Below are 57,671 nucleotides of genomic sequence, written 5' to 3' on the forward strand. Positions count from 1 at the left end.
TTAGTATATTATCATTTAAGTGAGTATTGTATATTAGCTATGATAATTTAGTTTAAATATAAAAAAAATCATAAACTTAGTACTTCTTTGCAATGTTGGAATAATTTACGCTTAACAGGTATGATCTTTCCTATTGAACCTCCCTTCCATAAAGACTTAGAGAACATCCAGGATATAATCCCGTTAGCAATTGTTTACAGTCAACCTATCATCGAAGATGGACGGATTACAGATTTTCGCTTCATCTGGGCAAACGGCATGGCCCAGCAGATGGTAGCTTTCGATTCACTCGAGATCCAGCAGAAAACCTTACTTACCCATCTTTCCAACTCAAGCGATACCAGTGGTTTTGAGCGATTTATTCAGATATGGGAAACAGGAAACAGCCAGCGTTTTGAATGGTGCCAATCCATTGATTTACAAGATCGCTGGTTTGATACCTCTGTATGTAAACAAAAAGATGGATTACTCATGACATTGTTTGACATTACGGCGTCTAAACATGTTGCGCAGGAAGCAGAAAGACAAACAAATTTGTTGAAAAGCATTGTCGAATCATCACCGGCCGCCCTTGCCTTATTTCAACCCATACGTGATACCAAGGGTACTGTCAACGATTTCTATTATGCGTTAGTCAATCCTACTATTGCAAAAACGTTGGGTTATTCGGTTGAGCAACTAACTAACCAAAAAATACTGGATATATTTCCATCAGCTCATCAGCAAGGGAGTATCAATCGCTTAATTGACGTATTGCAGACAAGGATACCGCAACAGTATGAAATGCATTATCAGGCCGATGGACTTGATTTGTGGATGCAGGCACAATTGACGCCTGTGAATGAGGGTGTTCTACTAACCTACCTGGATACAACGGCATTAAAGCAACAGGCGGATCTTGTTCATCAAAGGAATAAGCAACTTCGAGAAGCGAATGATGCTTTAGAACGGAGCAACAAGCGCTTGCGAGTCTTACAGGCTATTCAACGGAGCTTGCTGGATGGCCAATGGACGGATAACCAATCTGAGTTGAGCGTGTTGTCACTGGTTGGAGAGCTTGTGCCTTGTGAACGGTTGGCGGTTTTTAGTTTTGATGAACATACCGATCTGGCCTTTGCTGAAAGTCGTCTGGTCGATGGAAAACTGGAACTAGCACCAGGAACGCTATTGCCTGCCCATATTTTTAGGATAGAACCCTTATTGAGTGGACACCCTCTACGGCTTGATGACCTGGAACCCGCTTTATTTAACCTCCCCGAAGAATTTGATCCTTATCTGATCGGTTACCGGTCGCTACTTATCATTCCGCTTTTTAGTCAAAAACACTATTTAGGCGTTTTTATGCTCTTTGCCCGGTCGCCTTCTTTTTTCACGGATGACTATTTGCAAATTGTGCAGGAGGTAGCCGATCAGTTAGCGATTGTTCTGCAACAGCAGCGACTCCGGAAACAGATTCGGCTGCACACCGACGAATTAGAACAGCGTGTAACTCGGCGCACAACCGAAATCCGGCAGCTTTCAGCCTGGCAACAGGCAATTCTCGAGCATACCGATGTCGCTATTCTGGCCTTGAGTCCTCAGGGTCTTGTTGAAAGTGTTAATCCGGCTCTAGAACGAATGCTAGGGTATAAAGCATCCGAACTTATTGGCAAAAAAAGTCCCTATTTTTTTGATGATTCCGCCTATCTGTCCGAAGCAAGCCAAATGGTAATTCGACACCTTCGCGGGGCTCACTCAACCCGCTTTAACGCGTTTGCTGCGATTCTTCAGCGGTCTGGTCATTTTCAAATTGAATGTACCCTAATCAGCGCCCAGGGCAAACCCGTTTTCGTCCTGTTAACGGCTAGTTCCATCAGGACTGAGAACGGAACGCTTATGGGGTACATCGCCATGGCAACCGACATTTCAGAACTTAAACAAGCAGAAACGCAGCTGCGAGAAAAAAACCAAAAGCTGGCTGCTTTCTTCGATAGCTCACTAGCCTTACATGGTATTGCCAATCAGGATGGTTATTTTATCCAGCTGAACCTGCTTTGGGAGGATGTGCTAGGCTACTCCGTTGAGGAACTGATGGCTCGACCTTTTATTGACTTCGTCCATCCCGACGATCGGGCGGCTACAATACGGGAATATGATCAGCTTCTACATCAAAAAACAACGGTTGCTTTTGTTAACCGATACCGTAATCAAAACGGGAGTTACCGCGTCATTGAATGGCGTAGCAAACTTGTCGATCAATTGATTATCTGTTCCGCACGAGACGTTACTCAGGAACAACAAATGCATCGGTTACTTCGGCGAACTAATCAGCGACTGAAGTTAGCTACTCAGGCTGCTCACCAAGGCATCTGGCAGTATGATTTTAAGGGCGACAAACTAAGCTGGGATAAGCGGATGTACGAAATCCACGGGACCCCCCCTGGAGAGAAGAACAGGCACTTCCATGATTTTTTGGGGAAACTTTCTGATGAGGATCAAGCTGCGCTTAGAAAGCGCCAGGCAAACAAGGATCTGACGAATTTCAATACGGGTGTGATCCGCATCGTCTGGCCGGATGAAACAATTCATTATACCGAATCTCACGGGTTGATCGTTCGCGATAAAAAAGGGCAGCCCTCGCGGGCGGTGGGTGTTGCCTGGGATGTAACCGAGCGTGTAAGAGCTGAGTTGGCACTACGCGAGAGTGAACAGCGATTTCGGGAGATTGCTGATAATGTCGATGAAATCTTTTGGATTTATTCGACGGAGCCAATGGCTTTATTGTACATCAATACGGCTTATGAGCGCGTTTGGGGGCCTACCTGTGCCAGTTTATACAAGAACCCCGCTTCATTTCTAGATTGTGTAGTAGAGGAAGATTTACCGGTTGCCAGGGTCTTTTGGGCGAATTTGCTAGCCGGTCAGGAAAGCCAGAGTCAGTATCGATTTCAGGATACGCAAGGGGCTGTTCGCTGGATCTCAGTGCGCACGTTTATCATGCGGGATGGCGAAAACAAACCCCAACGGCTAATTGGCATTGCCAACGATGTTACAGGCCAGAAAGAAAAAGAAATAGTACTGCAACAAGCTCTGGAACGGGAACAGGAATTGAACAAACTGAAGTCGCAATTTGTAGCAACGGCGTCCCATGAATTCAGAACTCCCCTAACGACTATCCAATCGAGTGTTGATTTGATTAGCCTCTATTTCGAACAACCGACATCGCAGACGTTGATTCAAAAACACCTGGGCATCATTCAACAACAGATTCAAAATTTTAGTGGACTACTATCTGATGCGTTAACCCTGGGTAAAATTGAAAGTGGAAATGTAGCTTTCAGACCGGATTGGGTCGATGTACTCGAACTCTGCCAACAGGTTATAGACATGCATTTCAGTCAGCAGCCAGACGCACGACGTGTACAGCTAGTAATAGAAGGAACGCCGTATCATGCCTGTCTAGACGAAAAGCTGATTGGCTATGTTTTGGTTAATCTATTATCCAACGCCTTTAAGTTTTCCGAAGACGATCCGTTGCTCCGTATTATTTTTCAGGAGGATACGTTGATATGGCAAGTCATTGACCAGGGAATAGGGATACCAGCTGCTGATCTGGCTGGTTTATTTCAGGCTTTTTTTCGGGCTCGCAACACGAGCACCATTCAAGGAACCGGTTTAGGTTTAGTTATTGCCCGTCGGTATGTAGAATTACATAGAGGCTCCCTGGATGTAGAAAGCACGGAGGGAAAGGGAACAACTTTTACCATTACATTACCTACTAAGATAAATCATTGATAATCAATCGGTATATATATATATACTACATACTTTACACCCTATGCCAACGCAAATCTTAGTAATTGAAGATGAAAATCAAATTAGAGAAAATATAGCCGATTTGTTATCGATTAAAGGTTTTGAGGTACAGACCGCTTCAAATGGTCGGGAAGGTATTAGTCAGGCGCTGCTGTCTCCGCCTGATTTGATTTTGTGTGACATCAGGATGCCCGAGGTAGATGGCTATCAGGTACTTGAAGTTATTCGGGGTACACATTCACTGGCGACAGTGCCATTTATTTTTCTGACGGCCAAGACCGATGGCCTGGAAATACGCCAGGGTATGGTATTGGGCGCAGATGATTATCTGACGAAGCCTTTCACGATGAATAATCTATTACTGGCTATCGACAGTCGGCTGAAACGGGAAGCCGTACGGAAGGCGGACTTGCAGGCCAAATTGCGGGACCATCGACATACAATCGGTCAGCTTTCCTCCCATGAACATAATACTCCTTTAAGCGGTATCATTGGGTTTAGCTCTCTGCTACTGGATAATTATGAAGAGTTTGATAGTGAAGAAGTTATAGCCCTGCTGTCGATGATTAAGGCCAGTGGGCTGCGTTTGAAACGCTCATTAGATAAACAGCGACTTATTGAAGTGTTACAACTGGTCAATTCCAGCCATCCTTCCTATCCTTCGTTTAGTACTGGCACAACGCAAATAGACATTGAGTTGGTTGAAAAACAGATGCTCGCTATTAAAGAGTGGCAAAATTGCGAAGTAACTGGTCATCTGGAGATTGAACCGGCTACTCTATCTATTTCAAGTGAGAATCTGACGATTATTCTGACCGAATTGCTCGATAATGCCCTCAAGTTTTCTGACGGATCTACGCCTATTCGATTAACAGGCCATCGGGAGAACGGTGTTTACCAATTATTGATTACTAATCAGGGCCAGCCTTTTAAGCCAGAAGATGTAGACCGAATAGCACCGTATGTGCAGTTTGAGAGGCAGCACTATGAACAGCAAGGGTTTGGGCTGGGGCTGGCGATTGTAAAAAATCTGTTGGCGTTCAACCAAGGCGTATTAAAAATAGGTAGTAGTTCCCATAAAGAAACGACAGTAAGCGTTACGATACCCCTTAATTTACTGAGTGATAACGTAACGCAGTGAGAGAAAGGAAAGAACTGATTATAAGGGCCAACCTATAAGCGTGACAAGCTAAAGTCAAGACTATAATTCAGTTGAATTGTTTGGTGTATAGAAATCAACTGACTTTTTGTTTCATAATATTTTTTGGTTGTTAAGCAACACCTTAACCCCACCAGCCTTATCTGACTGTTCGACTGCAATACGCCTTAATACCCAGGCTTAGTCGTGCCACTCAATCATATATTATTTTTATGGACTGGAGAAAGTGCGCTCAACTCGTACTTTTACATGATGAATAGTAACGATGAAAAATTGATTGCCTTCTTCACAGGGCGCAAATTGCCAATAAAAGGCTACTTTCAAATTTCAACCTGGGATTCAACTTTTGACTTAAGAAATACGGTGGATCTGGCTATTATTGGTCTACGGGCCGGCGATAGCGCAAGTAGAGATATGCTTCAGAGAATTAAACAGAAGTTAGAAACGGTGAACACACAGGATTAAAGAGAATACAACTTATCCCTAATTCATGACATCAACTTAGAAATCTATAGGAGGGGTGAGGGATAAAAGCGGTAGACAACTATACGTTGGGTATTGACATGGTGGAAAAATGTAGAGTGTGCAGCCAGTAAGTAATATCGCGACTAAGCAGTTACAAGAAACGCCAGCTGATGTGCCTCATTTACAAGTTGTTACTACTGTTAAGCTGCTATTGCTAATGGTGTTGGCAATAACAAATGCCGATAGCTCATCATCGCCACAAACTTGTTGATCGTTCTTATTGACTTGTCCTGTCTTCCCATAGGTCAATGTCTCGCAGCTTTTGCAGTTTTTTTTCTTAAATGAGCCACCTTCGCAGGCTGCAAGCGTAAGGAGAAGGATGATTGCAATTAATGATTTTGTCATGTGTTATAAAGTTAACTTACGATACGCCATTAGCCGCAACGCTGATTCAGTAGTAAATCTTGCCAAATACACGACTCATATTCCAGGTTACACCAACCAAAGATGATAACTATCGGTTGCTGTAAGGTGCCATCTGGCCTGACCAAGCGTTTTTATACCTGTTAACTCCTGCCTTTTTAAAACTACAAAATGAAAATTGGGGTTTAGTAGACGTAATATATCTCCAACCACTACCGCTATGGACGCTAACGAAAAAACTGATAAAATTGTTGAGGCCCGGATGAAGCTTAAGCATCGGTTTGAGGAGAAAATGGCACAGACGCCCTCCTTAACGGATGAGAAACCTCGCGGTACTGGTTTAGCAAACCGTCATGGTATGCCAGCTGTTCCCGTCGGGCAGACCGTTACGACAAAGTGGCCGGTGCTGGATTTAGGCTACAAACCGAATATTCCGCTCGACAAGTGGCAACTGAATATTGATGGGGAGGTAAACAACCCCATTCGACTCAAATGGGACGATTTAATGGCTCTGCCACAAGTAGAAGACACCAGTGATTTTCATTGTGTAACGACTTGGTCTCGGCTAGATGTGCCCTGGGTGGGCGTTCGGTTTATGGATATAGCTGCTTTGGTTGACCCTAAAGGTTCGGCTACGCATGTGATGTGTTACGGGTACGATGGCTATTCAACGAACGTTTCGCTTGAGGAAGCGCTTAAACCCGATGTTCTGCTCGTTCATACAGCCGATGGCAAACCATTGACCCTTGAGCATGGTGGTCCACTCCGCATGATTACCCCCCAGCTATACGCCTGGAAAGGGTCAAAATGGATTAAGCGTATTGAATTCCTGACCAAAAATCAACTCGGTTTCTGGGAAGAGCGCGGCTATTCCAACACAGCCTACCCCTGGCGGAATGATCGGTATTCGTGATTGTAGAGACCAGTACGGTCTTTACACAGACTCAATAAAGCCGTAACATAACATGTGGCAGATAGTCATTTGGGCATCTTCTACGCGGCCATAGTGTTCATCCTGAATAACAATTGACTCATGGGCAAGCTCGGCCAGTTTACCACCCTTACCACCAACGAGGGCCATGGTTGTCAGGCCGTTATCATTAGCCCACTGCACTGCCTTAACCACGTTGGGCGAGTTGCCACTCACGCTTAGGGTTAATACTAAGTCGCCGGGGCGGGCGTAATTCTGAAGCTGCCGTAAATAAATGTCCTCGTAGGCATAATCGTTACCAAGAGCGGTAATCCATGATACGTTTTCATTGAGCGACATACAGCGAAAGCGTCGGCCATTGCTGTGGGTGCTCATTTTATCAGACGCGCTTTTGCCGAGGTCAGTGATAAAGTGCGAGACATTGGAGGCACTGCCCCCGTTCCCAAAGGCGAAAAACTGTCGATCATCTTCCCAGCATTTTTTGATTAGATTGATAAGATGCTCAACCCGATCAATTGGAATGGCATCGTAGGCAGCCTTTTGCCGGTCCAGGTAATTCTGAAAATATAGTTGATTCATGGCCTTAGGAAATGGGTATCCAGTTTTCGTTTAATGGGGTGGTGCATCAACCAATCACCATATTGGCGTGACGGACTGCCATTAACGACTACCGAATAGGAAAGCTACGTACGATCAATAACTAATGCTAATGCGCCAACGGGTACCGCATCTTCACCCAATTTAGCAAGCAACACGATGGGAGCGGGATGAAATGTATTCATGACAAAGCGCGGTAATACCTGTCGCACAGCTGCTCGCAGCGGTTCACCAATGAGCGACAACCCTCCACCTAGCACGATAGCATCTGGATGAAATAAATGAACAACGTGCGAAAGTCCCAGCGCCAGCACGGAACCGATTTGTTCGATCAGCATCCGGGCAACTGGATCGCTGGCCTCATACGCCGGATGTAAAAAACGAGCTTCTTTTCCAACCACTCCCGCAGCGTGCGCTTCCTGCACGGCAATTTTTAACGCTGAATCGTTGGGCAGTTGCGGAATCAGGTCACGAATTTGCTTGTCTACTGCCCAGCCCGATACGGTTTGTTCCACCGTTTGACCCGGCATAGTTTCGCCAGGTGGTACAAGCCATAAATGTCCTATTTCGGCTTCTCCGGGCATTGCCCCATGATAAAGCTGCCGGTCGGTGACCATGCCGCCACCAACGCCACTACCAAGTGTAACGTAAAACACACGGCTAAAACCTGTGGCCACCCCCTGCCGTGTTTCGCCAAGAGCCGCAACATTAGCGTCGTTTTCGACCCGTACAAAAGCGCCCGGTACTTGTTGCTGGAGCCAGGTTGTCAGGTCGACACCCGCCCAACCGCCAATTTGATGCGAGGTAGCAATACGCCCCGTTTGCCAATCGACAGGGCCGCCAAAGCCCACCCCAATGGCTTGAGGTGGTTCGGGAAGTTGGCGAATTGTAGTAGCAATTTGCGCTAAAATGCCATCTGCCCCCTGCTCCGCGTCAACAGCGTAGCGGAATCGTTGGGTAATCTGGCCCGTTATATCGCCCGTTACGATCTGCAACTTTGTTCCGCCAATTTCGATACCAAGATTCATGTAGTGTTTTACTTAGTGGCTGACCGTTTTTAATCTAGTGGCAGAAATTGATAAATAACACCGATCAACTTTAGCTGTTTTGTGCTTATTTACCCTGATTCATCGTTGCGCGACCGAGGTAAATTTCATCGCCTTTCAGCGTAATAGTTGTGTAAAAATTGTAGCCATTCTGCACATAACGCATCATCACCCGGTTCGTTTGGTCGGGGCGGGCATAGGCTTTAGTAGCCGATACCAAAATCTGATTTCCATTGACAATTGCCCGTACAAAAGGCAAATCATGGGTTTTCGTCTGATTAGCGTTGTACTTATACCATGTTTGCCCGCCATCATACGAACACTCGGTGGCTTCGTTGAGGTACGTTTCGCGGCCATTAAACAAATCGCCATGATGCTTGAAAAGCCGCCAGAGCCCATGAACATAATGCTCATAACAGGAGTAATCCCGGTCGTTGCCCAATCCTTTTAAATTTGGATCGGTGGGAGAGGGTTGTCCGGGAATAAGGTCAATGTGATCATCCCAGAACAGTACGCCATAAGCACCTGTAAACCAATAAAATATACCCATTCCTTCGGCCACAGCGGGCGGTGCAGCGTGTTCGGCTTTGCTGCTGTTTGGAAGTTCACTCTGGGTATTAAATAACCACTGCCAGGCAATCCGCTTCTTGGAAGATAATTTCATGTTGACCTCCTGTTCGCCCAGCAACGCAGCCAGCCAATGACGATCACCGTCGCCGGTATGCCGGGTCGAATAGTCAAAATCAGGGTATACGTAATACGTGCCGGGCATATGAAAATCAGCATAATCGCCGAATGATTTACCGACTATATCGGTTGGCATCCCGCGTTGCTGACTCGTGGCGGTCTGGCGGGCCGGCATAGTCCAGAGCCATTCCGGACTGGCTTTATAATCTTCGGCTCTTGAATAGCCAACGCTATTATGCAGGACTGGCGCAATAGAACCAATCTGCGTTTGCGGACTAATATTTTCCTTGATTGTTTTAATCATGTACGTATACAGATTGACCTGTTCCTGCCGGTTCCCTACACTAGTATTGTCGTTTTCAATGTCCAGAAAAATAAACCCGTACGTGCTTTTCATCCCGCTGGATGGGCAGTCGCCGAAGCCGAGACAACTTCCGCTCAGTTCCGACGATGCCTGAAACAAGGTATTGCGATTGGCAGGACGGGCTGATGGATCGGCTCGGTTAGGCGCGGAGCGGTACAGTGTCTCATTAGCTTTTTCGCTGTTCTGCGCCCAGCCCAGCCCAAACGAATCTCTGAAATAGCCCTGGTAAAGGATCAATGCCCGCTGGCTGGGCTGTAGCGCACTTTTCCAACCATTTGCCGGGAAGCCATCTTTCCATATTTCGACACCTGTCACCATTCGACTTTGATCGACGGCTGAGAAGCCGCGTCGGAAAAGTTTCGTGCGGTCCTGTTGTACATGCAGGTTTCGCCCGGCTCCGCAGAACGTGATAGTTTTGGTTGCGGGAAGGGCAAAATCACTTACAATATCTAAGTTATAATATCCTTTGCGGGTACTGGGCGTAAAGCGGGAGCGGGGCGTAGCTACTAACGACGTTTGTGTGGGCAGTGGGCCTTGCAAGGGCACAGCCACGACATTTGCAGCCGCAGCCGGACGAAGATACCAGTAGCCAGTGCCCGCCAAACTGACCACTAAACCCAAGGCAAGTAGTTTCATAACCGACTTCATAAATAGAGTGAGAAAAGAGATGAGTGTATGTTATGACTCATCAATATACCGCTTCGTAATAGGCTGATAAGAATCAATACGTCGGTCGCGGAGATAGGGCCAGGTTGTTCGGTATTTGTCGGTAAGGGCTAAATCTATGGTCTGTACGTGAACGAGTTCCTGATCGTGCGGAGCCAGATAAAGCAGTGATCCGAACGGATTGGTTACGAATGATCCACCCCAGAACTGCTGGTCGGCCTCGCGCCCAACCCGGTTCACGGCTACCACATGAATACCATTAGCGATGGCGTGGCTCCGCTGAATAGTCTGCCAGGCGTTGTACTGTTCTTCGTTTTGTTTCGGGTCTGGCTCGTTCGTATCCCAGCCGATGGCGGTAGGATAAAAAAGAATCTCAGCGCCCATCAGCGCCGTAATGCGGGCCGCTTCAGGATACCATTGATCCCAGCAGATGAGTACACCAATTCGGGCAAACTTCGTGTTGAACACTTTGTAGCCTAGGTCGCCGGGAGTAAAGTAGAACTTCTCGTAGTAACCTGGATCATCCGGAATGTGCATTTTCCGGTATTTACCCAAATACGTTCCGTCGGCATCCAGAACGGCTGTGGTATTATGATATAATCCCTGCGCTCGTTTTTCGAACAAAGAGGCCACAATGACGACGCCTAACTCGCCCGCCAACTGCCCCAAACGGGCGGTTGTGGGACCGGGAATGGCTTCGGCGAGGCTGAAATTATGATGATCTTCGACATCGCAGAAGTATAGCGACGTAAATAATTCCTGCAAACAAACGATTTGAGCACCTTTCTGAGCCGCTTCCCGAATGCCGCTGATGGCTTTTTGAACATTTGTCTCGACATCTGCCGAGCAACTCATCTGCACTAAACCGATATTGACGTTCTTAGACATGGAGCAAAAATAGGGGGTTCTGCGTGGATAGACCCAATTCTCAACAAAAAGCTTATCGGGTGGGTTCGGCAGAAAAGTTTTTGAGTTTATCAGTTGAAGTTTGTAGGTTGAGTACCTAAAACCTAAAACTCGATACCCATGACTTCCCGCAGAACTTTCCTGCATACAACGGCGCTTACTGGCGTAGCCGCAACACTATCTCCCAATACGCTATGGTCTGCTACTAAGCCTGCCAAAGATAAACTAGGCGTTGCGCTGGTTGGCTTAGGCTATTACAGCACCGATCTGCTGGCCCCGGCCCTGCAAAAAACCAAAAATTGTTACCTCGCTGGTATCGTAACCGGCACGCCCGAAAAGGCCGAAAAGTGGAAGAAACAGTACAATATACCGGATAAGAATATCTATTCGTACCAAACCTTCGACCAAATTGCCAGTAACCCCGATATTGATGTGATCTATGTGGTACTACCGCCCTCTATGCACGAGGAATATGTAGTACGTGCGGCAAAAATGGGTAAACACGTCTGGGTGGAAAAACCGATGGCTGTGACGGCGAAGGAATGCCAGAATATGATTGATGCCTGTGCAAAAAATAAAGTGTCTCTGGCAGTTGGGTATCGGCTTCAGCATGAACCAAATACGCAGGAATATGTCAAAGCGCTTCGGGATGGAAAAATCGGGAAGATCCAGATGGTAAGTTGTTCGGCGGGGTACAACGACAACCGAACAACGCACTGGAAACAGAAGAAAGAAATGGGTGGTGGCGTCATGTACGATATGGGCGTGTATGTGTTGCAGGGCGCACGATTAGCCACGGGTGAAGAACCCATTGCGGTCACGGCGCAGCAGTATACTGCCCGGCCCGAGGTGTATAAAAATGGGCTTGACGAAACGACAATGGCTCAGCTTATTTTTCCGAGCGGAGCGCGGGCAGCCGTTCAGACGAGCTACGGCATGAATATGAACTTTCTAAACGTAACGGGAAGCAAAGGTACCTTGGTGATGGAGCCTTATTCCGCCTACAACGGCCAAAAGGGACTTTGGAGTGGGGGCGGTAAAATTGAGCATCCCTACGAAGTGCCCTGGCAGCAGACGAAGCAAATGGATGACGATGCCGAAGCGATTATGAACAAAAAGCCGATGCTGGCACCGGGTGAAGAAGGGCTACGTGATATTAAAATTGTAGAAGCAATTTACGAGGCTGCCCGGACGGGACGGGAAGTAAAAATCAGCTAAAAAATTTTATGGTTAAACTTAAATAGATGCTTGTACAAGTGTGCTGTATCGTAGCGCTTTAGTTGACATAGTGTTTTACTTGTATTCTAGTGGTGTTTTTGTTGTGATATATAAAGTCGGGCGACTCATTTGGTGAGTCGCCCGACTTTTGCTTATTTCGCTTGTCAACCCCATATGCCTATGCAACCGACCGATTTTACCAGCCTTCCTGCCGATCAGCAACTCGACACACTTTACTTCACGGGTGACATTCTCGCTAATCGCTACGAGGGCGAGAACATTTTTCTGCTATACAATCTCCGCGATTTCTACGTCGAACTCCGCTACGATGCCTACAATAGCCAGTTGCATCAGGTTACAGCTTTCCGGGATACGGGCAAGCTAGAACCGTATCTGCCATATTTGTCGTAGGTCAGGTGAGGTTGGTTGAGGAGACGGAACTCAAATCAGATCTCTAGTCTACTTCAAAACCTTACATACCGTACCTATTCGCTTAAATCTGAATTTTCTGGCTCACCAGATCAAGCCATAGCTTTCGGCCTTCACACGTCCAGTGGGTATCACTTTTCAAATAAGGTGATAGGGAACTGGTTTTGTAGGCTTCATAGGTGTTGATGGTTGGCACCCGCAATTTTGGGTTCGCCTGAACCCGTTCGATCAGGTGGTTGTATGCGCCCCGGTCAGGTTCCAGAATACTGGCTTTGTTGGGAATGAGAGACAAATAAACAGCGTCGAAACCAAGCCGCTGATAGCGCTCCGCTACGGCATTAACACTATCCACCAGTATAGTGACTTCTTTATCGGTCAGGTTGGCGAAAGACGAATTCATCGTTTTGGTTGTATCGGTATCGCTACGCAGGAATAGCTGCTTATGATCTTTCGACAGACTAACACTTGTGTTTTCCCGGTCAAACCAAGTCAGGGTCAGACTTGCTTTCAATTCTTTGAACCAAAAAGCCCAATCGCGGCTGAATAAAGCCGATTCGAGCCGTTCTTCCATATCACTCCGATGAAATTCATTACTCAGTCGCTGGCGCAGTGGTTGCCGTACTGTGGGGGTTCGACTGGTATCGGTCTCAACAACGAATTCATTGATGGGTCGGGCGAAGTGTTCACGGACGTGTCGTTCTACCGATTCGATTAGTAGTATGTTCCGTTTAGTTGGATCGAGTTGCACCCGTTGCTGATAATCCCAGGCCACGCGTTGGAAATGACTCACTCGAAAGTCTGTTTCTGTAAGGCGCTCTGGTTCCGAAAAACTATCGCCGATGATGTAAAGATGAGTGGAAGCAGTATCACTCGACCGTTCGGAATGCCGCGCCACTGGTGGAGAACAAACCTGTTTTGCCTGCTTGAACTGAGGTAAAGCGGAAAGTCGGTACAAGTCGCCAAACCGATAGTCATCAACAATGATACCGGACTCATAGAGCCAGTGTAATACCGTACTCGACAGGCCACCGCCCCACAGAACGAGGGTAACGGCTAAAATTATATAGCGAACGACGCGCATAGATAGTGAGGTATAAGGCGTAGGATTTACCGAGGCAAAACCTTTATTTATTTACCTTAATCGAATACTGAATAATTGCACGGCCTGTTGTGCGCCACTGAGAATATATAATTCATTCGTACGTTCATCAAACTGCAAGGCTACCGGAAAATCACTCGGAATAGGGCGGTCGTTTACAATGTGGCCGTTCAGGTCGTAAAGCATCGTGAAACCGCCCGATTTAACACTAATCAACTCTATACCTGCACCGAGTCGGTGGTAGCGAACATTGTTCCGTCCTGACTGCAAGGCCCGTACATCAAACCGTCGTTGTCCCTGCTGGTCCAGCACGGATATTTCAGTATCCGTCGTACGAAGGAGTAACCAGTTTGTTTGATCTTCATCGGGAAACAGTCCGAATGAACCATTCCGAACGGGTCGGTACAATTGGGTACGCTTGGCAATCAGACCATTTGCGTTTAACGTAAGCAATTGACCTTCGTCGGTAATAGCCCGAATTTGCGCTTGTCCGGGTGGCAAGAGAGCTGGACTAACGAAACGAATTTCGGGTTCTTCTTCATTGGTACGCTCAATTTGAGTGGGAAAGTGAGGATATTGAGTACCATTCTCACGCCAGTGATTCAGCGTTCCGTCCGCTTGTATACCCAAAATATCCATACCTGTCGGCGTAACTATTACCTGAAAAGGAAGCTGTAACGGGCCTTTGTGCGGAGCCGTCATCAATCGTACAAAGGTTCGGCGCTGGCGGTCGAGGGCGTAAATATGGCCGTCTTTATGGGCAACCAGCGCCACCATATTCCGTTGTTGGCTCCCACGTGGCCGAGCCAGAAAGGATACGTCTATTCCCTTTGGCAGTGGAATGGCCTGGAGAGCCACTTCTTTTCTGATGCGTACAGGGTCGGCAATGTACAAAGTTCGGTCGGTCATGAACAGGTATTGCAACCGGCCATTATTTAGGAAATCTGCGCCTAAGGCATTACTGCGAATGGGTCCGTCGGTGTTGTTCTGTACCAGTTTGTCGCCTTCGGGAGTTACTAAAACAAACTGCCCGGCATTATTCTGGGCATAAAACTGAGCTGAATTGTCACTTAACGTACCCGTTACAATGGGTGCTGAAATTAGGGGTGCGTTAAACTCAGTTTTCTTCTGCAATAGTAACTTATTGAGCACGGCACTGCTGGCCCGACGGGTGGTACGTCCCAGAACCACCGTCGATTGGATATTTTCGTTACCATAGCTGGCCTGATACGCCATATTTTCCAGGTTTGCCAACGCAGGGCTACCCGTTGCCGGGTCAGGCTGAGCGAGTAGGTTTTGCCAGGCCAGTGGCCAACTTGTAAGTACGTTTGTTTGTTCCCGATTCAACCGGGCAAACGCGGTGAAATTGGCCGGGCGGAGGGTTGTGTTCAACAACTCTGCCTGACGTTCGTCGGCTGTCCAGACCGCTCCGCGCTGTACCTGTTGTAAATAATCCTGCATAGCATCTTCGCTGTTGGCAACAATCAGAGAAGAGCCATGCTGCGTTATCCAGCTTTGCGAAAAGCCCGAAAAAAGGCTGCTAAAGAGCGATGCGGGCAACTCAGGTACGTTGAGTAACAATATCTTGTGGCCCAAATAGCTTTTTGGCGAAGCGACTCGTTGAGCCCCCGACCGATAAGCTACCTGTTGATAGGCGTTTGCAAGTTGTTTTCCGTCCTGAGCTGTCAGAATTAAAATTTGCCGTAAGGAGCCCGTCGGTGATTCCAACCGACATAATAGAATATCACTGCCTAATGATTGATACAGAGGTTTAGTTTCAGACTTTATCTGATTAAAGCGTTCGCGCAGAAAATCGCTGGAAGCAGAACCCAATAAGTTGCTGAGTGACTGGCCAAAACGGGCTGCATCGCTGATGCCAATATGGTAAAGGGTGGCAGTTGATTGTGGAATCAGATACGCATGCTGAATGCGTCGGGGTGCCTGGTTGGCAAATAAAGCCGCTACATCCCGCCGACCGCCAATCTGGTCAACGGCATACCCGATTAGGTGAGAGCGGGAAGCCGACTGCCGAAATTGAAGATTTAATTCTTCGGGCAGAAATAGCCGGACTAATGACCCAACGTTGCTAAAGAGTGACTGGAGCACTTCGGGCCGCACCGATAATCCGGCTAAGTGATCGCCATCTACGTGGAAATCAGGCTCCGCCAACGTTAGTTTTAGAGACTGGTGCATTCGTTTTGCGACATTTTCGATTAGAATACCCGACACGCTGCCCACTAGAAAGTTGTCTGTCAGGATGAATGAACCAACCGGCTCATTTCCTCTGGCTACTAAATCAAGAATCTTTTCGCCTGCAAACGTATGATTGAGCACACGATACTGGCGTGGATCGGGATTAGTCAACCGATTTAGAAAAACCTGATCGTTGGCGGTAATTGGAACGTAGAAAATGAAATCAAGCGTCGTTTTGGAAATGGAGTGGAGTGAATATCGAATGTTTCGGCCTGAAACAAACTTCAGGACCGTAGCTGAATCAGCAGTTGAATACAGGAACCGGTCAAGTTTCTGGCGGGCTTCATCGAATATGGGTAACTGCCGAAGCGATATCTGCGTACGCAACACCCGTGCAGAAACGGTGTCCTGTAGTCGGTCGCTGGCTAGTACCAGCAAAGCACCCGACGGCACCAACGACCCAACGGTACGGCTTACCGGGAATAACTGGTGATACCCAAGCCAGCCACTTATAAGCAGAATTACCGCACCGACCCCAATCCAGAGACGCTTATTCATAGATATGTATACGTAGTAAGTGATAAGTGGCTGACGAGTAGATAATTATCCCGCGTCAGCCACTTGCTACTTAATCACTTATAGACTTTACCCTATTTCCCCCACATCGCGTTGGCTGTTTCTGGGAAGGGCATTGTTAATTCAGGAACATTAGCGGCTACCCGGTTTGCCCATTCGACTCCCTGCATCAGCGAGTGATCCTGATTACTAACCTCATATTTCCAGGCACCAAACCGGCCCCTTGAGTAAATGCCAAACGGCTCCAACTTAGGTAGAACTGCTTTCAAAATAGCATCGCGTTCAACAGATGGCGTGGGATAGCCATAGTCAAATGCCATATGAAAAGTCGAAACTACATCGTTGGCTGACTCAATGAGCTTGTCTTCAATCAGCGCACGAATCGTGTCGTCAATCAACGTTTCGCGGTTGACAGGCTTAGCCGAAGATTCACTCGTTTCGGTCATCAACGACCAGTTTTGAGTTATGTCGGGAACGTTGTTGGGACTATAATTGGAGAATACCGTCACCCGGTAATAAGGGCTGTTATATTCTGGAAAATACATCCAGCACATCGTTTCCAGGCTGGGTTTAGGCTTGCCTTTCAGACCAACACCAACCACGTTGGTTGAAGAGTGCTTCAGACCCTGCGCCATTTGCACCGTTTCTGAATCCAGCCCTTCTACCTTTTGTGTAAATAGGTCGAGGGGCACCGTACTCATTAAATAGTCGTACTCAACTTCCTCGCCATCGGCCAAGATAATTTTCTTATCCGGCCCTATTACCTTGTCAACCGTAGCATTCAATTTTACGTACTCACGGCCAACAAGGTCGCCAACAGCTTCCCAGATACCGCCTGTTCCACCTTGTTTCGGAAATTTAAATGTGCTGTTTGGTCCCCAGGAGAAATCATCCTGATTGAAGATGATATTTTTAGTGACCCGTTGCAAGTCAGTGACAGCCACACGTTCACCTACCCAAACCGCGTTCATATCTTCGGGCGGGAAGGCCCATACTTTAAAGTTATATGGAAACATGAACGTTTCTGCTAGTCCTGTTCCGAAGGTTCCCAGAATCCACTCGCGGAAATTAGCGGGTTTCTGGTTAGTTGGGAATTTATAATTTTGGATGATGCCTTCAAGGCATTTCCACATTGTTTCGGGCGTTAGATATTTAATGTTGTTCTGAAACGGATACGGCACAAAGCGGTTTTCAATCCAGACCCACGATTCGCGTTGGTGACTAAGCCAGCCATCTTCGCCCAGGGCTTTCAGCATCAGGTCGTCGAAGTACTTGTAATGCGAAAACTGTACGTGACCACCCACATCCCAGGTGAACCCTTTTTCATCCACAAAGCTCTTCGACAGGCCACCGATACGATTTTCTTTTTCTAAAATGATGAAGTCGGTAATCCCTAATTCTTTCAGGCGATAAGCCGCTCCAAGACCCGTTGGACCGGAGCCGATAATGACATATTTATACTTCATAAGTTGAGCTTTACGAATTAAGGAGTACTATTTTCGGCGTCAGCAATCAACGGCACAGTCTAATTCGTGAGTCGGAATCAAATTATGCCGTTACGGGCTCTTGTTTTTTTAAAGCTTTTACTTTACCACTCAACTCGAAGCGGAATTGCGCCAGTTCTTTAAAACTTTGAATACACACCTTGAGTAGTTTCCACTTCAAAATTGAGACGGTACCCGTTAGACGTTCTTTATGCGTAATAGGGATATCGAAGGTATTGAAGCCTGCTTTCTTAGCCATAACGGCCAGAAAAATATTGGGGGCAAAAGGGGTTGGGTTGGGTAGTTGCGCCAGCAGTTTACGAAGGAATGTGCCTCTGATTAAGCGGAATGGAATATTACTATCCATTATGTATGTTCCGTAAATGAAGGCGATGCTCAGACGAAGAATCCGAGTAATGAGCAACCGAGCCGGAGCGTCGTAGCGTTCTTCACGATAGCCCAGAATAAACGGCGATTCATACCGTTTATCCCATAGTTTTTTAAAGTCGTCGGCAACAAACTGGTCGTCACTATCGGTCTGGAATATGTATTCTGAATCTAGTGCAACGGCCTGCCGATAGCCATTTGCTACGGCGTCACCATGTCCACCGTTAGGCTGATGCACGACCATAAGTTTTGGATATCGACCTTTTATTTGATCTAAGATGGCACCTGTTTTATCACGGGAACCGTCGTTAACGACAATCAAACGGGTGTTTTCGGCAGGAAACTGGCGGGTCAACAAATCAGTCCACTGCTTGACAACAGTTTCGATAACTTCTTCTTCGTTGTAAGCCGGCATTACAATTGACAGCAGGAGACTCATACTCGGATAAATAGTGAATACTGATTAATGTATAAGTAATACGGTTGGTACAGGGAACAATCAATTGGTTGGTCGACCTTTCAGTTTACTGTTGGTGCCATCCGGGTAGTTTACTATACATCTACTAAAGACTTGCAAATATAGGAAATTGTTAGTGGGTAAATGCCCAAACTAGACAGGACCTTACGGAGCGGCAAACGAACATGACCCGTTGAGTGAGGTGGGGTTGACTATATGTCAATACGAAAACCGATCTTTAAGATTATTAACCGGCTTCTCAATCAAAAACCAGGAAATTGTTGCCAGCGCGACAGTCAGGGCCAGATAAAATGAGAACTGGAAGAAATAGGAACTGTTCAGAAATGGCATCATTTCGGAAAGTCGTCGCCAGGCCCGTACAGTAAAATGCGTTGGCTGCGTGTGAAAAACATTGAAAACAAAGTTGTGGAAAAGATACAGCCCGTAGCTTATGCGCCCCATGTACTGACTAACGGGGTTTTCGAGTATCCACTTCATAGGGCCTTTAAACCCGATAACCGCTCGGCCAATGAGAAAGAAACCGATAAATGAAGCGGCCAGTCTCTCCCACACATCAGACATGATATTATGGTGTCCGGCCCAACCTCTGGAGTCGGGAATAGCAGGCAGTACTTTCGTTAGAGTAGTAACAATAATAAATAAAGCAATGCTTATCCAGAGCCAGCGGGTTCGCGAAAATACGTTTCCGAATCGCTCCCGCTCATACAGCCACCAGAAAGCCATAATGGCTCCCAGGCCAAACGAGTCCAGGCAGGCGGGCATTGTTACATATCCAATGAACCACGGCATCCGGGCCTGATAAAGTACATACCGCAGCGCAACACTCCCAATAATCATCAGGCCCGCCGTTAGCGGAACCCACCGACGCGGTACAAAAAACAGAAGCAACGGAAAAAATAAATAGACCTGTTCCTCCACCGCCAGTGACCAAAGGTGATCAACTGTACCCATCCAGCTAACGTGGCGGGCCATGTATAGGTTGGTAGCATAGAGGGCCAGCCAGCCGATTGTTCGGCGCACGGGCGGCTCATTGACGAGATATAGAATGAACAGCGTCAGGTAGTAAATGGGGAAAATACGCAGGGTTCGGCGGATATAGAACGTTTTGAGGTACTTACCTATGCCTCCGTTTGGTTGGTTACTCAGTTTGTCTTTGCTCGACAGCAGGATGCGGGTGATGAGAAAACCACTTAGGACGAAGAAAATGGTAACGCCTAACGCGCCTAGCGGCAATTCGATGCGACCAACCATCCAGTGATCGAATAAGACCATGCCAACGGCAATGAACCGGATACCGTCTAACTGCTGAAGGTGGTTCAGCGCTGGGCGTACGGAAGCAGACGTTGGCATAGATGACGGGTTGAACGAATTGGGCGAATGACTTTGATTGTGAACCAACGGTCTATTTAATTTACTGATAACTAATTTTACTAACTGGATTTACCAGTTTTTAACGGTTGTCGCAGCGGGCGGGCCTGCCGATACGATGGTTTGATTCGTTGGGTACAGGTCGTAGGTTTTCTTAGTTGAAACGGTCAGAACGAACATTTGGTACATACCTGCGTCCAACTCGGCCAATAGTAAGCTGCCTTTGAACCCGGCTGTAAATAAGTTGATCGGCATAAAGCGTGCCATAGCAATTGACTGCTGATTTTGCCAGACAGGAAATAAATATGTTCGTTTGGACGACCGGGCTAACAGATAGTTGCCTGCGTCCCCCAATCCCTGGGCAGGCAATGTTGTATTCTGTAAAGAAAACCCACCCGATATTTTGGTCACTATCAAGGAAACCGCCGGTTGCTGAGCGGGGCCGTAAATAGTTGGTAAGGCAGCATCATAAAATGCCGGAGTTGCCGGGTTATAGCGTTGCGAGACAGAATCCGAAGAAAATATAGGGCGGTTGGTTGGGTGTGTCCAGTTAAATTGATTTGTCGTCAGCCAGTGACGCCACCAGATCGTTTCGTCCAGGAAGGAGAAATAAGAAAGTCCTGCGAATACCAGACTGCTTACTATACTACCAATCATCCACCAACGCCCTGCGCGGTCGTTCAGACTCACAACGACATACAGATACAGGAGCGATAGTCCGGTGAGCGAATACATTTTGTACCGACTTGTAATCAATAAATCTATGCCAAATCCGGTGCGTGCCCACGCTACTACGGCTGCTGTTCCCAGAATGAACCCTGCACAGCCCCAAAAAAATAGGGTGATAGACGAAATTGTTCCCTTAGTTTCGGCGATAGCCGTTTTTGGCTGGAATAAATTTCTGATTTGTTGACCAAGGAGCAATCGGTTTGCCAGAAAACTCCAAATGATAATACCCAACGTTAGTAGTATAAGTAAGCCACCTAGCAGGATGCTGTTACGAAGAGGAGAGCTACTTGGTACTGCTTCGGCGGCTGCACCAACAACGGCAAACCAGCCTTTTAACAAATCAACTGCACTCGGTCTAACGTAAGCGATACCTCCCGGTTTTTCGAAGCCAGTAAAGTATAAACCTATAACGACAACTGCACCAACTAACCAACCTATCATTGGGCGGTAGATACGGTTTTTACTGCTTGACCGATAGCGGGTTAGCTGCAATGCAATCAACACAAAACCAATTGGCCATACCATCAGACCATTGCCGCTGGTTAAAGTTGCCAGCACACCGGCCACAAAAGCCAACCCCCATTTATTTGTATAACTTAAGAAGTAAAAAGCAGCGATTACCCACAGCACGACCGAGAAATTTTGCAGGGAAGCCATACCCCAAAACATATTTTCCCACTGCGATAGATTGAAAAGGAGCAAGGCGATTGGCAATGCGTACATCACCGATTGGCTGGCCCTGCCTGGCTGAGACCGACGCAACACAGCCATAAAGACCACCAACAACCCAACCAGACTTAGGTTGCCAACCAGCATTAGGTGAACATAATTGAGTTTGCCGAACAACCAGTAATCAAGCGTTGTAATAAGGCGGTCATATACAATCCGGTGTTCATTGTGTTGCTTGAAAAGCTGATAGATTTTGCCCGTAAACGTTGGGTCCTGGTCTGAATAGAACAAAAAGGCCCGTAGAGCGTGGTCGTCCCATTTAGGAATATTAACTGCATATTGTTGCCAAACCAGTCCGAAGATAAGTATTGGTATCACCAGCAACACCCAGGCGAATCCGGGTAGTTGCCGTTGGGTTAGTGACGGCTGACCGGATTGTTGGCTGTTGTTAGTTGTTAGCTGTTCAGTGGTCACAATCAATACCGGTATTTGGTGCCTTCAAAGTCAAAAATGGTCGTTCGCTGCCCTGACTTACCTTTTACCAGAATAATTCGGTCGGTCTGGGTGGTATCCATCCGTTGATAATAGGTCGCGTCTTTGGGTAAGTACAGATTGGTGTATTGCGCGTCAATAATTGAGTGGCGGGTATACGTATTTTCAACCTCATCGCGCGGAGCCGTTCGAGCAGACGGATAGAGAACTGTATCACCCGGAACGTATAACTTTTTGATGCGTTCAGCAGCCGTATTGTACGGATTTTCGATTCGATAATGTCCGTAGTAGGTGTATTTAGGAGCCTGATCTTCGTAAATCCGGTACAGTAATTCACCAATGTAATAACTTTGTATCAATAATACAGCCACTAGTGTCAGTCGAAGGTACGTTGGTTGCCGGAACACCTGGCGAATTGTCAGACCGACCAGAATCAGTGCGTACGGAAATGAGAAGCCGGAATATCGTTGCGTAATGCCATATGTGTGGCCGTTCCGAAACGCAATCGCAATCAGAAACATCGTTGGAACGGTAGTCATCAAAACGAGCAGAAACAGAAACTGTCGTTCCGAACGATCTCTATAACCCGCAAATGCCTGATAAAGTAGATAATAGAGTAAGGGCACCGCAGCAGCCACTATCAACCGGGCCGACGGAACCGAATACACGGCGAAACCAACGATCAGCAGCACCGGCACTATCACACTTACCCACGTAGGGACCGCCCGCCCCCGTCCGAATCGGTGAACCACAGCTACCGCTACGCAGCCGAGGGCGAAGGCAATTACCAAATTTCTGAACGCCAGTGTGTCGGACGACAAGCCATTGGAGAACATAAATAAATCGGCTAAAACCGGAATCGACTTCTTAACAACATTGGCAATGGTAGCCGGTAAAATAATACCGAAACCATTGTTGTAAGGATTGGTCAGGGCTAGCCCGCCATATAGCTTGGCTTGGTAAGCCAGTGTTTGAAACGTATATTTTCCTCCGCCAAACACGAACCAGGGAATAATCAGGCCAACCGCACCCGCAATGTAACTTAACCCCAGGCCGATATATGTTTTTAGATCACGATTAAACAGCAGCAGATAAAGACCATGACACATGAAAATAGTGATGGCTAAGTAGTGCCCCAGCGTGGCAATAGCGAATGATAATCCATAGCCGATGTACAAGCCGATTGGTTGTTTACCTGCCGTTGGAGAACGCAATTTTCGTCGGTCAAGAATGCGCAGAAAAAGATAGGTGCCCAGCAATGTCATAAATATGGTCATGCAGTAGTTGCGGGCCATATGACTGTAGGCAATAAAAAACGGCTCAATGGCGGTTAGAAAGGCACAAAGCAGCGCAAGCGATTCCGAGCGTAAATACCGGCGAACCAGCAGAAAGACAACCCCGACAATTAATGTGCTGAAAATAATTGACGGCATTCGGATGGAAAGGTCGCTCAGTCCGAAAAGCTCAATCCAGGCCCAGAGTAAGGCATAGTGCGACGGGCTGTTGCCTATGTCGGTTTGAATAATAGCCCGAATGTAATCCTTTAGCGGTTTCTCTTTCCAGAATTCTTTAGGTGTGAAATACGTCTTACCGGATGTAAAGAACACATCGTGCTGGTTGAACCCTTCCAGCGACACACCCTGTGTATTGACTAGGGTAAATTTTTCGTCGAGATAGAGACCATGAACGCTGGATTTGTAGAGCCGAAGTCCAAGCGCCAGAATCAGAATCAGAAAAATGAGTAAGCGCGGAGAACTTAACTGGGCAAATAAACCAGAACGGTTATCGTTCATCATGCGGTCAGGGGTGGGTGAATGCGGCATTTGGGCGCAAAGGTAAGTCACTCCCTGCCGGTTTTACAATTTTAGGATGGTGAATTCTACCCGACGGTTCAGCTTACGCTTCTCTTCGGTTTCATTACTGGCAATGGGTTTACTTGGTCCCCACGCCTTTGTTTGGATCCGCTTAGGATCAATTCCTTTGGCCAGCAGATACTCTTTTACCACCCGAACCCGGTCTTCGGCAAGCTTCATATTCGGCTCCCAATCGCCCTGATTGTCAGTATGGCCCTCAACAAGCAGTTCCATCTCAGGAAAGTTTTTCAGCATTCCTACCATTCTATCCAGCTCCGTATCGGCACCCGGCAAGAGCGCAAACTGGCTTTGCTGGAACAGAACTTCGCGCATAATTATTTTCTGACCAGTCTCAATCTTTACCAGATACAAATTCTTCTTAATGTCGCGAAAACGCTTGTCTTTGCTTAAGTCGATCGTTTCGGTAGTCGGGAAATAGCCTTCTTTACTGGCTGTTAGGCTGTATGTTTTTAGGGTCGGTAAAATTAGTTTATACTCGCCTGTTTCGGGGTTGTACTCTACTTTCGATATGTTTTTGTGATCACCAAATACACTCGATGTCACATCTGCCGAGATAGGTTTTTTGGTTTTCGAATCGAGTACCTGTCCTGATATGATAGCTACGGGGTCAGGCTTTATGGCCGGGTAAAGTTTCAACCGAAAAATATCGTCTTCGCCCAATGAACCGGCCCGCGAACTCAGATAGGCATAATCGCCGGAAGCGGGAATCGTGAAATAGCCGTCCCATTCATCCGTGTTAATAGCGGGGCCGAGGTTTTCGGGCTCACTCCAGTTTCCCCAGGAATCATCAAGCCGACGCGATACAAAAATATCGCCATTGCCGTATCCTGGATGGCCAGCGGACGTAAAGTAAAGGGTTCGGCCATCGGCGGCCAGAAAGGGTGAACTTTCAAAGTCGGCTGTGTTAACAACTCCGCCTAAAGACACGGGCTCCAACCAGCTATTATCGGCCTTTTGTACCGAGACATAGAGGTCACGATCACCGCGTGTGTCTTTTCGCTGAACGGCAAGAATAATGGCCCGGCCATCGGGCGAGACACAAAACTCCAGCTGATTTTTTTCGTGCAGGTTATAGTTATTGGCAATTTTGCATTCGACCGGCTGCGACCAGCCGGTTTTGGTGCGTATGGATTTAGAAATGCCGAATGACATTCCGCCATCGGGTCGGTACACGTTGATAAGATAAGCCGTCCGCCCATCGGTAGCCATGCCGCTAATGGCATTGTCGCCGGTGTTGTTAATGGGTGCCCCAATATTGACGGCCTCGCTCCAGCCAGGTGGAGTACCTCCTGCGCCCGATTCAAGAGTTGAGAACCAGACATCCTGCCGGTCGGGCGAACCCATATTTGCTTTATTGAAATTGCGGGTAAAATAGAGCGTCCGACCGTCGGGTGAGATAACCGGAGCCACTTCCTGCCCTGTCGAATTGACCGTTTTTCCGAGGTTTTCTTTCTTAATTTCTTTAGGTGTTTCTTTCGAAACGATGATGCTCACCGAAACGGGCTGCGTCTCTTCCGAAATACCAATAGCATCAATTTGGTTGAGTCCCTTTAGAGCAGCTCCGTTAATCACAACTTTTATTTGCTGACATAAGAACGCCGAATCTTTGGGGAAAATACGCAGGAGCGGATCGGGTCTCGGCTGAGTGCTTGTTGCTTCATAGACAGCGTGTTCAACCCCTTTCTCGTCTATGATAATTACTTTCACAATTGCCCCCGGATTTACATTCTCGGCCACAATAACCTGCCGGGCACGCATGGGTTTCGCAAAGCCAACCTGAATCCATTCGTCGGCGGTACCATCGGCATATAAGGGAGCCCAGGCGCAGGGACTTTCGCCAGTTTCAGGTAATTTACTGGGGCGGCCCAGGGCTTGAGAGGCTTTGTATTGCTCGCCGTACGTTTCGCCTTTTTTTTCTGACGATACACCAACGACCCGGCTGGCCCATTGCACAGAGCCAACGGTTCGTCGTTGCGAGTCTGCTAGCCCGCGATTGGTCTGATCGGTTGGACTAATAGAAGCTGGGCGACCTCCGGTTGGTTGCGCGAACCCGCCGAAGGAGATAAGTAAAAGACTAATTAAGAAAAGGAAACGTTGCGAATGCATAAGATTAAACGCTCTATAACCTCTAATGTAGGCAGCAAATCCTATTGAAAAAAACACTGGCTGACAAATGGATAAATGGCAGAAAAGTAGCCTAGTGGCGTTGAATACCTAAAAGCCGATTTCTAATTCGTCATTACCCGGTACTCCCAGGGCCTTAACGTTACAATCATTTCCGGCTTCATCTCCACCGGTTGATGGGTGAACACTTCCGTATAGGTTCCAGCGAAGCCGTCGCCCGTTAGCCGAACCGTCTGCTGTTTATCGCTCAGGTTCAATACGACTGTAATGCGGTCATTGTCGCGCTGTCGGTAAAAGGCATAGATAGAGTCGTCGTGGTCAGTCGGAATTTTTATCGCCTTACCACCCGCCATCCCGTTCCATAGCGCGCGATTGCGGTGTTTAAGCGTCAGCAGGGTTTTGTAAAAATCGCTCTTGGCGTAATTTCCCCAGACAATCGTATCTTTCTCGAAAAAGGCCAGCCGTTTATCCAAGTTAGCTTCCATGCCATTATAAACCAGTGGCATCCCTTCAAGCGTGCTGCTCAGTACGACAAACGCATCCGCTGCCGGACCAAATGATTCTGTCAGCGTACCATTATGTGTGTTTTCGTCATGATTTTGCGTAAACATCATTTGATAATACCAAATCGGAAATCGTTTTTGGTTGGCTTCGCGCAGAGAGTCGATTTTGTCAGCCGTTCGGGCACCTTTAGCAACGGCTTTCATCATGGTGTGCATACTCCAGCCGTAGTTCATATTAAAGCAACTCTTAAACTGGTCGGGTTCATCTTCCCACTCCGAAAGCATAAAAACCGTTTTGATTTTGTCTAGCTGTGGGCGGACTTCGGCCCAGAAATCATTCGGCACAAAGCCAGCTACATCGCAGCGGTAGCCGTCAATGCCACATTCCTTTACCCAATACGTCATGGCATCAATCATACCCTTACGCATAGCAGGATTGCTGTAATTCAAATCAGCCACGTCGCTCCAATCGGTAGGTTTACCGGTTTTAGGATCGACAGGAGTCGTCATCTTGCCATTTATCTTTGTATACCAGTCGGGGTGTTGCGTCACCCAGATGTGGTCCCAGCCCGTGTGATTTGGTACCCAGTCCAGAATGATTCGTAACCCCAGGGCATGCGCCCGGTTTACAAGCGATTTTAAATCGGCCAGCGTACCATAATCAGGGTTTACATTTTTGTAGTCAGCAACGGCGTACGGACTACCCAGTGTTCCTTTTTTGTTTTTCTGACTGATTGGGTAAATCGGCATCAACCAAATAATATCCACGCCCATTTCTTTCAGGCGGGGCAGCTCAGTTTCCACCGCTTCGAAGGTTCCCTCGCTTGAGAACAGACGCGTATTGACTTCGTAAATAGTAGCATTTTTAGCCCAATCGGGGGCGGGGGGAGCCGCCAGCGTAGTCGTATCGGTGGCCGAAGTTTCTGTTTGGTCCGTTTGGGTATTGCGGCAGGCCGTTGTCAGTAACAAAGCACTTAATAAGCCAGCCAGATAGGTTTTCTTCATGGAATTGATTCCAGGTCAATTAGATTGAGGGTTACGGAACAAGTCAGGCCACCATTGGCTGGCGACTATTTTTTAGCTGATGAATTGCATTCAGTGGGTCGTCAGCCCCAAAAACAGAATTACCTGCTACCAGTACATCGGTTCCGGCAGTAAGCAATGCCTGCGCATTAGCCATGCCAACACCGCCATCGACCTCAATAAGAGCCGGGCACTGGTTAGCGACCAGCAATTGCTTCAGCCCCCTAATTTTTTGAATGGTATGTGGTATAAACGATTGACCCCCGAATCCTGGATTTACAGACATTATTAAAATAACGTCAAGTTGTTCCAGCACATCGACCAGACCGCTAATGGGTGTATGCGGATTGAGCGCTACGCCCGCCCGGCAACCCAGCTCGCGAATGCGCGTCAGGGTACGGTGCAAATGCGTACAGGCCTCATAATGAACGTGAATAGTGGCAGCTCCCCCTTTGGCAAAAGCGTCGATGTAACGGTCGGGTTCAGTGATCATCAAGTGCACATCCAACGGTTTTTGACAATGTCGCCGGACGGCATCGAGGAGAGGAAATCCAAACGAGATATTTGGGACAAAGACGCCATCCATCACATCGAAATGGAGATAATCAGCCTCACTCCGGTTAATCAGTTCCAGATCGCGTTGCAGATTAGCAAAGTCGGCCGCGAGCAGCGAAGGAGCAATGAGAGGCTGTGTCATAGACTATAAGGCAATGGGCGTCAGGAGGTAGTCAATGCGTGTGAGTATCGTCATTCGTAAAAACAATCGGTTATTGATTGATTACTATTAACTCACCACTTTTTTTATCCCGTAAAAGTACCTTTTTTTGGATGAACGAAGAAACAATACCTATGTTGCCTGTGTAGAACGAATGAAGTTTTGAGCAATTGGTAAAAAGACTAAGGTCAGCCCATCAATGGCGACTATTATCTAACTATTGAGACGTATATTATGAATCCCCAGGAACGCATTGCTGAACTAACTAACCAACTGAACCAGTATAATCATCAGTACTACCAGAATAGTATTTCGGAGATAGATGACTTCACATTTGATAAACTACTGGCCGAATTAGGTGATTTAGAAACGCGATATCCCGATTTTCGCCAGCCCGATTCGCCTACCGCCCGTGTGGGCGGCACGATTAGTAAGGAGTTTAGTACCGTTTACCACCGTTTTCCAATGCTTTCTCTGGGGAACACGTATTCTGAAGAAGACCTTGTGGAGTTCGATAAGCGTGTTCAGAAAGGGTTGAATGGTCAAGAGTACGACTATATATGTGAACTGAAATTCGATGGTGTGGCCCTTAGCATGACCTACGAAAATGGGGTATTGGTGCAGGGAGCAACGCGGGGTGATGGCGTACGGGGCGACGATATTACTAACAATATCCGTACGATTCGTACGGTTCCGTTGCGGGTCAATGCCACTGATGTACCGCCCTTATTTGAAGTACGGGGCGAAGGGTTTTTGCCACTGGTTGAGTTTGAACGCATCAACAAAGAGCGGGATGACATTGGGGAAGCATTGCTGGCTAATCCACGCAATGCAGCATCAGGTACGTTTAAACAGCAGGATTCGGGAGCCGTAGCCAAACGTCGGCTCGACTGTTTTCTGTACTCGTTTCTATCGGAACCCGAGATATTTCAGACGCATGAGGAAAGTTTAATTGCCATGAAGCAGTGGGGCTTCAACGTCTCGCAAACCTGGCGTAAATGCGCTGATATTCGGGAGGTCATGCAGTATATCAACGAATGGGAAACCAATCGTTTTGACTTGCCGCTGAACACCGATGGCATCGTTATTAAAGTGAATCGGTATGACCAGCAGCGCGATTTGGGCTTCACGGCCAAAAGTCCGCGCTGGGCTATTGCCTTTAAATATAAGGCGCTGGCTGCCAGTACGGTCTTAAACGGGATTCAATATCAGGTTGGCCGGACGGGAGCCGTTACACCCGTTGCATTACTAACGCCCGTGTTACTGGCCGGAACAATTGTAAAGCGGGCCTCGCTTCATAATGCCAACGAAATTGAGCGGCTGGGCGTTATGATGCACGATACGGTATTTGTGGAAAAAGGGGGCGAAATCATTCCAAAAATTACACATGTTGACTTGAGCCGTCGGACTGATCTGAGCCAGCCAATCATCTACCCAACAACGTGTCCAGCCTGCGGAACGCCCTTAGTTCGGAAAGAAAGCGAAGCCAATTTTTATTGTCCTAATGAGCGGGGTTGTCCACCCCAGCGGCAGGCCCGATTTGAGCATTTTATCCAGCGCCGGGCCATGAATATTGAGAGTCTTGGCGAGGGTAAAATTGAACTTCTCATTGACCGAGGGTTAGTCCAGACACCCGCCGACTTATATAGCCTGACGGCGGATAATTTATTAGGTATCGAGAAAATATTCATAAATGAGGAATCAGGTAAAAAGAGAATTGTCAGTTTTCAGAAAAAAACGGTTGAGAACATCCTGACGGCTATTGACCGCTCGAAAGCCCGGCCACTTTCGAGTGTGCTTTTTGGTCTGGGCATACGGTATGTTGGGAATACTACCGCCGAAAGACTCGCTGATTATTTTGGGTCGCTGGATGGTATTATGAACGCCAGTCAGGAAGCTCTACTGTTGGTGCCCGACATGGGACCACGCATTGCTGAGAGTGTAGTCGCGTGGTTTGCCGACGACTATAATCGTGAATTTGTCGAGCGGCTTCGCGCGGCCGGATTGCAATTTTTTGGTGAGAAAAAAGTAGTTGAGCAGGAAGGCGACACACTGACGGGGAAAACGTTTTTGTACACGGGCACATTCGCCAATTTCAGTCGCGAAGAGCTTGAATCCCGTATTGAAGCCAATGGAGGCAGACTACTCAGCGGTATTTCTAAAAAACTGAATTACCTGATTGTGGGCGAAAATGCGGGTCCATCTAAGGTTGAAAAAGCTAAAAAACTCAATGTGCCACTACTGGGGGAAGACGAATTTATGGCGATGTTAGTAGATCACCCGAAGACGGAAGAAGACTGACACCGCGAACAGTTTTGTGGTATCTAATTTAAAAATTTCCAGTTTTTGGATGGTGATTAAGGGGTATTTCTGTTCGCGCAATCCCAGTAAATCGCTTCGTAAAACATTTTAACTGACAAATAAGTATGTTTTGTAAATCAGTCTATCACGCTGTCTAGTATGAATGATAATTGGCAATGGGTAGCCTTGCTAACCGAAGATGAAGATGATTATGCCTATTGGCAATATGGGTTTGGTTGTTGGGCTGCTCACCTTCGGGTAGAATGGTTTGCAACGGGTGATGCGTTTTTCGCCCGGCCCGGTTTGATAGAGGGTAAGCCTTCAGTCTTGCTACTGGATGGTTTGATACCAATGAATGAAGAGCCTGCCTGGTTAAACAAGATTCTGGAGCACGAATGCTGTCAAGTTTTACCTATTATTATGTTAGCCGGAGAGTTTATGGATGGCCAGCAACAGGGGTATCTAAATTTAGGGGCTGCAGAATGTATGATAAAGCCTACCAATCAGCATGATTTACAACGGGCCATTCTCTCTGTAAGTCGTTATGTAACCGTCTAATATAAAAAGGCTCTGCCACCCGGACCCAAGCTGAGAACAACAGCCTATAAATAACTGCATGGAAACAATTTACAATTGGCTTCTCCACAACACAGGAAATGAAGGTAACTATTATACCATTCTAAACAGTCAGCGCAACACAAGGCCTGAGGGAGCAAATCACTTGAGCGTAATGGTCAGGACAACAGACTTTAAGGTCATGGATCTGTTCATTTATACCGGGCAAATGGATGGTGCTTCCGGCGTCAACACTCAGCAGGAAAGCCTTACTTTTGTTACTGAGCAGCAAGTCATTGATTACCTGTCTACTGGTAAAATAACTGAGGCACTATCTCCAACCGACTCAGACACTATACGGGTTTTGATCGCTGATCCTGCCGGCGAGTCGGGCGACATCACTTTCCCACCTGATCAAACTACCTAAGATATACTGGTGGATGTTTGATCAGTAAAGTAGTTTCTTTTAATCAGCATAAAGCCCTTACCTTTGAGGGATTAGTAGAAAACTATCCTGATTGTTGTAACGTAGTAGTTATGGAACGTCCCTTTTACCAGCGCCCTGTTGTGTTGGCCATTACTACGGCAGTAATTGTAGTTGGAGCATTCGCGCTGGCAAAATTACATATCATCTCTTTTGCCACCCAAGGTGTACTAACGGCGATAGCAGTAGGAATACAAATTGCACTTTACCGGCAGAAAAAATAAAATCTCAATTCTGCTCCGAGCCTAAGGAATTAATCATTTCTGTCGGTTACATATTTCAGATTCGCTATACATACCATGTTCCTTCTGAAACCAGTTTGTTGCGTCCGCCCACATTAATTTGATAATTTTCGTTTTCTACTTTTCCATCAAGATATAAGTATGATTTTCTTCCCATTTGAAATCCCTGTTCTACTGTTGCTTTAATTTCGCTGCTCTCATGCTGTAGCAGATAAGCTAAGAAACAACCATTTGCACTACCCGTTGCTGCATCTTCTGAAAGTCGGCTATTTTCAATCAATAGCATTCTTGCGTTGTATGTATTTCCTAATTCGTAGGTTTCTTTCGTAAAGAAAAATAAGGAAGTAGAGTGGCCCGTCGCACTATTTGTACGGTACTTGTTTTGGGCAAGTAAGAATTCTTTAAATGACTCATAGTTAAGCAAAAGAGAGTCAATAGCTGCTAAATTTTTGAGTGGAATTATAATATAAGGTAGTCCCGTGCTTATTTCCTGAATAGGCAGTACCGAATCTATATCATCGAGTTCGATTTTCAGACCTTCCGAGATCTCTTCTCTGGTAAATGAGTTCCTAAATTCAGGTTGTGCCTGGCGCATGTAAAAAATACTATTATCTAAATTAGTTGGCTCTATAATTGAAATCTCTATGTCGCTATGCGCTAGCTCCAGAGTCAATTTATTAGGGGCTTCTGGTAAGATAAATTTAGCTATTATGTAGCTCGTTCCCAGCGAAGGGTGACCCGCAAATGGTACTTCGTGCTCCGGGGTAAATATTCGGACAACGAATCGTAGGTGATTTTTAACTTCTTTAATAAAAGTTGTTTCAGCAAAGTTTATTTCTTTGGCAATTTGTTGCATTTGTTTTTCCGAAAGCTGATTATCCAAATCCAGAAAAACGGCTAACTGATTACCCTCATATTTATTTGTGGCAAAGACATCAACAATGTAAAACTTCATTTCTATGTACGTATAGATTTTATTTTTTATATATAAACCTGTGGTACGCCTTTCAACAAAAAAGTGCACATATTTTTAATATTGACGTAGGTGTGACTGCCAACAAAAACATTCTCCATCATACAGAAGAGAAGATGGAGAATGTTTCCTGAGACCTTTCAGTGCAGTAAAAGACTACAACTCGTCTGACAAAAACTTTCGAATTGTCTGATGAGGACGTAAGCCCGGAGCTTTGCCGTTCGCACTAGTACCATTAACAGGCGGAGTACCCATAGGGCGATTTTCGCTACTTCGGCTGCGGTTACCATTTTGGAGAGAGAGCATTTCCTTTCGAAGTTGCCGTTGTTCATCGTCACTTAAAACGGTGCGGGTTGCTTCTCCCTGCCCATACCCATCGTTGAAATTACTGATGCGACTGTCTGTCTGGGCCAGTTTTAACTCGGCGAGCAGTTCGTTGAGTTCGGCTAGTATTGTTTGGCGTTGTTCCTTCAATTCGTCCAGATTGGGCAATAAATCGAGGTTGTGCTGCAACACATTTTGCTGGGTACGCTGTTCGGTCAACTGGGTTTCTAGCGGTGCTATTTCCTTATCCAGTCGTTTCAGCCGACGACGTAACTTCCATAGTTTAATATCGGCCTGCAACCACCGGAACCAGAACGCCGATAGCACGGGCAAGGCAATACCTAAACACACCGCCCCCGCCAGCGCGAACAAAATTCCACTCAAAACGAACGACAATAGTGCCCAGGGGCTGTTGACTAAGGCCAGATTTAATTCGCTCGATTCGCTTAGTTGCTTCTCGATTTTGTTCATCGTGGCTGGACTAAGCACCTGTGTTGTAACGGATGGATCGGTATTTAGCTGAAGTTGCCGAACCGATTTGTTGATGGCCGCTTTGAGCTGGTCTGTGCGGTAGGCTTCATAACGAAACCACCCTAATACGGCCAGCGTCAGAATTGAAAACACCGCCAGCGTAATCTTAAATCGCTCATATTTTCGTCCATTCTTCTGTGGGTCTTCCTGATACGGTTTTTCGATGAGCCGGTCGTAAGATGGTTTCAACAGGATAGATACCATAGCCAAACCAACAGCAAATGCCCAGGCCTCATTGGTGTCGCGTATGTTGAGGGCATACGCGACAATTTCGTGCGAGATAATCAGGTCGCCAGCCAAAAAGGAAACCCCTGCGACCAGAAACAGTAGTCCAGCGAACAAGGAGTAGTCTGGAGAAGCTTTGGCTCGGCGTGCGCGTAAATTGTTGCGGTCATCTTCCAATGCCTGCCGGTCGGTCTCACGTTGACCAACCTGTTTAGCAAGTCGCTCAACCTGAAGTGTGTGCGTTTGCAGGTTGGCAAATGCTGCCCGATTCGATTCAGTTACTTCGGTGAGTTGTAAGTTAATATCGGCTATATCTGTCCGCTTTTCCCCAATCCGCTCCATAAGCCAGTCCGTGTTGACCTGGCTCGATAAATATCCTTCGTATGTCTCCCTATTAACGCCTTCCACACCGCTTGTATAGCCGTGATGAAAGTCTGGGTTGTTGGTTGGCTCCATAATCAATGATTAATGATGGCTTATAAATGATTACAGAGTTGCCAAGCGATTGGTATCATCATTAATCATTCATAATTAGTTTTCGCTGTTGCTCAGAAAGTCGGTCGCGGAGACTGCGGGCTAGTTCAAACTCGCTCAAAAACAAATTAACAAGTTCATCGCGCCTGCTGTTCAATCGGCTGATATCGGCTTGGGTATGATTAAGGGTTGTTACGATAGGCCATTTTTGCGCCCGAATGGCATCAATCTCACGGCTTAACCGATCTATTTCGACTTCCCAAACGGGCAGATTTTGCTCTTTAGTTTGTATTAATTGGCGGTTTGCCCGAATTATAGTGAGGTCGGTTTGTAGCGTAGTCAATGTACTCAAAAGTAGATTTCCGGCGAAGAGAAATAGGAAAAGGACAAAAGCAAACAAGGCAATTGCCTGACTTATCGACTGTGTTTGTATTGCCTGGGCCAGCACAAAAACTGATGTCGCCAGTGGTAGACCCACTTCGGCCAGAATCCGGCGACTCGACAACCGGGGGCTATCTTCATAAAAGAACGACGTTCGACCAAATAAATTGAACATACCCGCCAGAAAAACGCCTACCGCAATCCATCGATTCGGCAAAACGGGGTGCAGGGTTTCGTCAATCAGATAGAAATTGCCGACACACATACCCACCGAGAACACTAAGCTTGCTACCGTCCGAATCAGGTAGTTTTGAGTAGGTTGGCTATCGCGCATATCACTGATCTGATCTCGTAGGATGGTGATGCGGTTTTCACGTTGCTCAAGAAATAGATTTAATTCACCAATTTTTTCGGTGTGCTCGTCAACTAAGTCGTCTAATGGAGCCACTTGCCGGGCAAAAAACGCGCGAATTTGGGCAAGTTTTCCATCAGGCCGGGCATCGGAGAGGCCAAATAAAACCCCTTCATCGCGTAGCGATTCTTCGTCGGCGAGCCAGTCCGGCAACGGTTCTGGTGTATAAGCAGGTAGTGGATTGGTTAGTAATTCGGTAGACGATGGATTTATAAGAGCAGGTACTGTAGGAATAGGTACCGAAGACACACCGACTGGATTAGGAGCCACAGATTGACGAAATAAGAAGCGAAATCGTTGAAGAAGCGTCATTAGCAAAGACTAACGGAAATGAAAAGATCGGAATGGATTGTCAATGAATCAACGGTTGTACCCAGGCAAAAGTACACTGCTTATAAACGAAAGACGCGCTGTAGGGCACTCCAAAGCCGTTTCTTTAGATTTTGGTCGGCTTCGATTGTCGGTAGTGAATCGGCCATCAGGAATGTAATACCCTCGAACCGAACCGGCGAATAGCGGTCCATCATAATATCGAGGTTAATGCGCTCAAATGGTACGCCGAACGTGATGAAATGATTGATGTATTTGCCACGTAACAACTCAGCAAAATTCATATCCTGCACCCCGTGTAAATTCAGTAAATCAACCCCGTCAATGTTCAGATTGACAGCTTTAAGGACTTTTTCCAGAAAGAGCAAGTTACTTGGGTCTAATTCTTCGTCGGCCAGCAGCAAAACCTTGTGATTCAATTGGGGGATTCGGGACTGTTGCTGAATAGGAGGGAGAATAGACGGTGTTGTTGGGCGTGGTGCAGATTGGGGTAATGGCTCTGGTGTCGCGATCAACGTAATTGGTTCGGGAACGAGTAGTATAGGTACTTCCAGGAGGGTGTCGGTCAGTAACAAGTCAACCGTAACCACTGGTATTGGTGTTTCCGCCGACAACTCATCTAATTCAGTCAGGAAATCCGGTATAGCATCGGCAACGGGTAAAGTCAGTGTTTCTATAATTACCTCGGCTGGAAGTTGTTCAGGTACGCCCCACGATTCGCCGGCTACTCGAAAAAGCGCATCGGTCTGATATAAGGTTTGATAAAAATTCTTTGCTGACATAACAGGCCGAATAATTCCGATTCTTTTGTCAAAAATAGGCAAAAAAGCCGCCCCCACCTGTAAGGTGAGGGCGGCTATCTGATAATAGTACGAAAGCGAATTAAGCAATCACGGCCTGACGATGAATAATAGCTTCACGGTCGGGGCTTGTCGAGATAAAGTTAATGGGTAATCCCAACGTGTCTTCCAGGAAATAAACATACGTTGCCAGTTCGGGAGGTACGTCGGTAAACCGACGGATATCCGTTAAGTCCGTCTGCCATCCTTTGAACGACTTATAAATTGGCGTTACGGCTGTATCGCAAAGGTCATACGGCATTTGTTCGGTGATGGTACCATCCGGGAGTTGATAGTGCGTACATATCTGAATCTCGTCGAAAATGTTGAGCACATCAACTTTCATCATCACCAACTGCGTAACGCCGTTAATCATGATCGCGTATTTCAGGGCGGGTAAATCCAGCCACCCACACCGGCGCGGACGACCGGTGGTTGCGCCAAACTCGCGGCCTTCGGCACGAATGCGTTCGCCAATTTCGTCGGAGAGTTCGGTAGGGAAGGGGCCACTGCCAACGCGGGTGCAATAGGCTTTAAAAATACCAAATACCTCACCAATCTTGCCGGGAGCCACACCTAAACCTGTGCAGGCTCCGGCTGCCATAGTACTGGAAGAGGTCACAAAGGGGTAAGAACCGAAATCGATATCGAGAAGTGAGCCCTGAGCACCTTCGGCCAGAACCTTCTGCCCATTATTCAGCGCATCGTTTACGGCGTATTCACTATCTGTCAGTTGGAATTGCTTCATGAACTCAACTGCCCCGAAAAACTCGGCTTCAGATTGAGGTAATACGGACGCGTAATCGAAGTTATTCTGTTCCAGAATGACCTTGTGAATAGCCACTAATTTTTCATACTTCTCCCGGAAATTCGGCGACTCAACATCACCGACGCGTAACCCTAACCGGGCAACTTTATCCTGATAGGTAGGGCCAATACCCCGCAGTGTTGACCCGATTTTTGCCTCGCCTTTTGCCTGTTCGTAGGCCGCGTCCAAAAGCCGGTGCGTTGGTAGGATTATGGACGCCTTGCGGGAAATTTGCAGATTCTCCGTTAGGGCGAGGTTGTATTTTGCCAGCCCGTCAATTTCTTTTTTAAACACAATTGGGTCAAGCACTACGCCGTTGCCAATGATGTTAAGAATATCGTTCCGGAAAATGCCGGATGGGATCTGGTGCAGTACATGCTTTAATCCGTTGAATTCGAGTGTGTGCCCGGCATTTGGGCCACCCTGAAAACGGGCTACAACCTGATATTGCGGAGCCAGTACGTCCACAATTTTACCCTTTCCTTCATCGCCCCACTGGAGGCCTAATAAAACATCGATCATTATAAAAATGAGTTTGGATTGCGCTCGCGGAAGCGCTTCCGGTCATTGAAACGAAAAATAATTGTTGTCACTTCCCCAGTCTGGGTTGTATCGGTACTATGAAATCCTTCAAAAAAAATATCAGCTCAAATGGCAGAACGAGGATTATAAAAGCATACTATCTTACTCGTTCTCGAGTATCTTCCGACGGGCGAAATGCCATAATTTATTGTGGGCTTACACCCGTGACAATGAAGTCAATAAATTCGGTATTAGCCTTAATAAGAAAGAATCATCTATTTATTCTTCCACTGACTCTTGAGCAAGTTTTAGTCAACTCTGGCTAAATATCCTTACCCTGTAACTACTCGACCTACACTAATCTGTTCGTCGCCGAACGGGACAAATACTAGTGGTTTCGTTGCCAACGATCTACTAAACAAATCATCATTTTGGTCTGCCAATCGAGCAATGTGCAGCTTAAGCCCACGAAAAATGTTTAGGTGCGAAAGATAGAGCAGGCCGGTAATTAGCTTTCCACCGGAACCTGCACACCCTGTTGGTCTTTCTCCGTTATCTGCCGATTTTCGCAGAAGTCACGGGTACAGGAACCGTAAAAGATCAGCGAATGGTGCATGACATTGAACTTTAACATATCGCCAACCATGTTCTGGATATTCTGGACGCGTGGGTCGCAAAACTCCATAACCTTATGACAGTCTGTACAGATTAAGTGGTCGTGTTGGCGAAAGCCATACGACTTTTCATATTGTGCCAAGTTCCGACCAAACTGATGTTTGGTCACCAAGTCGCAGTCAACCAGCACGTCTAAAGTGTTATAGACCGTTGCCCGGCTAACCCGGTACTTCTTGTTTTTCATCGAGATGTACAACTCATCCACATCGAAGTGGTCTTGTCGATTATAAATCTCCTCAAGTATGGCAAACCGCTCGGGTGTTTTTCGCAGGCCCTTCCGTTCCAGGTAGGCCCGGAAAATCATCTGAGCAGAATCTAAATTTGTTTGTGGCGGAGCAGGCATATCCAGTTCCAATTAATTGAGAGTGCAAAAATAAGAGATTCAGGCTTACGGTTTTCTATTTAGGATTATACATAATAGATCTGGCTAGCTGAAAATTAAAACGGTTTATCGTAAGCTATCATGAGTCGAACCGAACAACCTCAAATACTCCCTGAACGCTTTCGAGTTTCTCCATCAGGGTTTCGAGGTGGCTGGTATCATGGACATAAAGCCGAATATTTCCCTCAAAGATACCGTCTTTCGAGTCAATCGCCACAGAGCGCATGTTAATGTGTAGCTCATTGCTGATAACCCGCGTCACATCGTTGATTAAACCAACGCGATCGGTGCCCGTAATGCGAAGCCCGGCCAGAAAAGCCAGTTCTTTTTGGGATGTCCATTTTGCTTTAATAATCCGATTGCCATGATTAGACATCAGTTCAACGGCGTTAGGACACGTAACCCGGTGGATTTTAATGCCATCATTGATCGTCACGAACCCAAAAACGTCGTCGCCCGAAATGGGATTGCAACACTTCGAGAGCGTGTAGTCGATCTTGTCCATGTCCTCACCAATGAGGAGCATATCGGCATCTGCCCGCTCACCATGAATTTTTTTCAGTTCCTTCACAAACGCTTTCGCGTCGGGCAGGGCATCGGTATTGAGTTTATTAGTACGATTTTCTTTAGCTTCTTTGTCAGATTTGAACTTCTTCAGTTCGCCAACGTCAATATGTCCTTTGCCAATGCGGTAGAAAAAATCATCAGTAGTTTTAGAGCCGAAGTAGGCGCGTAACTGATTGATGACTTCGTTGGTCATCTCGATCCGCAGCACCCGCAGTTTCTTATTTACCAACTCGCGGCCATCGGTTACGAACCGCTTGTTTTCCTCTTTAATTAAATCCTTAATCTTGGTTCTGGCCTTCGAGGTGACCACAAACCGGAGCCAATCTTCGCTGGGTTTCTGGCGGTTCGATGTAATTACTTCTACCTGATCGCCATTCTGCAAGACATAACTTAGTGGCACGAGGGTGTTATTGACTTTGGCCGCCATACACCGCGCCCCAATCTGGGTGTGGATGTCGAACGCAAAATCGAGGGCCGTGGCTCCGCGTTGTAATACCTGAAGGTCGCCTTTTGGGGTAAACACAAAAACCTCTTCGCTGTATAGATTGCTCCGGAAATCATCGACGAACTCAATAGCTCCTTTCTTATCGCCCGTTCCCGCCGATTCAATCATGTCGCGCACCTGACTAATCCAGGCTTCAATACCGGCACCGGTTTGTGTGTCGTTGCCTTTGTATTTCCAGTGGGCCGCGTAGCCTTTCTCCGCAATTTCGTTCATCCGTTCGGTACGGATCTGCACTTCTACCCATTGTCCCAATCGGCTCATAACCGTTGTATGGAGCGACTCATAGCCATTGGTTCTGGGGGTGCTGATCCAGTCTTTCAGCCGGTCGGGGTTGGGTTTATAGTGGTCCGTTACAATGGAGTACGCCCGCCAGCAAGCCGCTTTCTCCTCATCCTGTGGTACATCCAAGATGATTCGAACGGCAAACAGATCATAAATTTCCTCGAAGGGTTTTTTTGATTTGTTCAGTTTAGACCAGATAGAGTAAATGGACTTTGGCCGACCTTTAATTATGTATTTAATGTTGGTGTCAGCCAGACCTTTTTCAATCGGTTCAATGAAGCGACCGATAAACCGGTCACGTGCAAGGCGTGTTTCGCGCAACTTTTTGGCAATGTCCTTGTACGCTTCCGGCTCAACGTGCTTCAAGTACAAATCTTCCAACTCCGATTTGATGCTGTACAAACCCAACCGGTGAGCAAGTGGTGCGTAGATGTAAATCGTTTCAGAGGCAATTTTCAACTGCTTATCGCGGGGCATTGCTTCCAGCGTTCGCATGTTGTGGAGCCGGTCGGCGAGTTTAATCAGGATCACCCGCACATCGTCTGACAGCGTCAGGAGCATTTTACGGAAGTTCTCCGCCTGTTGCGAGGTTCCGTATTCAAAGTAGCCGGAAATTTTAGTCAGGCCATCAATGATTTTGGCAACCTTTGGCCCAAAAGCCCGGTCAATGTCGGCAATAGTCGTTTCGGTATCTTCAACAACATCGTGGAGTAGAGCTGCTACGATACTGGTTGTTCCCAGGCCAATTTCTTCAATGGCAATCTGCGCAACTGCCAGCGGATGGTAAATGTAGGGCTCTCCCGACCGCCGACGCATGTTTTTGTGGGCTTCGGCTGATGTATTAAATGCTTTCTTTATCAGTTTGGCGTCGGCGCCCTTCAACATTGGTTTTGCTGCCCGTAGTAATCGTCGGTAGCGTTTTAGTATTTCCTGCCGTTCCAGTTCTAAATCAATAACAGGTTCGGCCGCATCGGCAGACTGTTCGGCTTGACGCTCGATGGCATTCATCATAGTGGGCTTCGTTGCTGTAATCGCCTATTGGTTGTAGTCGTACTACCAAGATAACAAATTATTAATCGAAAACTGGTGGAATAATTGCTAAAAATAAAACCTTATGATAATTCGCTTGGTAGTTCTAAATATTTTTGTACTTTTGCACCCTGAAATATCTAAAACAACCGTTGGTCGTTATGAGATTTCAGCGAACAAATTCTATCTGTTCGAGTCGTTAATTTGCGGGCGTGGCGAAATTGGTAGACGTGCCAGACTTAGGATCTGGTGCCGCAAGGCATGGGGGTTCGAGCCCCTCCGCCCGTACGAAGTTTTGAATGAGTGATTGAGTGAATGAGTGAATTGTATTTTGTCACATTGACTAACATTCGCTTAATCACCTAATCGCTCATTCACCATTTTAAACCGATACAAACGTGGATATCACTTTAGAAAAAGCCAGCGACACCAATGCCTCGCTAAAGATTACGCTGACCCCGGCCGACTATAAACCCGAAGTAGATAAAAAACTGAAAGATTATGGCCGTAAAGTTCAACTGAAAGGGTTTCGACCCGGTCACGTACCCGCTTCTCTCGTGCAGAAAATGTATGGTAAGGGTATTCTGGTCGATGAAATTAACTCGATGCTGAGCAAAACGGTCAGCCAATATATCCGCGAAAATAAACTCCAGGTTGTCGGTGACCCCGTTCCTGACCGCGAACAAGCCGACGCCATTGATTGGGATAGCCAGTCTGATTTTGCGTTTAGCTACACGCTGGGTCTGGCTTCGGAGTTTGACATTGATTTCAGCGATCTGCCAAGCGTAACGCAATACGAAATTCAGGCTGGTGAGGCTGAGATAGATTCAACTATTGCCGATCTGCAACAGCGGTTCCATACGCATGGACACGGTGAAGAAGTTAGCGATGGCGATACTATTTATGGTGAGTTGAAAGCGGTTGATGGTGAATTTTCGGCCAAAACTGCATTCCCAATGAACCAAATGGCCGATGATGCCAAAGGGCAGTTTATCGGTAAGAAAAAAGGCGACGTGGTGACGTTTGTACTGGAGCAGGCTTTCCCGGATGAGAAATCCCGCGCTAATGCAACTGGCGTGAAGAAAGAAGAGGCTGCCGAATTGACTGGCGAGTTTACATTTGAGGTTGACGACATTACCCGCCACGAACCGGCTGAACTGAATCAGGAGTTTTTCGATAAAGTACTTGGTATTGGCGCTGTCACAGATGAAGAGCAATTCCGGGTGAAAGTGGCCGAAATAATTAAGGGTAATTATGGTCGTGAGTCGGCACAGTTGTTACGGTTAGATATCGAGAAAACACTGATCGACAACACGCCTATTCTGCTTCCCGACGAGTTTTTGAAGAATTGGTTGCTGGAAGTGAACGAAGGCAAGTTTACGCCTGAGCAAATTGATGAGCAATATGACGATTTCACGAAGTCGGTGAAACTGCAACTTATCAAGAACAAGATTGCTGAAAAAGCTGATATTAAGGTTGAGTTCGATGATGTGCTGGCCGTGACACGCGTGATGGTTAGTGAGCAGTTTGGCTTTATGGGTGGTGAAGATGAAGAGATGAACAAAACTATTGACCGCATCGCCCGCAACTACCTGACAGATGAGAAGAACAACGGTCAGAATTACACGAACACCTTCAACCGGGTATATGACGATAAAGTAATTGAATACGCTAAAACTCAATTAACTACCGTGACCCAAGACATTATGGTAGACGAGTTTAAAGCACTGGTTGAGAATCGGTAACTAATCGGTTTATAAAAGATATAAAAAAGGCTTAATCACTGATTGGGCCTTTTTTATTGTGCTAATTTTCTGATGTTTATGTTCAAACAAGAGTCATTAGGGTCAATAAAACTTCCCTGATTTACTGATGCATACTCCGCCTGGTGCTAGTTGTTTAAGAAATTGACGGGGTGTGACACCCAAAAAGTACGTAAAGTCTTTAATAAGGTGGCTATGATCATGATAGCCAAAGGTAAGTACAAGATCTAGCCAGTCAGGGGATTCTGGATACTGCTGGCAAAGGAGACTAAGCATTTTTTTGAAACGTAGAAAACGCACCATCTGCTTGGCTGAATAACCTAGATATGTTTGAAAACGTAACTGAATACTTCGAGTTGAAATTTGATTCGTTTGCGCCAGCGCTTTTATCGGATCTATAGCTGAATCGTTGAAATAAGGAATACTATCCAGTAAAGAGCTTGCAGCCTCGTCGGAGGGGGCTACAAAAGCCAGGGCATAATTACTTATCAACTTTAGTCGATCAGTCAACGTGGTCATGGCGGCCAATTGATCCCATAGTTGACTAAAGCAACTTTTATTGAGTAATATATCGGGGTTGTGTAAGTCTTCAGCTTTGAGCCGGTGCATAGGGACCCCCAGAAGCCGGTAGAAACCATTCAGGGTAAAGTTCACAACGATTAAATCCGCTCCGGCAGGTAAGTCATAGGTCAACGTTTTTTGAAGAGGGCCTACTACCGCAGTTTGATGGATAACATAAGGATCGGTTCCTATTGAAATAGGGATAGGGGGACCGAAGTTGAACGCCAGGATCATCTCATAGTTAGGCATTAGCTGTTGACGCAGCGGTTGAGCCTGCGTTGACAGCTGAACGCAGTAAAAATGGCTGAACACAGTAGCCAGACGTTCATCCGCTTCGATCAATTGGCTATTAGTTGGCGCTCCCACTTTCGTTTTCTTACAATTTTAGCTGTTCACACAGACGGACATTTGTCAAGCTAAAACAAAAAAGACAAATGAAACATCTCATAATTTACGCTCATCCAGATCAAACCAGTTTCAACCATGACATTAAAAATGCTATGGTTGAAAAGCTGCATCAGGCTGGCGATTTAGTAGAAGTGCGCGATTTATACGCTTTGGAGTTCGATCCAATTTTAACTACAGCTGATCTTGCCGCTTCGAAAACCGGTCAAATTCCAGCTGATATTGCTACTGAGCAATCATTTATAGCATGGGCAGACGTGGTGACGTTTATTTATCCTATTTGGTGGACCGGCTTACCCGCCATAATGAAAGGCTATATCGACCGGGTTTTTATGTATGGTTTTGCGTATCAGTATGTACAGGGCGTTCAACAAGGTTTACTAAAAGGAAAAAAAGCGATTATTATTAACACGCAGGGTAAATCGCACGACGAATACCGGTCTACAGGTATGGATAAAGCGCTCCAGCTAACCTCTGACAAGGGGATTTTTGACTACTGTGGCTTTGAGATCTTACACCATGTATTTCTGGCATCAGTTCTTCAGGCATCACCAACACAGCGAGCTACTTGGCTGGCTGAAATAGCCCAAATGAATTTAGAGTAAGGAGGTTAAAGTGGTCTATTGAATTAGTTGAAAATTGCTTTGTACCATTATTGATCAGGCCCGACTAAAGATTAGTTGGGCCTGATTATGTATGATTCTTGGTTAATTTGTAATTGTTTTTATTAGTAATGTTTGTATGTTAGTAGTTCAGGGACGTGTTCGATTATGTAAAAAAAGTGGGCCGCTGACGAAATAGCGCATCTATAAACTTGGATTTGTATAAAAGCACGCAGATGACAATAGGTTACAACTCTTATTCGCTTTGAGGACTCTGAACTCTACATAATGTATAAGCCAAAACAAGAATATAGAATTGTAAAAAGCTGTTGTAGACTAATCTGACGATGAGAAACCTATTTACATTCTTAGTAGTCCTTTGGATGGCCCTTAATAGCTTACAAGCACAACAGATTATAATGCCAAAAGAAAATCGGTTTGAGTTTGGCATTTTTGCAGGGCTGAATTATTCCTTTCCCCTTGTGATTAATTTAATCAGTACCTGGGTCATTTCGACTCTCAAAATAATTTACTTACTGGCATTGACCTACATTACTACTTAAATGACCGTTCCTCTTTGCATCTGCAACTGTCTTGGACACAGGTTAACGATGTCAAGCCTAAAAATTCATGGGTTCACTCCACTTTTAGTATTACGACCATTAAACTACCAGTAGTTTATCGATATTATGTGCTGACTAATCGGAAACTATAATTTCTTCAAACCGGAGTTAGTTACAACTACCTTGTAAATAGTAATTTCAGCGAACAATTGGATATAGTCTGCATTACCAGCCCATATCCAATTATAATTGGTCCAAACAAACTCGCGTCAAACAAGTCTGCGGTGAGTAGCATGGCCGGTATTGGCATTAATATCGAATTGCAAAAAGTTAGCATCCCTATTACTCTACAATACGAACGGTACTTAAGTAACTACCTATTTCCTAGGCAGTATGATGCTCAACCCTCGCGGGTGAAATTTGAGGTTTTCACACTTACCACTGGGATTAATTTTTAAGTCACTTTAGTAGCTATTGAGACGTACACCGCACTTATACAACAATAATATGAAAGTACCTTTGGTAATCATAGCTATCATACTAGGCGTGTCTGCCTGTCGACAATTTGATTTTGAAGCCTTACGATTTGAAAAGTTAGGCTTAGGAATCGTATATCTATTAGGATTCCTCGTCTCAATCTTCTTTTTGATAAGGGATAGAAAGAATACAAAAAGATCTGATGATTAGACTTTAGAAAGACGTGTTGTATGACTAATTTCAGTACAAAACACAAAGGGAGACCCAGCGGGTCTCCCTTTGTGTTTTGTACTGAAATTGAAACTACTGATATTGAATATACATCGGCTTGGGCGTCAGCGCCAGCACTTCGGCGGGCGTCATAATGCGGGAGCCGGCCTTGCGGAAATCGTTGTCGTAGAACAGTTTGAACCCAGTGTATTGTACCGGTTCCATCTGAATATAGTCGTGGTATGAATCTTTTTTGAGTACCGGCGGACCCCAGCCGTCCATATCCATCACAATCTGGACATTCGGATCTAGTTTAATGTTTTTATAATTTTTAATCATGCCTTGTGTGAAGCGGTGAACCACCAGCACTTTGGGAGGCAAATTGTTTTCTTTAACAACGCGGCTTAAAAACTGAACGGCCTGATTGATATCGGCGGCATCATAGGAGCCAATTTTAGTACCTGGTTTTGCACCTGTTACCATCGAGAATTCCGGGTCGATACCCAAGTGAACGAAAGGCAGCTTTAAATATTTCTCCATGTATTTCATCTCCGGACCGAGTGGTGCATGACCCCGTTGGATGTCCAGGAACACAACGGCTTTGTGTTCGTTACCCCATTTCAGCACTTTCTTAATGGTTTTGTCGGACATACGCATGCGGTAGCCACCATCTTTGCCGGGCAATCCCTGCGCCGATGTAGCGACCAAATGCAGGGCAGGTTGAATAGGCGTAGCAGGGTCGGCTTTTTGCCAATTTTTGATTTCTTCATCCAACCGGTGCAGCATTTCTGCTTTCGGGTATTTACCTAACGCGCCCATCTTCTTGGAATGGGGGTTACCGTAATAGGCAAATATGCGGTATTTGGGCAGCAGCGCGCCCGTGGGCGCATACGTCAACGAATCGAGGGTAGAGTCGCCAGTGCTAACTGAGCGTGTTGAGGTAACAGGTTGAGCCTTAGTGGACGGCGTTTCCGACGAGTCTACTGCTGGACTTTTGGCTGATGCTTCGGTGGCGAGTTTACCCGTTTTCGACGAATCGTCCTGTTTTGATTGAGTTGAGCAGCCGGTGAGTTGACAAAGAGCCAATAAGGAGAACGCGGCCAAAGAAAAGCGCATACTAAATAAGATGAGTTGGGTATGATTCACAAAAAAAGGGTTACACTCCCAAATGAAGGAATGTTAACCCTACGATGCAAGTATAGAATGTTATCCTAACTTTTCAAAGCACTAATTCACCTAAGCCCTGTCGGATGACCGAAAAGTCGTCGTCGGTTGCGTCAACAATTGTCGATGCCACATTGCCGCCATAGCCCCCATCAACAATAATATCCACCTGATTCTGAAACTTCTCGAAGATCAACTCCGGGTCGGTCGAATACTCGATAATTTCGTCTTCATCACGGATAGACGTTGTGATAATTGGGTTCCCGAGCACATGCACAATCTGACGTGGAATATCGTTGTCCGGTACTCGAATACCAACGGTTTTTTTGTTTGTGTTGAGTAGCTTCGGTACGTTGCCACTCGCCTGAAGGATGAAGGTAAACGGCCCCGGCAACACACTCTTCATCAACTTAAATGCCTGGTTGCTCACTCGGGCATAATCGGCAATATGGCTTAGATCGTAGCAGATGAACGAGAAATCATTTTTCGCAGGCTTGATGCCCTTAATGCGGGCCACACGCTCAACCGCGCGGGCATTATGAATGTCGCACCCCATCCCGTAAATCGTGTCTGTCGGGTAAATAATAACAGCCCCCTCGCGAAGAGCTTTTACAATATGCTCAATCCGACGCGGGTCGGGGTTTTTAGGATACAGTTTAATGAATTCGGCCGCCATTTTTAGTAAGCAGTTGTCAACAACCAGTTAGCAGCAAACATAGCCTGTTAAAAAGAGTTCACAGCCACCGGTTTACTTGTAACGGTAAATGGACTAAACCGGTTTCGCCGACTGGCTTGCGGGATACCACTTGAGATACTGCCGATAAGCTTTGTTGACAGGCAAATGCAGGCGACTTAATCCCAGAATCAGGCTGCTAAAGAAACCTGGACGCTCAATGTGACGTAAGAGTTCGCCGAATTGCAAAGCCAAATCGAACTGTTCAACGTAAAATGCCTTCCGAATAAAGGTACGGATACGTCCGGCTAATGCTTGGTATTCGTCGGGTGTGGCACACCGGTCATAAGCTTTGTAACAAACTTTCAGCGTTGACCGAAGCAGGTTATTATCAGGCCATATTACCTGTGCCGACATCGAATCAGGGCATTGACGTTTCAGCATTAGCACTTCATCCAAGTAGGCATAATGATAGAGACGGGCCGATCGCACCCAGAAATCAAAGTCCTCATAAGCCAGTGTTTCGTCATATCCGCCAAGTTCATTTAGCACATCCCGACGCATCATCATTGTTGGCGTGCATATAAAGTACGACTCCAGAATGGGTTGGAAAACATTGCCCGATGGAACAGGCGAGCGGGCATGGCCTTGGGCATTAACAGGGTAATGATGAGCTATTTCCTGTCCGTCTGTATCGACGTAAGCCGCGTTAGAAAATACGACTGCGTAAGGACCGGCCAATTGTTCAAATAAAGCAACTTGTTTGGAAATACGGCCCGGAAGCAGCACATCGTCGGCGGAGAGGTCAATTATGTAACGACCTTCGGCCAGTGCCAATCCCTGATTAAACGCCCTGGTCAATCCTATATTGATTGGGTTATGAATAAACCGGATAGATGGGTATTGCTCAATAAATGCGGCAATGCGTTCCACCGAACCATCAACACTCCCATTGTCAATTACAATCAACTCAACATTTGGGTATCCCTGGTCAACAACCGATTTGAGCGCTTGCTCTACGTAAGCTTGATGGTTATAGCTAGTACAAATGACACTAACCCAAGGTTTAATCCGATTGAGATAGGGGCTCATCGGTAACGTGTTGAACTGTCCGGTGACGGAAATCATAAAAAATTAGTGGCGTTCCACAACTAAAATAAAGGCTCGACCTAAACGATCGGTTTATATAAAACACCAAAGTAAAACCTATTTGTTACCTTTTTAGTGGATGTTTTTAGCAAGCGGGAAAAAGAATACAAGCTTGGCACCAGATTGAAAAGTTGGCACGTTTTTCGCCAAGGCTGAAGAGAACACATTTTGGGTGTGCCAAGTTTTGGTGATAGCCTGAAACTGTGTCTTTACATTTATGGGTTAGGTTTTGCAAACGTCATCTCAAATCTCCGGGGTGGCGTTTGTTGTTTTTGCGGCAACACTCGGATTCCTATCTCCTTCGAGGCTATAAAGGGCTACATTCATTTCAAAACCAATGATGAGCAGCAACGAGATGAGATTTATCCATATCATTAGAGCAATGAGTGTGCCAATTGACCCATAGACTTTGTTATAAGAACCAAAATTGGAAATGTAATATGAAAAGCCCAGTGTAGTCAGCACGATTAATAACGAAGCTGTAATGGCACCGGGGGTAATAAAGGCCCACTTCATATTCACATCCGGCCCGTATCGGTAAATAACCGAAACCGTTCCAACAAAAACGGCGAACACAATTAAGTAGCGAGTAATAGCTAATAGATTAATGAAAATAACATTGTTGAGCAGGCCAAAATGAAGTAAGTAATCGCTCACTACACCGCCGATAATCAAGACAACAACGGCTAAAATCAGGGCAAATGCCAGGGTGAACGTTAGCCCGATAGCCACAATTCGAACCTTGAAAAATCCTCGTCTTTCATTAGAATGATAAGATGAATTGAACGCTTGCATCATAGCTACCAAACCACTCGTAGCCGAATATAAGGCCAGTAAAAAACCAAATGACAGAACACCACTACGCGGTCTGCTAATAATGTCGCGGAGCGTTGTATCTACAGTACTAAACGTGTCACCCGGTAATAATTCCCGAAAAAATCCCATAATCTGCTCTTCAAGGTTAGGAATGAAGGTGATAAAGGGAATAAGTGTAAAAAAAAAGATGACTGTGGGAAAAATGGCTAAAATAAGGCTATACGATACAGAAGCTGCCCGTTCACTAGTGTTGTTGTCCGCAATTTGACTGACCATCTTCTTCAAAAATGCGTACCAGGTAATCCTGGAATTGAAAGGATGATGGCTGTGCAACCAAACGCGGATTTTTCGCAATGCCTTAACACTCATTAGTTTGTCAAACATAGCGGGCATCGTTAATCATTAATAATTTATTGAGAAGTATCAGCAATTAGTAGTTTAGTGTTGCTTACGAGCGTATCCTGCCGCCACTAATTGCCAGTCACGTACTACTTTGGGAACCTATCGCTCAAAAAAAGGTTTAGTTGCCTCGACTAAATCAGCTGGAGCTGAGCAGGGACGACCGGTATCGGTTCGGACGAATACGAGCGTTGTTTGGCCGGTATTAAGTAGTTGACCATCCTGATTGAAAATCTCATAGCCGAACATCAACCGGGTTTTTGGCATTTGCGGTATTGTGACGCGGATGGTCAGCAGATCGTCGTACTTAGCCGGGCGGATAAATCTTGAGTTGAGGTCATAGACGGGCATCGAAATACCACTTTCTTCTATGTCTTTGTAATTCAGGCCCAGATGTCGCAGGGCTTCAACCCGGCCTATTTCGTAAAAACGGGCATAATTTCCATAGTAAACTATGCCCATCTGGTCGGTGTCATAATACCGAACCCGAATAGCGGTAACGTCGTGAATAATCATATAAGTAGGTAAGTCAATGAGTAGCAAGTAGACGGGTTCACTTACCATATACACCGTCTATTTCATAATCTTCATTCGGGTGAGGGCCTGTTGATACAATCGGGCATTCGCTATGTGTTCGGCCAGCGTTTTCGAGAAGGTATGGTAGCCGTTGAAGCTGGCATTAACCACAAAAAATAGGTAATCATGCTGTTCTGCGTTAAGAACTGCGTCAATGGTGCCGGGAGCGGGCAAATTGATGGGACCTGGCGGAAGACCCGTATACCGGTATGTGTTGTACGGGGAGTCAACGGCTAATTGACGTGTCAGTAACCGCCGAATGCCGAAATCGCGGAGGGCGAAAATCACCGTTGGGTCAGCTTCGAGTTTGATACCGCGTTTCAGACGGTTCAGGTAAACGCCAGCCACGCGGGGTTGCTCGTCACGTTTGTTGGTTTCGCCAGCCACAATCGACGCCAGCACCTGAACTTGCGTCTGGCTGAGTCCTAACGCTTTCGCTTTGGCCTGACGGTCGGGAGACCAGAATTTCTTGTATTCAGTACCCATACGCTCCATAAATGCCTCCGGCTTTATAGTCCAGAAAAACTCGTAGGTGTTGGGCAGAAAGAGACAAACAATGGTTGTCGTATCGAAGCCGAATTTCTGGCAGGTTGCCGGATCGTTGAGTAGTTTGCCAAGTGCATCGGAGCCAAACTCAAACTTGCTGCCGAGCCGCTGAATGAGGTCACTTTTTTGCCGCATACTATTAAATGTTACCGGCATTGCGTCCTGACTGCCGCTTCGCAGTTTGGACAACGCGTCGCGGTTACCCATAAGGGGCTTAATTTCATAACGGCCTTCCTTGATGCGCTCAGGGTACTTCATCATCTTAGCCAGGAACCGAAACGAGGTTTCGTCGTTGATGACCTTGTGCGTTTTGAGCGTATCCATAACCGACTCAAACGTAGATCCACGCGGAATCAGTAACGCAAAGGTTTTGTCATTATCCTGAACCAGCAGGTTAGGGCTTCTAAAAACCTGCCAGAAATAAAAAGTAAACGTCGTCAGCAGGATGGAAACAGTGAGAAACAGGCCGATTTGTATGTTACGCGACATAGTAAAAAAATGGGTAATGTACGATAGAAAACGTATAATGGTTAAATAATAACACTATACTGGCTAGTAATAACGGCTCAGTTACCAGCCATCACCAGTGCATTATACCGTTTACTTTATTGCGCAAATTTACGTCAAAACTGACCAATCAATCTACCAAACATGAAGTACGTATTCCCTCTTTTACTCATTATTGTTCTGATGTCATCGTGTCGTACTCGTGTTGAGAGTCCTCGTTCCATGAATCCCACGGCAGCTATGCGCCAGAAAGCCATTGACGAAATTCGGGAAGCTGATCAGAATTTTAGCATTTTATCCGAAAAACAAGGCATGGCTAAAGCTTTTACTACGTATGCCTCCGACGATGTTATTAAACTAAACGATGGTGCCGAACCCACCGTTGGCTTCGACTCACTTCGGGCGCAGATGAGTCGCCTACCCGCTGATGGTCCCGTTTTGACTTGGCAAGTACTCAAAGCTGACGCGGCCCAGTCGGGCGAGTTGGGGTACACGTTTGGGCAATGGATGTTAACCAAAAAAGACTATTCGGGCAAACGGAGCACCCAATATGGCGTTTACGTGACCGTATGGAAACGCCAGCGTGATGGTCAGTGGCGGTTTGTGGTTGACGGAGGGAATAATACGCCGGAACCTAAATAGGTCTTTGCTATAACTTCTTTAGTTTTCAGTTGCTGTGCTTCGGGTTACTGAGCAGGGGCATAAAAGGTATCGTCTAATTGTCACCCTTGTATTTAGATTTGGGCGTACTCGTAAAATATACGTATATCCACGAGTAAATTGTTACCTTAAAACGATACATTTAAAAAACGAATATGGAAAAATGCTTCGTAATTCAACCTTTTGATAACGATAAATTTGACAAAAAATTTGCTGACATCTTTGAGCCAGCAATAATTAAAGCAGGTTTTGATGCTTACCGAATAGATAAGGATTTGAGTGTAAGAATTCCAATTGACGAAATTGAAAAAGGAATTTCTGAAAGTGCAATCTGCTTTGCCGAAATCACAGCAGACACTAAACAGGAGAAAACTGGATTTTATCAAATCAACAGTTACTTCGGTTTCGTAGGATAAAACCCGACCAAACAAGTTTAGCAGATGACCTTCCATTTTGACAAGCTGAGAAGAAAGAGTAGTCTCCAATAGGGTTTTACAATAGTGGGCTGACGAACACCGGCTCACGTCAAGTTTTTCAATTTGGCATCGGCCACCCGGTTAGCTTTAGTACAAGAGTTGGTCTGAAGTTCCCCACCATTGGCAAGCTCTAAACCGTTAGCGGTTATTACAACTGACACACGAGCAGACACGAAAAGACATTCACAAACATATAACGACAATGAAAGCAACCAGAGGTGAGGACAAGTCAATAGAGCCTACTTACGACCTGAGTTCACAGAGGTTCTATCATGGCACTAAGGCCAATCTGAAGCCGGGAGATCTGATTGAGCCCGGCTTTAATTCAAACTATGGTAAGAGAAAAAAGGCGTCCTATGTCTATCTAAGTGCCACTTTGGATGCTGCTACTTGGGGAGCTGAACTTGCCTTGGGCGAAGGATCCGGCAGAATTTATACAGTAGAGCCGACAGGCCCGATTGAAGATGACCCCAATTTGACGGACAAGAAGTACCCCGGAAATCCAACAAAGTCATACCGCTCTAAGAATCCGCTTCGGGTCTCTGGTGAGGTCACAGATTGGCAAGGCCACTCCCCAGAACAGCTCAAGGCCATGAAGGAACACTTGGAGCGACTTAAGCAACTTGCTATTGAGGCAATCGAGGATTGAGTAAAAATGTGAAGATAGATTTGATAGTTCAAATACCTAAAATAACGAACCGCTAACATCGGTTTGGCAAAACGGCGGGTGAGGAAATTCGTAGAAGCATTTACGGTTCGCCGTTGCGGTGCAAAGTTCAGAAACAAAACACCGCGAAGCGACCGTAAACTGCTAGGTTTATCATCACCTTCGCTAAAATCTTTGTAAATTCGAGCGAACAAAATCAAGTTATTTTGGTCGTTCGCTCACTTTTTACACGACGGGCTTCGCGCGGCCCCTCTCTTTACACGCTCTCGTTCTGGTTACTTTCTGTTAGTAACTTTCTGTTTTCGGCCAGCTTTTCGATGATGATTCCCGAATTGCCCGCCTACCTGACAAAACTGGGAGGCAAGGAATATATCGGATTTATCATCGCGCTCTTCACATTGACGGCAGGGTTCTCCCGGCCATTCAGCGGCAAAATTACCGACACCGTTGGCCGGGTTCCAGTTATGGCTTTCGGCTCAATTGTGTGCTTTGTCTGTGGTTTTCTATACCCTTATCTGCTTACGGTTGGGGGCTTTCTCACGCTCCGGCTTATTCATGGTTTTTCGACCGGTACCAAGCCCACAGCTACCTCAGCTTACGTTGCAGACATTGTACCGTCTACGCGCCGGGGCGAAGCAATGGGTATGTTGGGGCTATTTACTGCAACGGGTATGTCGCTTGGCCCAGCTATTGGTAGCTGGTTGGCCAAGGATTTTTCCATGAATGTTATGTTCTGGACTTCGTCGGCATTTGCGTTGTTGTCAATTGGGATTTTACTCCAAATGCCAGAGACATTGGCTAATCCACAGCCGTTCCGGCTTAGCCTGTTAAAACTAAAGAAGAACGAAATTTTCGATAAAAAGGCTCTTCCGCCATTTATTGTGCTGTTGCTACAGTCGTTCTCTTCGGGGGTGATATTAACGATCATTTCAGAGCTTAGTACACCGCTCGGTATCACGAATAATGGCTTGTTCTTTACCGTTTATACGGTGGCGTCTCTGGGTGTTCGATTGCTATTTAGCCGAACATCTGACCGGTATGGGCGGATTCCCGTATTATTTATCTCAACGGTAGTGCTTGCCATTTCGATGGGGATGCTAATTATCACCGATTCGACGGTCTGGTTTTGGACATCGGCTGTTTGCTACGGAATGTCGTGGGGGATGAACTCACCAACAGTAACAGCCTGGACTGCCGATTTGAGCGATGAGAAAACGCGGGGTCGAGCTATGGCTACGATGTATATTGCTCTTGAAGCGGGCATTGGTATAGGCGCCTTGACAGCAGGCTGGCTGCATAACCATATTGCTGGCGAATCGGGGATAGATGCTTCATTTGCCGTAGCGGGCGGACTGGCGTTAGCGGCTGTTGCCTACCTGGGTTGGTTTTGGCGAAAAGGTCAGCAGACTCTTCGTCATAAAATGAATGAGGCCGACGAAGTAGCCTTACTTGATGGCGAACCGTGATGGATGAGTTGGAGCCAAAAATCCGCCCGCTAGTTGAGGCAATCGCCAACACCGGGCTGGTTCGCACGTTTTCGAGTTGCGAAGGGCATTATTCTCCCAATGAACAGACGCTGGTTGATCGTAATCATGCCGAAGTTAGATTCATACCGGCCGAGGGCGTTCCAGTAGAAGACATTGAAAAGCTGCTGGCTTACTTATTAACCCGCTTCAAAACTCAGTATGGCCTGATTCCGGTAAACGTGACGGCTCACAAACGCTACACACCACTCGCCGACGAAGTCGTTGAGGAAACTTTCGTGTTGGAACTGCGGCCCTTCAATCGTTTCGATTCGCCCGACCGTAAGCGGGCCGATACCGATCGGGCCATTGACCAGGTTATTTACCTACTATCTCTTTACCCTACACGCAATGAACTGGAATAGTGAATCATATACGCAGAAACATTCGTTCGTTTACCAATTTGGAGAAGGGCTGCTTGACCTGCTCAACCCGCAGCCGGGCGAACGGATTCTCGATCTTGGTTGTGGCTCTGGCGAACTGACGCAACACATAGCCGAACGAGGTGCTCAGGTTGTTGGAATTGATTCGTCGGCGGAGATGCTGGCAAAAGCACACGCACAGTTTCCAGCACTTGAGTTGCGTCAAATGGATGCGACTAACTTCACATTCACCGAGAAATTCGACGCTATATTTTCCAACGCCGTGTTACACTGGGTTAGTGATTATGAAGCTGTTGTTCGGCAGATGGCTGCTGCGTTGAGACCGGCTGGCCGATTAGTGGTTGAATTTGGGGGCCAATATAATGTAGCGGCTATAGTTAGGGCGGTAGCCCGGCAGCTAACGGCTCATGGGTACGACTTTAAACCCTTCTGGTTTTTTCCATCCATTGGCGAATACGCGCCCGTTCTCGAGCGGAATGGATTTGCCGTTAAGCTGGCGCAACACTATGATCGCGAGACCTTGTTAAGTGATCCGCAAACGGGTTTGATCGACTGGATTGAGCAGTTTGGCGCGTATTTTTTTGAAGGAGTACGTTCCGAGGATAAAGCCGCTATTCTGGAAAATGTTAACATGGAGTTGCGTTCAACACACTTTCGTGACGGGCGTTGGTATGCCGACTATAAGCGCATACGAATTATAGCGGAGCGAACCGTATCGTAAGACTGAATCCGCCTAGCCGATAAATTATAGGTTTCTGTGGTGGCAGTTTTGAGAAACTGCCACCACAGAAACCTACCTTCCGGGATGGAGTCAACACTACAAAATGAATTGGCTCAAATCGCGGTTTTTGACTAATCCGTTTAATTTTTCGTTGACAAGATCCTTGGTGACAACAACGTGTGCGTTGGCGCCAATTACGTCAGGAATATCGAACATGAAGTCGTTCATGAGGTGGCTAAGCACCGTTTGTAGCCGGCGTGCGCCAATGTTTTCGACTTCACCATTTACCTCAAAAGCAATCCGGGCTATTTCGCGCAGGGAATCATCCTGAAATGTAAGGCCAACATTTTCGGCTTCTAACATAGCTTCGTACTGCTTTGTGAGGGCGTTTTTTGGCTCTTTCAAAATGTGGTAAAAGTCATCTTCCGACAAACTTTGCAGTTCGACCCGGATAGGAAAACGGCCCTGCAATTCGGGAATCAGGTCGCTGGGTTTAGCAACGTGAAAGGCTCCAGCCGCAATGAATAAAATATGGTCGGTATGAATAACGCCATATTTAGTGTTCACTGCGCTACCTTCCACAATCGGGAGCAGATCGCGCTGTACGCCCTCGCGACTAACATCGGGGCCACCCCCACCGTTGCCTGATCGGGCAGAGGCTACCTTGTCAATCTCGTCGATGAAAATAATTCCGGCATCTTCGGCTTTTCGGATGGCTTCTTCCTTCACCTCGTCCATGTCAATGAGCTTGGCGGCTTCTTCTTCCAGTAGAATTTTACGAGCTTCGGCGATGGTCACTTTACGTTTTTTGCCGCGCTTAGGCATCATACCGCCAATCATTTCCTGAATGTTCATCATCGACATATCATCGACTGCACCACCCATAACACCAATGTTTGGCGTTTGTGTCTGCTGCACGTCGATCTCAATTTTGCGGTCATCCATTTCACCGGAGCGGATCTTATCACGGAAACGTTCGCGGGTGCGTTCGTTCAACTCTGCGTCAGAATCTTTTTTCTCATTGTCGAAACCCAGTTGACTGCTGCCGTTGGCGGGCTTGACGGGTGGGATCAAAATGTCCAGAATGGCATCTTCAACTAACTGTTGAGCTCTGACTTGTACGGCCTCTTTTTTAGCGGCCCGCACCATATTGACTGATTGCTCAACCAGGTCGCGCACCATGCTTTCAACATCCCGGCCAACATAACCGACTTCGGTGAATTTTGAGGCTTCAACTTTAATAAAAGGAGCATCGGCAATTTTTGCCAGCCGCCGGGCAATTTCGGTTTTACCAACGCCTGTTGCCCCAATCATAAGAATATTGTTGGGGGTAATTTCGCGTTGCATATCGGCTGAACTGTTCATTCGGCGCCAGCGGTTGCGCAGGGCAATGGCCACGTTACGCTTGGCATCGTTCTGGCCAATAATGTACTGGTCTAACTCAGCAACAATTTGCCGGGGTGTAAGGTCTTTTAATGATTGGGTCATTGAGGAAAATGGAGTGCATTATGCTCCCTGTCAAAGAAACGCAGGAAACGGGAAAATGTGCCAATGGGGTATAGTAAATTTGGATGTTGGTTCTCTTGTCA

Annotated in this window: 48 protein-coding genes and 1 tRNA gene; 19 read left to right on the plus strand and 30 right to left on the minus strand. The window is 46.5% G+C overall.

The features are described 5' to 3' along the window. Positions 1-120 precede the first annotated feature (120 nt). From ACFS25_RS08675 to ACFS25_RS08685, 3 genes are all read left to right on the plus strand, one after another. On the plus strand, positions 121-3,774 hold the full coding sequence (locus ACFS25_RS08675; RefSeq protein ID WP_381498730.1) for a PAS domain S-box protein: 3,654 nt from the start codon (positions 121-123) through the stop codon (positions 3,772-3,774). Between the two features lie 43 nt (positions 3,775-3,817). Further along, the gene (locus ACFS25_RS08680; protein ID WP_381498733.1) at positions 3,818-4,936 is read left to right on the plus strand and encodes a hybrid sensor histidine kinase/response regulator; all 1,119 of its coding nucleotides are present in this window, start codon (positions 3,818-3,820) and stop codon (positions 4,934-4,936) included. Between the two features lie 267 nt (positions 4,937-5,203). After that, positions 5,204-5,419: a hypothetical protein gene (locus tag ACFS25_RS08685; protein ID WP_381498735.1), complete on the plus strand. Its 216-nt coding sequence runs from the start codon at positions 5,204-5,206 to the stop codon at positions 5,417-5,419. A gap of 177 nt (positions 5,420-5,596) precedes the next feature. On the opposite strand, the gene ACFS25_RS08690 is transcribed toward ACFS25_RS08685, so the two are convergent. Next, a complete protein-coding gene (locus ACFS25_RS08690; protein WP_381498738.1) occupies positions 5,597-5,824 on the minus strand; it encodes a hypothetical protein in 228 nt (75 codons plus the stop codon). 238 nt (positions 5,825-6,062) lie between these two features. On the opposite strand from ACFS25_RS08690, the gene ACFS25_RS08695 reads away from it, so the two are divergent. Then, positions 6,063-6,755: a sulfite oxidase-like oxidoreductase gene (locus tag ACFS25_RS08695; protein ID WP_381498741.1), complete on the plus strand. Its 693-nt coding sequence runs from the start codon at positions 6,063-6,065 to the stop codon at positions 6,753-6,755. 21 nt (positions 6,756-6,776) lie between these two features. Here ACFS25_RS08695 and ACFS25_RS08700 read toward each other — a convergent pair whose 3' ends face one another. The 4 genes from ACFS25_RS08700 to ACFS25_RS08715 form a co-directional block, all read right to left on the minus strand. After that, on the minus strand, positions 6,777-7,352 hold the full coding sequence (locus ACFS25_RS08700) for a D-sedoheptulose-7-phosphate isomerase (protein ID WP_381498744.1): 576 nt from the start codon (positions 7,350-7,352) through the stop codon (positions 6,777-6,779). A 104-nt stretch (positions 7,353-7,456) separates the two neighbouring features. Next, positions 7,457-8,398, minus strand: coding sequence for an ROK family protein (locus ACFS25_RS08705; protein ID WP_381498747.1), 942 nt, complete (start codon positions 8,396-8,398; stop codon positions 7,457-7,459). Positions 8,399-8,483: 85 nt separating this feature from the next. Beyond that, positions 8,484-10,103: a hypothetical protein gene (locus tag ACFS25_RS08710; protein ID WP_381498750.1), complete on the minus strand. Its 1,620-nt coding sequence runs from the start codon at positions 10,101-10,103 to the stop codon at positions 8,484-8,486. A gap of 42 nt (positions 10,104-10,145) precedes the next feature. Next, positions 10,146-11,021: a carbon-nitrogen hydrolase gene (locus ACFS25_RS08715; protein WP_381498752.1), complete on the minus strand. Its 876-nt coding sequence runs from the start codon at positions 11,019-11,021 to the stop codon at positions 10,146-10,148. Positions 11,022-11,159: 138 nt separating this feature from the next. Here ACFS25_RS08715 and ACFS25_RS08720 point away from each other — a divergent pair, with 138 nt between their 5' ends. Together ACFS25_RS08720 and ACFS25_RS08725 are read left to right on the plus strand one after the other, a co-directional pair. Continuing rightward, complete coding sequence (locus tag ACFS25_RS08720) at positions 11,160-12,257, plus strand: Gfo/Idh/MocA family protein (RefSeq protein ID WP_381498755.1); 1,098 nt, start codon at positions 11,160-11,162, stop codon at positions 12,255-12,257. A gap of 180 nt (positions 12,258-12,437) precedes the next feature. Continuing rightward, positions 12,438-12,668: a hypothetical protein gene (locus ACFS25_RS08725; RefSeq protein ID WP_381498758.1), complete on the plus strand. Its 231-nt coding sequence runs from the start codon at positions 12,438-12,440 to the stop codon at positions 12,666-12,668. A gap of 82 nt (positions 12,669-12,750) precedes the next feature. Here the strand turns inward: ACFS25_RS08725 and ACFS25_RS08730 are convergent, their stop codons facing one another. The 10 genes from ACFS25_RS08730 to rpe all read right to left on the minus strand — a co-directional run bounded on the left by ACFS25_RS08730 (position 12,751) and on the right by rpe (position 28,382). Next, the gene (locus tag ACFS25_RS08730) at positions 12,751-13,767 is read right to left on the minus strand and encodes a hypothetical protein (protein WP_381498761.1); all 1,017 of its coding nucleotides are present in this window, start codon (positions 13,765-13,767) and stop codon (positions 12,751-12,753) included. Positions 13,768-13,818: 51 nt separating this feature from the next. Then, complete coding sequence (locus ACFS25_RS08735) at positions 13,819-16,536, minus strand: hypothetical protein (protein WP_381498762.1); 2,718 nt, start codon at positions 16,534-16,536, stop codon at positions 13,819-13,821. A gap of 92 nt (positions 16,537-16,628) precedes the next feature. After that, positions 16,629-18,020 (minus strand): protoporphyrinogen/coproporphyrinogen oxidase, encoded by a 1,392-nt coding sequence (locus ACFS25_RS08740; RefSeq protein ID WP_381498765.1) that lies wholly within the window; start codon positions 18,018-18,020, stop codon positions 16,629-16,631. An 82-nt stretch (positions 18,021-18,102) separates the two neighbouring features. Next, on the minus strand, positions 18,103-18,864 hold the full coding sequence (locus ACFS25_RS08745; protein WP_381498768.1) for a glycosyltransferase family 2 protein: 762 nt from the start codon (positions 18,862-18,864) through the stop codon (positions 18,103-18,105). A gap of 237 nt (positions 18,865-19,101) precedes the next feature. Continuing rightward, entirely contained in the window at positions 19,102-20,253 is a 1,152-nt protein-coding gene (locus tag ACFS25_RS08750) for an acyltransferase family protein (protein WP_381498771.1), read from the minus strand. Between the two features lie 90 nt (positions 20,254-20,343). Next, on the minus strand, positions 20,344-22,143 hold the full coding sequence (locus ACFS25_RS08755) for a hypothetical protein (RefSeq protein WP_381498773.1): 1,800 nt from the start codon (positions 22,141-22,143) through the stop codon (positions 20,344-20,346). A 2-nt stretch (positions 22,144-22,145) separates the two neighbouring features. Continuing rightward, positions 22,146-23,984, minus strand: a complete 1,839-nt coding sequence (locus ACFS25_RS08760; RefSeq protein ID WP_381498776.1) for a glycosyltransferase family 39 protein — start codon at positions 23,982-23,984, stop codon at positions 22,146-22,148. Positions 23,985-24,017: 33 nt separating this feature from the next. Beyond that, positions 24,018-26,141 (minus strand): OmpA family protein, encoded by a 2,124-nt coding sequence (locus tag ACFS25_RS08765; protein ID WP_381498779.1) that lies wholly within the window; start codon positions 26,139-26,141, stop codon positions 24,018-24,020. 122 nt (positions 26,142-26,263) lie between these two features. Next, the gene (locus ACFS25_RS08770; RefSeq protein ID WP_381498781.1) at positions 26,264-27,667 is read right to left on the minus strand and encodes an alpha-amylase family glycosyl hydrolase; all 1,404 of its coding nucleotides are present in this window, start codon (positions 27,665-27,667) and stop codon (positions 26,264-26,266) included. A 43-nt stretch (positions 27,668-27,710) separates the two neighbouring features. Continuing rightward, positions 27,711-28,382 carry a ribulose-phosphate 3-epimerase gene (rpe, locus tag ACFS25_RS08775; protein WP_381498785.1) on the minus strand — a complete coding sequence of 224 codons (672 nt, stop codon included), beginning with the start codon at positions 28,380-28,382 and terminating at the stop codon, positions 27,711-27,713. A 252-nt stretch (positions 28,383-28,634) separates the two neighbouring features. Here rpe and ligA point away from each other — a divergent pair, with 252 nt between their 5' ends. The 4 genes from ligA (at position 28,635) to ACFS25_RS08795 (ending at position 31,964) form a co-directional block, all read left to right on the plus strand. Continuing rightward, positions 28,635-30,701, plus strand: a complete 2,067-nt coding sequence (gene ligA, locus ACFS25_RS08780) for an NAD-dependent DNA ligase LigA (protein ID WP_381498788.1) — start codon at positions 28,635-28,637, stop codon at positions 30,699-30,701. A 159-nt stretch (positions 30,702-30,860) separates the two neighbouring features. Continuing rightward, complete coding sequence (locus ACFS25_RS08785; RefSeq protein WP_381498791.1) at positions 30,861-31,259, plus strand: PleD family two-component system response regulator; 399 nt, start codon at positions 30,861-30,863, stop codon at positions 31,257-31,259. 58 nt (positions 31,260-31,317) lie between these two features. After that, positions 31,318-31,683, plus strand: a complete 366-nt coding sequence (locus ACFS25_RS08790; protein ID WP_381498793.1) for a hypothetical protein — start codon at positions 31,318-31,320, stop codon at positions 31,681-31,683. Between the two features lie 110 nt (positions 31,684-31,793). Further along, positions 31,794-31,964 carry a hypothetical protein gene (locus tag ACFS25_RS08795; protein WP_381498796.1) on the plus strand — a complete coding sequence of 57 codons (171 nt, stop codon included), beginning with the start codon at positions 31,794-31,796 and terminating at the stop codon, positions 31,962-31,964. 64 nt (positions 31,965-32,028) lie between these two features. Here the strand turns inward: ACFS25_RS08795 and ACFS25_RS08800 are convergent, their stop codons facing one another. The 7 genes from ACFS25_RS08800 to ACFS25_RS08830 all read right to left on the minus strand — a co-directional run bounded on the left by ACFS25_RS08800 (position 32,029) and on the right by ACFS25_RS08830 (position 41,223). Further along, positions 32,029-32,937 (minus strand): PhzF family phenazine biosynthesis protein, encoded by a 909-nt coding sequence (locus ACFS25_RS08800; protein ID WP_381498799.1) that lies wholly within the window; start codon positions 32,935-32,937, stop codon positions 32,029-32,031. A gap of 174 nt (positions 32,938-33,111) precedes the next feature. Then, positions 33,112-34,491, minus strand: coding sequence for an AAA family ATPase (locus ACFS25_RS08805; protein ID WP_381498802.1), 1,380 nt, complete (start codon positions 34,489-34,491; stop codon positions 33,112-33,114). A gap of 61 nt (positions 34,492-34,552) precedes the next feature. Next, on the minus strand, positions 34,553-35,614 hold the full coding sequence (locus ACFS25_RS08810) for a hypothetical protein (protein WP_381498805.1): 1,062 nt from the start codon (positions 35,612-35,614) through the stop codon (positions 34,553-34,555). Between the two features lie 80 nt (positions 35,615-35,694). Then, positions 35,695-36,522: a hypothetical protein gene (locus tag ACFS25_RS08815; RefSeq protein WP_381498808.1), complete on the minus strand. Its 828-nt coding sequence runs from the start codon at positions 36,520-36,522 to the stop codon at positions 35,695-35,697. After that, positions 36,515-37,801, minus strand: coding sequence for an adenylosuccinate synthase (locus ACFS25_RS08820; protein WP_381498810.1), 1,287 nt, complete (start codon positions 37,799-37,801; stop codon positions 36,515-36,517). Before ACFS25_RS08820 ends, ACFS25_RS08815 begins: the two co-directional genes overlap by 8 nt. A 508-nt stretch (positions 37,802-38,309) precedes the next feature. Beyond that, a complete protein-coding gene (locus ACFS25_RS08825; protein WP_381498814.1) occupies positions 38,310-38,819 on the minus strand; it encodes a Fur family transcriptional regulator in 510 nt (169 codons plus the stop codon). A 118-nt stretch (positions 38,820-38,937) separates the two neighbouring features. Further along, positions 38,938-41,223 carry a RelA/SpoT family protein gene (locus ACFS25_RS08830; protein WP_381498817.1) on the minus strand — a complete coding sequence of 762 codons (2,286 nt, stop codon included), beginning with the start codon at positions 41,221-41,223 and terminating at the stop codon, positions 38,938-38,940. Positions 41,224-41,447: 224 nt separating this feature from the next. Here ACFS25_RS08830 and ACFS25_RS08835 point away from each other — a divergent pair. Together ACFS25_RS08835 and tig are read left to right on the plus strand one after the other, a co-directional pair. Continuing rightward, positions 41,448-41,529: transfer RNA gene (locus ACFS25_RS08835), tRNA-Leu, on the plus strand. 110 nt (positions 41,530-41,639) lie between these two features. Beyond that, a complete protein-coding gene (gene tig / locus ACFS25_RS08840) occupies positions 41,640-42,986 on the plus strand; it encodes a trigger factor (protein ID WP_381498820.1) in 1,347 nt (448 codons plus the stop codon). A gap of 102 nt (positions 42,987-43,088) precedes the next feature. Here the strand turns inward: tig and ACFS25_RS08845 are convergent, their stop codons facing one another. Further along, complete coding sequence (locus ACFS25_RS08845) at positions 43,089-43,931, minus strand: helix-turn-helix domain-containing protein (protein WP_381498823.1); 843 nt, start codon at positions 43,929-43,931, stop codon at positions 43,089-43,091. A gap of 68 nt (positions 43,932-43,999) precedes the next feature. Here ACFS25_RS08845 and ACFS25_RS08850 point away from each other — a divergent pair, with 68 nt between their 5' ends. Continuing rightward, a complete protein-coding gene (locus tag ACFS25_RS08850) occupies positions 44,000-44,575 on the plus strand; it encodes an NAD(P)H-dependent oxidoreductase (RefSeq protein ID WP_381498826.1) in 576 nt (191 codons plus the stop codon). Positions 44,576-45,915: 1,340 nt separating this feature from the next. Here ACFS25_RS08850 and ACFS25_RS08855 read toward each other — a convergent pair. The 6 genes from ACFS25_RS08855 to mltG all read right to left on the minus strand — a co-directional run bounded on the left by ACFS25_RS08855 (position 45,916) and on the right by mltG (position 51,634). Further along, on the minus strand, positions 45,916-46,938 hold the full coding sequence (locus tag ACFS25_RS08855; RefSeq protein WP_381498829.1) for a hypothetical protein: 1,023 nt from the start codon (positions 46,936-46,938) through the stop codon (positions 45,916-45,918). 103 nt (positions 46,939-47,041) lie between these two features. Then, positions 47,042-47,662 carry an L-threonylcarbamoyladenylate synthase gene (locus tag ACFS25_RS08860; protein WP_381498832.1) on the minus strand — a complete coding sequence of 207 codons (621 nt, stop codon included), beginning with the start codon at positions 47,660-47,662 and terminating at the stop codon, positions 47,042-47,044. A gap of 93 nt (positions 47,663-47,755) precedes the next feature. After that, positions 47,756-48,787, minus strand: coding sequence for a glycosyltransferase (locus tag ACFS25_RS08865; RefSeq protein WP_381498835.1), 1,032 nt, complete (start codon positions 48,785-48,787; stop codon positions 47,756-47,758). A 264-nt stretch (positions 48,788-49,051) separates the two neighbouring features. Continuing rightward, positions 49,052-50,008: a YihY/virulence factor BrkB family protein gene (locus tag ACFS25_RS08870; protein WP_381498838.1), complete on the minus strand. Its 957-nt coding sequence runs from the start codon at positions 50,006-50,008 to the stop codon at positions 49,052-49,054. Positions 50,009-50,125: 117 nt separating this feature from the next. After that, positions 50,126-50,539 carry an acyl-CoA thioesterase gene (locus ACFS25_RS08875; RefSeq protein ID WP_381498840.1) on the minus strand — a complete coding sequence of 138 codons (414 nt, stop codon included), beginning with the start codon at positions 50,537-50,539 and terminating at the stop codon, positions 50,126-50,128. 57 nt (positions 50,540-50,596) lie between these two features. Then, the gene (gene mltG / locus ACFS25_RS08880; protein WP_381498843.1) at positions 50,597-51,634 is read right to left on the minus strand and encodes an endolytic transglycosylase MltG; all 1,038 of its coding nucleotides are present in this window, start codon (positions 51,632-51,634) and stop codon (positions 50,597-50,599) included. 162 nt (positions 51,635-51,796) lie between these two features. On the opposite strand from mltG, the gene ACFS25_RS08885 reads away from it, so the two are divergent. The 6 genes from ACFS25_RS08885 to ACFS25_RS08910 all read left to right on the plus strand — a co-directional run bounded on the left by ACFS25_RS08885 (position 51,797) and on the right by ACFS25_RS08910 (position 56,082). After that, the gene (locus ACFS25_RS08885) at positions 51,797-52,294 is read left to right on the plus strand and encodes a YybH family protein (RefSeq protein WP_381498847.1); all 498 of its coding nucleotides are present in this window, start codon (positions 51,797-51,799) and stop codon (positions 52,292-52,294) included. 173 nt (positions 52,295-52,467) lie between these two features. Continuing rightward, positions 52,468-52,728 (plus strand): 3'-5' exonuclease family protein, encoded by a 261-nt coding sequence (locus tag ACFS25_RS08890; RefSeq protein ID WP_381498850.1) that lies wholly within the window; start codon positions 52,468-52,470, stop codon positions 52,726-52,728. A gap of 292 nt (positions 52,729-53,020) precedes the next feature. Next, the gene (gene arr / locus ACFS25_RS08895; RefSeq protein WP_381500831.1) at positions 53,021-53,437 is read left to right on the plus strand and encodes an NAD(+)--rifampin ADP-ribosyltransferase; all 417 of its coding nucleotides are present in this window, start codon (positions 53,021-53,023) and stop codon (positions 53,435-53,437) included. A 224-nt stretch (positions 53,438-53,661) separates the two neighbouring features. Beyond that, positions 53,662-54,921, plus strand: a complete 1,260-nt coding sequence (locus ACFS25_RS08900; protein ID WP_381498853.1) for an MFS transporter — start codon at positions 53,662-53,664, stop codon at positions 54,919-54,921. Then, positions 54,921-55,343, plus strand: coding sequence for a hypothetical protein (locus ACFS25_RS08905; protein ID WP_381498856.1), 423 nt, complete (start codon positions 54,921-54,923; stop codon positions 55,341-55,343). Before ACFS25_RS08900 ends, ACFS25_RS08905 begins: the two co-directional genes overlap by 1 nt. Continuing rightward, positions 55,330-56,082 carry a class I SAM-dependent methyltransferase gene (locus tag ACFS25_RS08910; RefSeq protein WP_381498860.1) on the plus strand — a complete coding sequence of 251 codons (753 nt, stop codon included), beginning with the start codon at positions 55,330-55,332 and terminating at the stop codon, positions 56,080-56,082. The genes ACFS25_RS08905 and ACFS25_RS08910 overlap by 14 nt, the downstream gene beginning before the upstream one ends. Positions 56,083-56,178: 96 nt before the next feature. Here ACFS25_RS08910 and hslU read toward each other — a convergent pair whose 3' ends face one another. After that, a complete protein-coding gene (hslU, locus tag ACFS25_RS08915; protein ID WP_381498862.1) occupies positions 56,179-57,570 on the minus strand; it encodes an ATP-dependent protease ATPase subunit HslU in 1,392 nt (463 codons plus the stop codon). Positions 57,571-57,671: the final 101 nt, after the last annotated feature.

The sequence above is a fragment of the Spirosoma flavum genome (genome assembly GCF_042686045.1).
GTDB lineage: Bacteria > Bacteroidota > Bacteroidia > Cytophagales > Spirosomataceae > Spirosoma > Spirosoma flavum.

What these genes read in the sequence shown, in the direction of transcription:
- ACFS25_RS08675 (WP_381498730.1), top strand. Translation starts at nt 121, where the DNA reads ATGATCTTTCCTATTGAACCTCCCTTCCATAAAGACTTAGAGAACATC.
- ACFS25_RS08680 (WP_381498733.1), top strand. Translation starts at nt 3,818, where the DNA reads ATGCCAACGCAAATCTTAGTAATTGAAGATGAAAATCAAATTAGAGAA.
- ACFS25_RS08685 (WP_381498735.1), top strand. Translation starts at nt 5,204, where the DNA reads ATGATGAATAGTAACGATGAAAAATTGATTGCCTTCTTCACAGGGCGC.
- ACFS25_RS08690 (WP_381498738.1), bottom strand. Translation starts at nt 5,824, where the DNA reads ATGACAAAATCATTAATTGCAATCATCCTTCTCCTTACGCTTGCAGCC.
- ACFS25_RS08695 (WP_381498741.1), top strand. Translation starts at nt 6,063, where the DNA reads ATGGACGCTAACGAAAAAACTGATAAAATTGTTGAGGCCCGGATGAAG.
- ACFS25_RS08700 (WP_381498744.1), bottom strand. Translation starts at nt 7,352, where the DNA reads ATGAATCAACTATATTTTCAGAATTACCTGGACCGGCAAAAGGCTGCC.
- ACFS25_RS08705 (WP_381498747.1), bottom strand. Translation starts at nt 8,398, where the DNA reads ATGAATCTTGGTATCGAAATTGGCGGAACAAAGTTGCAGATCGTAACG.
- ACFS25_RS08710 (WP_381498750.1), bottom strand. Translation starts at nt 10,103, where the DNA reads ATGAAACTACTTGCCTTGGGTTTAGTGGTCAGTTTGGCGGGCACTGGC.
- ACFS25_RS08715 (WP_381498752.1), bottom strand. Translation starts at nt 11,021, where the DNA reads ATGTCTAAGAACGTCAATATCGGTTTAGTGCAGATGAGTTGCTCGGCA.
- ACFS25_RS08720 (WP_381498755.1), top strand. Translation starts at nt 11,160, where the DNA reads ATGACTTCCCGCAGAACTTTCCTGCATACAACGGCGCTTACTGGCGTA.
- ACFS25_RS08725 (WP_381498758.1), top strand. Translation starts at nt 12,438, where the DNA reads ATGCAACCGACCGATTTTACCAGCCTTCCTGCCGATCAGCAACTCGAC.
- ACFS25_RS08730 (WP_381498761.1), bottom strand. Translation starts at nt 13,767, where the DNA reads ATGCGCGTCGTTCGCTATATAATTTTAGCCGTTACCCTCGTTCTGTGG.
- ACFS25_RS08735 (WP_381498762.1), bottom strand. Translation starts at nt 16,536, where the DNA reads ATGAATAAGCGTCTCTGGATTGGGGTCGGTGCGGTAATTCTGCTTATA.
- ACFS25_RS08740 (WP_381498765.1), bottom strand. Translation starts at nt 18,020, where the DNA reads ATGAAGTATAAATATGTCATTATCGGCTCCGGTCCAACGGGTCTTGGA.
- ACFS25_RS08745 (WP_381498768.1), bottom strand. Translation starts at nt 18,864, where the DNA reads ATGAGTCTCCTGCTGTCAATTGTAATGCCGGCTTACAACGAAGAAGAA.
- ACFS25_RS08750 (WP_381498771.1), bottom strand. Translation starts at nt 20,253, where the DNA reads ATGCCAACGTCTGCTTCCGTACGCCCAGCGCTGAACCACCTTCAGCAG.
- ACFS25_RS08760 (WP_381498776.1), bottom strand. Translation starts at nt 23,984, where the DNA reads ATGCCGCATTCACCCACCCCTGACCGCATGATGAACGATAACCGTTCT.
- ACFS25_RS08765 (WP_381498779.1), bottom strand. Translation starts at nt 26,141, where the DNA reads ATGCATTCGCAACGTTTCCTTTTCTTAATTAGTCTTTTACTTATCTCC.
- ACFS25_RS08770 (WP_381498781.1), bottom strand. Translation starts at nt 27,667, where the DNA reads ATGAAGAAAACCTATCTGGCTGGCTTATTAAGTGCTTTGTTACTGACA.
- rpe (WP_381498785.1), bottom strand. Translation starts at nt 28,382, where the DNA reads ATGACACAGCCTCTCATTGCTCCTTCGCTGCTCGCGGCCGACTTTGCT.
- ligA (WP_381498788.1), top strand. Translation starts at nt 28,635, where the DNA reads ATGAATCCCCAGGAACGCATTGCTGAACTAACTAACCAACTGAACCAG.
- ACFS25_RS08785 (WP_381498791.1), top strand. Translation starts at nt 30,861, where the DNA reads ATGAATGATAATTGGCAATGGGTAGCCTTGCTAACCGAAGATGAAGAT.
- ACFS25_RS08790 (WP_381498793.1), top strand. Translation starts at nt 31,318, where the DNA reads ATGGAAACAATTTACAATTGGCTTCTCCACAACACAGGAAATGAAGGT.
- ACFS25_RS08795 (WP_381498796.1), top strand. Translation starts at nt 31,794, where the DNA reads ATGGAACGTCCCTTTTACCAGCGCCCTGTTGTGTTGGCCATTACTACG.
- ACFS25_RS08800 (WP_381498799.1), bottom strand. Translation starts at nt 32,937, where the DNA reads ATGAAGTTTTACATTGTTGATGTCTTTGCCACAAATAAATATGAGGGT.
- ACFS25_RS08805 (WP_381498802.1), bottom strand. Translation starts at nt 34,491, where the DNA reads ATGGAGCCAACCAACAACCCAGACTTTCATCACGGCTATACAAGCGGT.
- ACFS25_RS08810 (WP_381498805.1), bottom strand. Translation starts at nt 35,614, where the DNA reads ATGACGCTTCTTCAACGATTTCGCTTCTTATTTCGTCAATCTGTGGCT.
- ACFS25_RS08820 (WP_381498810.1), bottom strand. Translation starts at nt 37,801, where the DNA reads ATGATCGATGTTTTATTAGGCCTCCAGTGGGGCGATGAAGGAAAGGGT.
- ACFS25_RS08825 (WP_381498814.1), bottom strand. Translation starts at nt 38,819, where the DNA reads ATGCCTGCTCCGCCACAAACAAATTTAGATTCTGCTCAGATGATTTTC.
- ACFS25_RS08830 (WP_381498817.1), bottom strand. Translation starts at nt 41,223, where the DNA reads ATGATGAATGCCATCGAGCGTCAAGCCGAACAGTCTGCCGATGCGGCC.
- ACFS25_RS08850 (WP_381498826.1), top strand. Translation starts at nt 44,000, where the DNA reads ATGAAACATCTCATAATTTACGCTCATCCAGATCAAACCAGTTTCAAC.
- ACFS25_RS08855 (WP_381498829.1), bottom strand. Translation starts at nt 46,938, where the DNA reads ATGCGCTTTTCTTTGGCCGCGTTCTCCTTATTGGCTCTTTGTCAACTC.
- ACFS25_RS08860 (WP_381498832.1), bottom strand. Translation starts at nt 47,662, where the DNA reads ATGGCGGCCGAATTCATTAAACTGTATCCTAAAAACCCCGACCCGCGT.
- ACFS25_RS08865 (WP_381498835.1), bottom strand. Translation starts at nt 48,787, where the DNA reads ATGATTTCCGTCACCGGACAGTTCAACACGTTACCGATGAGCCCCTAT.
- ACFS25_RS08870 (WP_381498838.1), bottom strand. Translation starts at nt 50,008, where the DNA reads ATGTTTGACAAACTAATGAGTGTTAAGGCATTGCGAAAAATCCGCGTT.
- ACFS25_RS08875 (WP_381498840.1), bottom strand. Translation starts at nt 50,539, where the DNA reads ATGATTATTCACGACGTTACCGCTATTCGGGTTCGGTATTATGACACC.
- mltG (WP_381498843.1), bottom strand. Translation starts at nt 51,634, where the DNA reads ATGTCGCGTAACATACAAATCGGCCTGTTTCTCACTGTTTCCATCCTG.
- ACFS25_RS08885 (WP_381498847.1), top strand. Translation starts at nt 51,797, where the DNA reads ATGAAGTACGTATTCCCTCTTTTACTCATTATTGTTCTGATGTCATCG.
- ACFS25_RS08890 (WP_381498850.1), top strand. Translation starts at nt 52,468, where the DNA reads ATGGAAAAATGCTTCGTAATTCAACCTTTTGATAACGATAAATTTGAC.
- ACFS25_RS08905 (WP_381498856.1), top strand. Translation starts at nt 54,921, where the DNA reads ATGGATGAGTTGGAGCCAAAAATCCGCCCGCTAGTTGAGGCAATCGCC.
- ACFS25_RS08910 (WP_381498860.1), top strand. Translation starts at nt 55,330, where the DNA reads ATGAACTGGAATAGTGAATCATATACGCAGAAACATTCGTTCGTTTAC.
- hslU (WP_381498862.1), bottom strand. Translation starts at nt 57,570, where the DNA reads ATGACCCAATCATTAAAAGACCTTACACCCCGGCAAATTGTTGCTGAG.